The sequence below is a fragment of the Kitasatospora sp. NPDC056531 genome (assembly GCF_042794375.1).
Taxonomy (GTDB): domain Bacteria; phylum Actinomycetota; class Actinomycetes; order Streptomycetales; family Streptomycetaceae; genus Kitasatospora.
Genome location: NZ_JBHTTU010000028.1, coordinates 28,131 through 78,950 on the forward strand (window position 1 = coordinate 28,131; position 50,820 = coordinate 78,950).

General features: G+C 72.4%; 47 protein-coding genes and 1 pseudogene. 44 read left to right on the forward strand and 4 right to left on the reverse strand.

The window, feature by feature from the left end; all coding sequences use genetic code 11:
* Positions 1–259: 259 nt before the first annotated feature.
* The 7 genes from rsmD to mutM all read left to right on the forward strand — a co-directional run bounded on the left by rsmD (position 260) and on the right by mutM (position 5,511).
* Entirely contained in the window at positions 260–844 is a 585-nt protein-coding gene (rsmD, locus tag ACFQ87_RS22995; protein WP_380612667.1) for a 16S rRNA (guanine(966)-N(2))-methyltransferase RsmD, read from the forward strand.
* 49 nt (positions 845–893) lie between these two features.
* Complete coding sequence (gene coaD, locus ACFQ87_RS23000) at positions 894–1,385, forward strand: pantetheine-phosphate adenylyltransferase (protein WP_380612668.1); 492 nt, start codon at positions 894–896, stop codon at positions 1,383–1,385.
* Positions 1,386–1,568: 183 nt separating this feature from the next.
* Positions 1,569–2,777, forward strand: a complete 1,209-nt coding sequence (locus ACFQ87_RS23005) for an ATP synthase F0 subunit B (RefSeq protein ID WP_380612669.1) — start codon at positions 1,569–1,571, stop codon at positions 2,775–2,777.
* Between the two features lie 171 nt (positions 2,778–2,948).
* A complete protein-coding gene (locus ACFQ87_RS23010) occupies positions 2,949–3,593 on the forward strand; it encodes a YceD family protein (RefSeq protein ID WP_380612670.1) in 645 nt (214 codons plus the stop codon).
* Between the two features lie 2 nt (positions 3,594–3,595).
* Positions 3,596–3,769, forward strand: coding sequence for a 50S ribosomal protein L32 (gene rpmF, locus ACFQ87_RS23015; protein WP_030056747.1), 174 nt, complete (start codon positions 3,596–3,598; stop codon positions 3,767–3,769).
* Positions 3,770–3,789: 20 nt separating this feature from the next.
* Entirely contained in the window at positions 3,790–4,578 is a 789-nt protein-coding gene (rnc, locus tag ACFQ87_RS23020; protein ID WP_380612671.1) for a ribonuclease III, read from the forward strand.
* A 54-nt stretch (positions 4,579–4,632) separates the two neighbouring features.
* Positions 4,633–5,511 (forward strand): bifunctional DNA-formamidopyrimidine glycosylase/DNA-(apurinic or apyrimidinic site) lyase, encoded by an 879-nt coding sequence (mutM, locus tag ACFQ87_RS23025; RefSeq protein WP_380612672.1) that lies wholly within the window; start codon positions 4,633–4,635, stop codon positions 5,509–5,511.
* A gap of 4 nt (positions 5,512–5,515) precedes the next feature.
* Here mutM and ACFQ87_RS23030 read toward each other — a convergent pair whose 3' ends face one another.
* Positions 5,516–6,436, reverse strand: coding sequence for a hypothetical protein (locus ACFQ87_RS23030; RefSeq protein ID WP_380612673.1), 921 nt, complete (start codon positions 6,434–6,436; stop codon positions 5,516–5,518).
* Between the two features lie 317 nt (positions 6,437–6,753).
* Between ACFQ87_RS23030 and ACFQ87_RS23035 the strand changes: the two genes are divergently transcribed.
* From ACFQ87_RS23035 to ftsY, 6 genes are all read left to right on the forward strand, one after another.
* Entirely contained in the window at positions 6,754–8,121 is a 1,368-nt protein-coding gene (locus ACFQ87_RS23035; RefSeq protein ID WP_380612674.1) for a hypothetical protein, read from the forward strand.
* A gap of 120 nt (positions 8,122–8,241) precedes the next feature.
* Complete coding sequence (locus tag ACFQ87_RS23040; protein ID WP_380612675.1) at positions 8,242–8,751, forward strand: winged helix-turn-helix transcriptional regulator; 510 nt, start codon at positions 8,242–8,244, stop codon at positions 8,749–8,751.
* Between the two features lie 29 nt (positions 8,752–8,780).
* A complete protein-coding gene (locus ACFQ87_RS23045; protein WP_380612676.1) occupies positions 8,781–9,083 on the forward strand; it encodes an acylphosphatase in 303 nt (100 codons plus the stop codon).
* A gap of 411 nt (positions 9,084–9,494) precedes the next feature.
* Positions 9,495–9,698: a hypothetical protein gene (locus ACFQ87_RS23050; protein ID WP_045702518.1), complete on the forward strand. Its 204-nt coding sequence runs from the start codon at positions 9,495–9,497 to the stop codon at positions 9,696–9,698.
* Positions 9,699–9,854: 156 nt separating this feature from the next.
* Positions 9,855–13,469 carry a chromosome segregation protein SMC gene (gene smc / locus ACFQ87_RS23055; RefSeq protein WP_380612677.1) on the forward strand — a complete coding sequence of 1,205 codons (3,615 nt, stop codon included), beginning with the start codon at positions 9,855–9,857 and terminating at the stop codon, positions 13,467–13,469.
* 48 nt (positions 13,470–13,517) lie between these two features.
* The gene (gene ftsY, locus ACFQ87_RS23060; RefSeq protein ID WP_380612678.1) at positions 13,518–14,756 is read left to right on the forward strand and encodes a signal recognition particle-docking protein FtsY; all 1,239 of its coding nucleotides are present in this window, start codon (positions 13,518–13,520) and stop codon (positions 14,754–14,756) included.
* Between the two features lie 215 nt (positions 14,757–14,971).
* Here ftsY and ACFQ87_RS23065 read toward each other — a convergent pair whose 3' ends face one another.
* On the reverse strand, positions 14,972–15,670 hold the full coding sequence (locus ACFQ87_RS23065; protein WP_380612679.1) for a bifunctional DNA primase/polymerase: 699 nt from the start codon (positions 15,668–15,670) through the stop codon (positions 14,972–14,974).
* Positions 15,671–16,285: 615 nt separating this feature from the next.
* Between ACFQ87_RS23065 and ACFQ87_RS23070 the strand changes: the two genes are divergently transcribed.
* The 7 genes from ACFQ87_RS23070 to ftsH all read left to right on the forward strand — a co-directional run bounded on the left by ACFQ87_RS23070 (position 16,286) and on the right by ftsH (position 26,718).
* Positions 16,286–17,740, forward strand: a complete 1,455-nt coding sequence (locus ACFQ87_RS23070) for a hypothetical protein (protein WP_380612680.1) — start codon at positions 16,286–16,288, stop codon at positions 17,738–17,740.
* 287 nt (positions 17,741–18,027) lie between these two features.
* Positions 18,028–19,380, forward strand: coding sequence for an ammonium transporter (locus ACFQ87_RS23075; protein WP_380612681.1), 1,353 nt, complete (start codon positions 18,028–18,030; stop codon positions 19,378–19,380).
* The gene (locus ACFQ87_RS23080) at positions 19,380–19,718 is read left to right on the forward strand and encodes a P-II family nitrogen regulator (RefSeq protein ID WP_380612682.1); all 339 of its coding nucleotides are present in this window, start codon (positions 19,380–19,382) and stop codon (positions 19,716–19,718) included. Before ACFQ87_RS23075 ends, ACFQ87_RS23080 begins: the two co-directional genes overlap by 1 nt.
* Before the next feature lie 46 nt (positions 19,719–19,764).
* Positions 19,765–22,209: a [protein-PII] uridylyltransferase gene (locus ACFQ87_RS23085; protein ID WP_380612683.1), complete on the forward strand. Its 2,445-nt coding sequence runs from the start codon at positions 19,765–19,767 to the stop codon at positions 22,207–22,209.
* 113 nt (positions 22,210–22,322) lie between these two features.
* Positions 22,323–23,888: a signal recognition particle protein gene (ffh, locus tag ACFQ87_RS23090; RefSeq protein WP_380612720.1), complete on the forward strand. Its 1,566-nt coding sequence runs from the start codon at positions 22,323–22,325 to the stop codon at positions 23,886–23,888.
* A 133-nt stretch (positions 23,889–24,021) separates the two neighbouring features.
* On the forward strand, positions 24,022–24,564 hold the full coding sequence (locus tag ACFQ87_RS23095) for a GNAT family N-acetyltransferase (RefSeq protein WP_380612684.1): 543 nt from the start codon (positions 24,022–24,024) through the stop codon (positions 24,562–24,564).
* A gap of 93 nt (positions 24,565–24,657) precedes the next feature.
* Complete coding sequence (gene ftsH / locus ACFQ87_RS23100; protein ID WP_380612685.1) at positions 24,658–26,718, forward strand: ATP-dependent zinc metalloprotease FtsH; 2,061 nt, start codon at positions 24,658–24,660, stop codon at positions 26,716–26,718.
* A gap of 135 nt (positions 26,719–26,853) precedes the next feature.
* On the opposite strand, the gene ACFQ87_RS23105 is transcribed toward ftsH, so the two are convergent.
* The gene (locus ACFQ87_RS23105) at positions 26,854–27,678 is read right to left on the reverse strand and encodes a class I SAM-dependent methyltransferase (protein WP_380612686.1); all 825 of its coding nucleotides are present in this window, start codon (positions 27,676–27,678) and stop codon (positions 26,854–26,856) included.
* A 211-nt stretch (positions 27,679–27,889) separates the two neighbouring features.
* On the opposite strand from ACFQ87_RS23105, the gene proS reads away from it, so the two are divergent.
* From proS to ACFQ87_RS23195, 18 genes are all read left to right on the forward strand, one after another.
* Positions 27,890–29,302, forward strand: a complete 1,413-nt coding sequence (gene proS, locus ACFQ87_RS23110; RefSeq protein WP_380612687.1) for a proline--tRNA ligase — start codon at positions 27,890–27,892, stop codon at positions 29,300–29,302.
* 401 nt (positions 29,303–29,703) lie between these two features.
* Positions 29,704–30,282, forward strand: coding sequence for a hypothetical protein (locus tag ACFQ87_RS23115; RefSeq protein WP_188307074.1), 579 nt, complete (start codon positions 29,704–29,706; stop codon positions 30,280–30,282).
* A 355-nt stretch (positions 30,283–30,637) separates the two neighbouring features.
* Positions 30,638–31,066 (forward strand): 30S ribosomal protein S16, encoded by a 429-nt coding sequence (gene rpsP / locus ACFQ87_RS23120; protein WP_196946892.1) that lies wholly within the window; start codon positions 30,638–30,640, stop codon positions 31,064–31,066.
* 2 nt (positions 31,067–31,068) lie between these two features.
* Complete coding sequence (locus ACFQ87_RS23125; RefSeq protein WP_030056773.1) at positions 31,069–31,308, forward strand: RNA-binding protein; 240 nt, start codon at positions 31,069–31,071, stop codon at positions 31,306–31,308.
* Positions 31,309–31,477: 169 nt separating this feature from the next.
* On the forward strand, positions 31,478–32,128 hold the full coding sequence (rimM, locus tag ACFQ87_RS23130) for a ribosome maturation factor RimM (RefSeq protein WP_380612688.1): 651 nt from the start codon (positions 31,478–31,480) through the stop codon (positions 32,126–32,128).
* Positions 32,129–32,223: 95 nt separating this feature from the next.
* Positions 32,224–33,042: a tRNA (guanosine(37)-N1)-methyltransferase TrmD gene (gene trmD / locus ACFQ87_RS23135; protein ID WP_380612721.1), complete on the forward strand. Its 819-nt coding sequence runs from the start codon at positions 32,224–32,226 to the stop codon at positions 33,040–33,042.
* A gap of 154 nt (positions 33,043–33,196) precedes the next feature.
* Positions 33,197–33,547, forward strand: a complete 351-nt coding sequence (gene rplS, locus ACFQ87_RS23140) for a 50S ribosomal protein L19 (RefSeq protein ID WP_063347674.1) — start codon at positions 33,197–33,199, stop codon at positions 33,545–33,547.
* A 187-nt stretch (positions 33,548–33,734) separates the two neighbouring features.
* A complete protein-coding gene (lepB, locus tag ACFQ87_RS23145) occupies positions 33,735–34,583 on the forward strand; it encodes a signal peptidase I (protein WP_380612689.1) in 849 nt (282 codons plus the stop codon).
* Positions 34,567–35,526 (forward strand): signal peptidase I, encoded by a 960-nt coding sequence (gene lepB, locus ACFQ87_RS23150; RefSeq protein WP_380612690.1) that lies wholly within the window; start codon positions 34,567–34,569, stop codon positions 35,524–35,526. The genes lepB (ACFQ87_RS23145) and lepB (ACFQ87_RS23150) overlap by 17 nt, the downstream gene beginning before the upstream one ends.
* Before the next feature lie 221 nt (positions 35,527–35,747).
* Positions 35,748–36,755 (forward strand): signal peptidase I, encoded by a 1,008-nt coding sequence (gene lepB, locus ACFQ87_RS23155; RefSeq protein WP_380612691.1) that lies wholly within the window; start codon positions 35,748–35,750, stop codon positions 36,753–36,755.
* 145 nt (positions 36,756–36,900) lie between these two features.
* The gene (gene lepB / locus ACFQ87_RS23160; protein ID WP_380612692.1) at positions 36,901–37,656 is read left to right on the forward strand and encodes a signal peptidase I; all 756 of its coding nucleotides are present in this window, start codon (positions 36,901–36,903) and stop codon (positions 37,654–37,656) included.
* Positions 37,657–37,768: 112 nt separating this feature from the next.
* Entirely contained in the window at positions 37,769–38,242 is a 474-nt protein-coding gene (locus ACFQ87_RS23165) for an NUDIX hydrolase (RefSeq protein WP_380612693.1), read from the forward strand.
* A gap of 55 nt (positions 38,243–38,297) precedes the next feature.
* On the forward strand, positions 38,298–38,624 hold the full coding sequence (locus ACFQ87_RS23170; protein ID WP_030056781.1) for a DUF2469 domain-containing protein: 327 nt from the start codon (positions 38,298–38,300) through the stop codon (positions 38,622–38,624).
* Between the two features lie 183 nt (positions 38,625–38,807).
* Positions 38,808–39,296: a YraN family protein gene (locus tag ACFQ87_RS23175; RefSeq protein ID WP_380612722.1), complete on the forward strand. Its 489-nt coding sequence runs from the start codon at positions 38,808–38,810 to the stop codon at positions 39,294–39,296.
* Between the two features lies 1 nt (position 39,297).
* A complete protein-coding gene (locus tag ACFQ87_RS23180; protein WP_380612694.1) occupies positions 39,298–41,007 on the forward strand; it encodes a YifB family Mg chelatase-like AAA ATPase in 1,710 nt (569 codons plus the stop codon).
* On the forward strand, positions 41,004–42,281 hold the full coding sequence (gene dprA, locus ACFQ87_RS23185) for a DNA-processing protein DprA (RefSeq protein ID WP_380612695.1): 1,278 nt from the start codon (positions 41,004–41,006) through the stop codon (positions 42,279–42,281). Before ACFQ87_RS23180 ends, dprA begins: the two co-directional genes overlap by 4 nt.
* Positions 42,282–42,617: 336 nt before the next feature.
* Positions 42,618–43,616, forward strand: a complete 999-nt coding sequence (gene whiG, locus ACFQ87_RS23190; protein ID WP_380612696.1) for an RNA polymerase sigma factor WhiG — start codon at positions 42,618–42,620, stop codon at positions 43,614–43,616.
* Positions 43,617–43,728: 112 nt separating this feature from the next.
* A complete protein-coding gene (locus ACFQ87_RS23195; RefSeq protein WP_380612723.1) occupies positions 43,729–44,313 on the forward strand; it encodes a TetR/AcrR family transcriptional regulator in 585 nt (194 codons plus the stop codon).
* A 228-nt stretch (positions 44,314–44,541) separates the two neighbouring features.
* Here ACFQ87_RS23195 and ACFQ87_RS23200 read toward each other — a convergent pair.
* Positions 44,542–44,766: pseudogene (locus ACFQ87_RS23200) on the reverse strand (peptidoglycan DD-metalloendopeptidase family protein); the annotation flags it as partial.
* On the opposite strand from ACFQ87_RS23200, the gene ACFQ87_RS23205 reads away from it, so the two are divergent.
* The 6 genes from ACFQ87_RS23205 (at position 44,666) to ACFQ87_RS23230 (ending at position 50,702) form a co-directional block, all read left to right on the forward strand.
* Positions 44,666–45,052 carry a hypothetical protein gene (locus ACFQ87_RS23205; RefSeq protein WP_380612697.1) on the forward strand — a complete coding sequence of 129 codons (387 nt, stop codon included), beginning with the start codon at positions 44,666–44,668 and terminating at the stop codon, positions 45,050–45,052. The pseudogene ACFQ87_RS23200 and the gene ACFQ87_RS23205 overlap by 101 nt on opposite strands.
* Positions 45,053–45,624: 572 nt before the next feature.
* Positions 45,625–46,494 (forward strand): 30S ribosomal protein S2, encoded by an 870-nt coding sequence (gene rpsB, locus ACFQ87_RS23210; RefSeq protein WP_380612698.1) that lies wholly within the window; start codon positions 45,625–45,627, stop codon positions 46,492–46,494.
* Between the two features lie 129 nt (positions 46,495–46,623).
* Entirely contained in the window at positions 46,624–47,463 is an 840-nt protein-coding gene (gene tsf / locus ACFQ87_RS23215) for a translation elongation factor Ts (protein WP_380612699.1), read from the forward strand.
* Between the two features lie 261 nt (positions 47,464–47,724).
* Positions 47,725–48,489, forward strand: coding sequence for a UMP kinase (pyrH, locus tag ACFQ87_RS23220; RefSeq protein ID WP_148642763.1), 765 nt, complete (start codon positions 47,725–47,727; stop codon positions 48,487–48,489).
* Positions 48,490–48,585: 96 nt separating this feature from the next.
* Positions 48,586–49,143 (forward strand): ribosome recycling factor, encoded by a 558-nt coding sequence (frr, locus tag ACFQ87_RS23225; protein WP_380612700.1) that lies wholly within the window; start codon positions 48,586–48,588, stop codon positions 49,141–49,143.
* Positions 49,144–49,442: 299 nt separating this feature from the next.
* Positions 49,443–50,702, forward strand: a complete 1,260-nt coding sequence (locus tag ACFQ87_RS23230) for a phosphatidate cytidylyltransferase (protein WP_380612701.1) — start codon at positions 49,443–49,445, stop codon at positions 50,700–50,702.
* Positions 50,703–50,820 lie beyond the last annotated feature (118 nt).

The following is a 50,820-nucleotide window of genomic DNA, read 5'->3' on the forward strand; positions in this document are numbered from 1 at the left end:
CGCTCGGGCCCGGTGCCGACGGTCGGCGCTCCGGCGCTCCTTCGTCGCTTGTCGCTTCTCCCTTTCGACACCGGCGCGCCCCTTCGGCTCGGGGCTGTGACTCGCCCGCTCGCCTCCGGGGCGCTCGGGCCCGGTGCCGACGGTCGGCGCTCCGGCGCTCCTTCGTCGCTTGTCGCTTCTCCCTTTCGACACCGGCGCGCCCCTTCGGCTCGGGGCGGGATAGCGTGGTCGGGCAGCGACGAAAGGACCCTTCACCACCATGACCCGCGTGATCGCCGGGTCGGCCGGCGGCCGCCGGCTGGCCGTACCGCCCGGCCGGGGCACCCGCCCGACCTCCGACAAGGCCCGGGAGGCGATGTTCTCCACCCTGGAGGCGTTTCGCGGCACCCTGCACGGAGCCCGGATGCTGGACCTGTTCGGCGGATCGGGCGCGGTCGGCCTGGAGGCCCTGTCGCGCGGGGCCGAGCACGTCCTGCTGGTCGAGGCGGACGGCCAGGCGGCCCGGGTGATCCGGGAGAACGTCCGCACCATCGGGCTGCCGGGCGCCGAGGTGCGGGCCGCCAAGGCGGAGAAGGTGATCGTCGGCCCGCCCCCGCAGACCCCCTATGACCTGGTGTTCCTCGATCCGCCGTACGCCGTGACGGACGGGGAACTGCGGGAGATGCTGATCACACTGTTGGCTGGGGGCTGGCTCGCGGACGACGCACTCGTCACCGTGGAGCGCAGCACCCGTGGCGGCGAGTTCGGCTGGCCCGAGGGCTTCGAGGTGCTGCGCTCCCGCCGCTACGGCGAGGGCACGCTCTGGTACGGTCGCGCCGCCGCCGAGGCCAGCGACCACGAGTAGCGGGCCGCGGCCCGCAGCAGCCGTCACCCCACGAGGGAGCACACACGCCATGCGTCGAGCCGTCTGCCCCGGTTCGTTCGACCCGATCCACAACGGCCACCTGGAGATCATCGAGCGGGCCTCGAAGCTGTACGACGTGGTGCATGTCGCGGTCCTGATCAACCGGAACAAGCAGGGCATGTTCACCATCGAGGAGCGGATGGGCCTGATCGAGGAGGTCGCCGCTCCGTTGGGGAACGTGGTGGTCGAGTCGCACCACGGCCTGCTGGTGGACTTCTGCCGGGAGCGCGGCATCCCCGCGATCATCAAGGGCCTGCGGGCGGTCAGCGACTTCGACTACGAGCTGCAGATGGCTCAGATGAACCACGGCCTGACCGGTGTGGAGACGCTATTCGTGCCGACCTCGCCGACGTACAGCTTCCTCTCCTCGACGCTGGTCAAGGAGGTCGCCTCGTACGGCGGCGACGTCTCGCACCTGCTGCCGGAGACGGTGCACCGCCGGCTGGTCGAGCGGATCGCGGAGCGCAAGGCGGAGCAGTAGACCCCGTCCCTTTTCTGCCGGTTCGTCACGGCTTGTTCGGGGTGGCGGAGGCCGGTTCGGCTCAGGCGTTGTGAGCTCGCCGCACGGGGGCCGTACAGTCTGTAGTCCTGCCCTGCGGTGAGGTCCACCGCGCCGGGCCTGCCTCCGCCGGACCGTCGGCGGCACACGGAAAGACGAAGCCCCGTGGACGTGCAGAACAAGGTCGACGAGATCGTGGCGGCGGTCGAGAACGCCCGCTCGATGCCGATGTCGGCCTCCTGCGTGGTGAACCGGGCCGAGCTGATCGGCCTGCTCAACGACCTCAAGGCGGCCCTGCCCGCCGAACTCGCCCAGGCGCAGTCGGTGATGGCCGACCACGAGCAGGTGGTGGCGGACGCCGAGGCCGAGGCCGACCGGATCATCCAGGGCGCGCACGCCGAGCGCGGCTCGCTCATCTCGGACACCGAGGTGGTCCGCCGGGCGCAGGCCGAGGCGGACCGGATCCTGGCCGAGGCCCGGGGCGAGGTCGAGGCCAAGCGGGCCGAGGCGGACGACTACGTGGACAGCAAGCTGGCCAACTTCGAGGTCGTGCTGACCAAGACGCTCGGCGCGGTCGGCCGCGGCCGGACCAAGCTGCGCGGCGACTCCAGCGTCTTCGAGGCCGACCACGAGGGCGAGACCGGCGGCGAGGAGTTCCAGCCGCAGCGGATCAGCCCGAGCCCCGAGGTCGATGAGTACGTCGATGTGAAGCTCGCCACCCTGGAGAACGTGCTCGGCGCCACCCTGGAGGCGGTCGGCAAGGGTCGCGACAAGCTCCTCGGCAAGCAGCCGGTCGACGAGCTGGGCGCCTACCTGGCCGCCGCTGACGAGGCGCAGCAGGCCAAGGAGCGGGCCGAGGCGGTGGCCGCCGGGTTCGCCGCGGACGCCGACGGCGACGACATCGCCTGGTACCGCGAGGACGTCCCGCAGCAGCAGACCTGGCCCGAGCAGACCCCGGCCGCGGCCGGCTGGCAGGACTCCGGCGCCGACCAGTACGCGGCCGCCGCCCACCAGCAGGGCGGGCAGTACGCCGAGGTGTACGGCGGCGGCTTCGACCCGGCCGGCCAGGGCGACCCGTACAGCGCCCAGTGGGGCCACCAGCAGCAGGGCGGCTACCCGCAACAGCCCGGCTACCAGGACCAGCAGCAGGGCGACGCCTACGGGTATCCCCAGCAGCAGGACGGCTACGGGGCCCAGCAGTACGACGGCTACACCTACCCGCAGCAGCCGGCTCTGCCCCCGGCGGTGCCGCACCACCAGCAGCCCGCCCCGCCCCCGGTGGTGCCGCACCAGCAGCAGGGCCTGGACGAGACCAGCTTCTTCGACACCAGCATGATCGACATGACCCGGCTGCGGGAGCTCGGCGGCCGCTGAGCGGCCCCCGGCGGGGCTGCCGGAAGTCTCCTGACGGGGCCGAAGTTGGGCCTGGCGGGAGACTCCGGTAGTCTGACCACTCCGGCATCCCCATGTCCGGCCGTCGGCTTGCCCTCGCAACGTCGACTCGTATGGGGACACAGCATTGATTCCGATGGAAGTCAGGACACCTTGAACCGCCTCGACCACCGCGACCCCCTCGTGTTCGACACGCACGAGCTGGGCCGTCGTCCGGGCGCCATGCGCAAGGTGAGTCGGACCCTGGAGGCCCCCGAGGGCTTCGGGATCATCGACGTGATCGGCGTCCCGGAGAAGAGCCCGATCGAGCTGGAGCTCCGCCTGGAGTCCGTGGTCGAGGGTGTGCTGGTCACCGGCACCGCCGACGCCCACGTCGAGGGCGAGTGCGTCCGGTGCCTGGAGCCCGTCGAGTTCGACATCGACGTGGACTTCCAGGAGCTGTACTACTACCCGGAGTCCGACGAGCGCCACCGCGCCCGGACCACCGGGACCGAGGACCTCGACGAGGACTCGGAGGAAGAGACTTACCGCCTGGAGGGCGACTTCTTCGACCTCCAGCCGGTGCTGCGTGACGCGGTGGTGCTCGCACTGCCGCTGCAGCCGGTGTGCCAGGACGACTGCCTGGGCCTGTGCTCCGAGTGCGGAGCACGCCTGAGCGACGACCCGACGCACCACCACGACGCCGCCGACCCCCGGTGGGCGGCTCTGCAGGGACTCTCCGCCGCCCCCGGCGACGAGGGTGACGGGATCAAGAACAGCGACACCCGTGAGGGTGCCGCCGAGAACCAGGAGAAGTAGCCGTGGCTGTTCCGAAGCGGAAGATGTCGCGCAGCAACACGCGCCACCGCCGTTCCAACTGGAAGGCCGTCGTTCCGGCCCTCGTGGCGTGCGACCGCTGCCACGAGCCGAAGCTCGGCCACATCGCGTGCCCCAGCTGCGGCACGTACAACCGCCGCCAGGTCCTCTCGGTCTGATCGGCGGGGTGTACGGATCGATGTCGGACGGTAACTCCACCCGCAAGGCGTCCTCTGCCTCGAAGGGTTCTTCGGGTAGCGGCAAGGCCGGCGGGCCGGCTTCGACCGAATACGACGTCCTGGAAGGGCGCCTCGGGTACACGCTTGAGCGCGCCCTTCTGGTACGTGCCCTGACCCACCGCTCGTACGCGTACGAGAACGGGGGTCTGCCCACCAACGAGCGCCTGGAGTTCCTCGGCGACTCGGTGCTGGGCCTGGTGGTGACCGACACCCTCTACCGCGTCCACCCGGACGTCCCGGAGGGCACGCTCGCCAAGCTGCGCGCCGCGGTCGTCAACTCCCGCGCGCTCGCTGACGTCGGCCGGGGCCTGGACCTCGGTGCGTTCATCAGGCTCGGCAAGGGCGAGGAGGGCACCGGCGGCCGCGACAAGTCGTCGATCCTCGCCGACACGGTCGAGGCCGTGATCGGGGCCGTCTACCTGGACCGCGGTCTGGAGGCGGCGACCGAGTTCGTCCACCGGCTGTTCGACCCGCTGATCGAGGAGTCCTCTCAGCTGGGAGCCGGCCTGGACTGGAAGACCAGCCTCCAGGAGCTCACCGCCTCGGTGGGCATCGGGGTGCCCGAGTACGTGGTCATGGAGTCCGGTCCGGACCACGAGAAGACCTTCACCGCGGCGGCCCGGGTGGCCGGCGAGGACTTCGGCAGCGGCGTCGGCCGCTCCAAGAAGGAAGCCGAGCAGAAGGCCGCCGAGAGCGCCTGGCGCGCGATCAAGGAGAAGTACGCGGACCGGCTGCCCGCCGGCGCGTGACCTGGAAGTAGCCTTCACCCCTGCCGTCATTCTCTTCGCAGGAGGCTTGTTCCGGTGCCCGAACTTCCCGAGGTCGAGGTCGTCCGCCGCGGTCTGGCGAACTGGGTCGCCGGGCGGACCGTCGCCGACGTCCAGGTGCTGCACCCGCGCGCGGTGCGCCGCCAGCCGGCCGGCGCGGCCGACTTCACGGCCCGGCTGACCGGTACCACCCTCGGCACCGCGCAGCGGCGCGGCAAGTACCTCTGGCTGCCGCTGACCGGTACCGGTACGGGCTTCTCGCTGATCGGCCACCTCGGGATGAGCGGCCAGCTCCTCGTCCAGGACCCGTCGACGCCGGACGAGACCCACCTGCGGGTCCGGCTGCGCTTCACCGACGGCGGTCGCGAGCTGCGCTTCGTCGACCAGCGGACCTTCGGCGGTCTGGCGGTCGAGGAGGCCGAGGAGGGCGACCCGGAGGGCACGCCGGTCTCCATCGCGCACATCGCCCGCGACCCGCTCGACCCGCGCTTCGACGACGAGGCCTTCGCGGCCGCGCTCCGGGCCAAGCGCACCACGGTCAAGCGGGCGCTGCTGGACCAGACCCTGATCAGCGGCGTCGGCAACATCTACGCCGACGAGGCGCTGTGGCGCTCCAAGCTGCACTACGACCGCCCGACCGGGACGCTCACCCGCCCGCAGGCCGCCCTGCTGCTGGCCAACGCCCGGGACGTGATGACCGCCGCGCTCGCCGTCGGCGGCACCAGCTTCGACAGCCTGTACGTCAACGTGAACGGCGAGAGCGGCTACTTCTCCCGGGACCTCGACGCCTACGGCCGCGAGCAGGAGCCCTGCCGCCGCTGCGGCACCCCGATCAGGCGGGCCGCCTGGATGAACCGTTCCAGCTACTTCTGCCCCCGCTGCCAGCGCGTGCCGCGGACCCGCAGCGGGGGCTGAGCCGCTAGTTCTTGGCGAGTTCCGGCTGCCCGGCGGGCTCCTCGGCCGGGGCACCGTGGGTGTCCTGGCCGAAGTAGGCGACCCCGACCGCGGACACCACCGCGAGCAGGAAGCCGACCACGCCGAGCCAGCCCAGGCCGGCCTTGGAGGAGTCGCCGAGCCAGAGCACGCCGACCGCGCCGGGCAGCACCGTCTCGCCGACCACCAGCGCGGCGGTCGCGCCGTTCACCGAGCCGATCTGCAGCGCCACGGTGTGCACGTACATGCCGCCGAGGCCGCCGATCAGGATCGCGTACAGCGCTGGGTCGGAGAGCAGCTGCCCGAGGTCGAAGGGCTCCAAGCCGTTGAGGATGCGCACGCCGACGCCCAGGCCGCCGAAGCCGAGGCCGGAGAGCAGACCGGCGACGATCGCGCCCTTGGAACCCATCCGGCGCACCAGCAGGCCGCCGCCGACCAGCAGCACGGTGGTGATGATCAGCAGCCACCAGTGGAAGGCCGTCTCCGCGTGGTGGCCGCCTTCCGGGCCGGCCGAGACGGCCAGCAGCACCAGCGCCGAGCAGAGCACGCCGATCGAGGCCCACTCCAGCTGCTTGAGCCGGATGCCCAGCAGCTTGATGCTGAGCAGCGCGGTGATCACCAGGTTGGCGCTGATGATGGTCTGGGAGAGGAACAGCGGCAGCAGCCGCGCGGCCAGCGCGCCCAGCCCGAAGCCGATCAGGTCGAGCACCGTACCGGTGATGAACTCCCAGGTGACGGCGGCCTTGGCGGTGGAGGACAGGCTCGGTCCGCCGTGCTCGGTGGTCGAGGTGGTGGCGCCCCTGGCGGTCTCCTCCTGGGCGGAGCGGCGGGATCCGACGGCCTGTAGGACCGAGCCGGTGCCGTAGCAGGCGGATGCCGCCACGGCCGTGACGAGGCCGATGATCACCGAACGCTCCGATCGGGAGTTGGGTCAAGAACAGGTAATGGGACCAGCGGTCCGGGACCCACTATGCCCGTTCGCGCGGTACGGTCGGGACCTCCCCCCGGGCCGCCGCAGGGCCGCCCCCGCACCACCCCGGGCCCGCCGGGACGTACGTCCGGGCGTCCCGGCCGGTTCCCGCGCCCCACCCGTCTCAGGGTCGACTGGGGGAAATCTCATCCGCGAGAAGGGGTACCGCCCCGGCGGTCGGCGGGGAATCTTGTCATAACCAGTATGCGAAGGGTATGCCGTCCTCTGCCGCCGGTCGCGGTAGCGTCGGGGGCATGAGAACCCTTGCACGACGTTCCCGGGGCACCGGGCCGCTTGCCCTGGTGGCGGCGCTGCTCGGGCTGCTGCTCGTGTTCGCGCCCGTGGCCTCGGCCGCCGGTGGGCTGGGAGACGTCTCCACCACCCTCAAGCAGGGCAAGGTCTACGTCGACCCGGCGATGACCAGCCGCTTCAGCCAGAGCCAGGCGGACGCCCTGACCGAGAAGATCAAGAAGGCCGACAAGCCGATCTTCATCGCGGTGCTTCCGGACGCGGCCCCGTACAACACCCAGACCAAGACGATCTTCCAGGACCTGCGGACCGAGGTCGGCGTCGACGGCGTCTACGCGGTCTGGCTCGGCAACCTGTTCGACGCCCGGGCCGACCAGGGCGCGCTCGCCAAGGGCATGCCGCAGCGGATCGCCGGTGCGGCCTACCGCTCGCACCAGGGCGACATCAACGGCACCCTGAACGACTTCGTCGACCAGGCCGCGCCGCAGGCCAAGGGCAACGGGGTCACCCACAGCACCTCGATCGCCTGGGTGGTCATCCCGGTGGTGCTGGTGGCGCTGGCCGGCGCGGGTGTCTTCTTCCTCTTCCGCCGTGCCAAGAAGCGCAAGGAGGAGCAGGCCCGGGCCGAGCTGGAGCAGCTGCGCCGGGTGGTGGACGAGGACATCACCGCCTTCGGCGTGGAGCTGGAACGGCTCGACTTCAACCCGGCCGCCGCCGACGCGGACGACGTCCAGCGCACCGACTACTCGCACGCCCTGGACGCGTACGAGAAGTCCAAGCGGCTGATGGACGAGGCGAAGAAGCCGGAGGACGTCAAGCAGGTCACCGAGGCGATCGAGGACGGCCGGTTCGCGCTGGCCACCCTGGCCGCACGGCGGGACAAGCGCCCGCTGCCCGAGCGCCGTCCCCCGTGCTTCATGGACCCGCGCCACGGCCCGTCCGTCAAGGACGTCGAGTGGGCCCCGGCCGGCGGCGCCCCGCGCACCGTCCCGGTCTGCCAGGCCGACGCCGACCGGGTCGCGGCCGGCCTCGACCCGGCCGTGCGCACCGTCGACACCGAGCACGGCCCGCAGCCGTACTGGAACGCCGGCCCGGCGTACGCACCGTACGCGGGCGGCTACTACAGCGGCTTCGGCGGCGGCCTGCTGCCCGGCCTGCTGGTCGGCACCGTGCTCGGCTCGGCGATGAGCAGCCCGGCCTACGCGGCCGCGCCGATGATGGAGCACCACGGCTACCAGGACCAGTACGAGGGCGGTGACTACACCGGCGCCGACTTCAACGGCGGCGACTTCGGCGGGTTCGACGGCGGTGGCACCGACTTCGGCGGTGGTGGCGACTTCGGTGGTGGCGACTTCGGCGGCGGGGACTGGTAGTCCTCCGGTCCCGGAACCGCCTCGCACGGCCCCGTCGGTCTCGACCGGCGGGGCCGTTCGTCGCCCCGGGGCATCGAGGCGCGGGTTTGAGAAGGCAACCCGGTGTGGCAGGCTGGCGCTGTGACCTCCGACACCACCGGCACCCCCGCGGCCGCTCGGGCCGCCGTCCCCGGCCGACCGTGCTCGATGGCGGCGGCGCTCCAGGTGGTGGGCGAGAAGTGGGCGCTGCTGGCGGTGCGCGAGCTGTTCTACGGCAACCACCGCTTCGACCGGATCGCCCGCAACACCGGCGCCCCGCGCGACCGGCTGACCGCGCGGCTGCGGGCGCTGGAGGAGGCCGGGGTGGTCGAGCGCCGCCCGTACAGCGAGCGGCCGCCGCGCTACGAGTACCACCTCACCGAGGCCGGCCGGGACCTCGCCCCGCTCGCCCACGCGCTGCGCGTCTGGGGCGACCGCTGGCTGGGGCCGGATTCCCCGGTGACCTTCGCCCACGAGTCCGAGGGCCACCAGCCGCACCCCTTCGACCCGGCCTGGGTCTGCCGCACCTGCGGCCGGGAGGCCCGCCGCGGCGAACTGCACGCCGAGGTGCACACCCCGGGCTGGACGGTCGAGGGCCCCGTGGAGCTGTGACCGGCCGCAACGACGGTTAGGGTCGGGGCATGCACGGTCGCGACGCCCACAGTGATGAACCGGTCCGGGTGACCGCCTGGGTCCGGGGGAAGGTCCAGGAGGTCGGGTTCCGCTGGTGGACCAGGGCGCGGGCGCTGGAGATCGGCGGCCTGTCCGGCTACGCCAGCAACCTCGGCGACGGCCGGGTACAGGTGGTGGCCGAGGGACTGGCCGCCGACTGCGAGGAGCTGCTGGCCCTGCTGCGCGGCCCCGACACGCCCGGCGCGGTGAGCGGCGTGACCGAGATCTGGACCGCCGTCGGTGCGGGTTACGAGGGTTTCGAGATCCGCTGAGCCCCCGTTTCCCGGCCCGCTGCCGTCGCGTCCCGGAAATGATCCGCAACCGTCGGTGTCAGGCGGTTGCCATTCGGGCAGACTCGTGGTTGACTCCGCATCGAACGATGATCCACGAGCACGTGGTGGACCCGGCCCGAGACCCCCCAGGCGTGACGACACCGCCGGGCAGGTGACAGGGGCGCGGTAGCGTGCGGTGATCGTGTTGACCCGTACCGTCTTTGGTGAGACGCTTGAAGCCCGCGCACACGATCGCGTATCCCGGCAGGCGCATGCCCTCGTGAGCCCAGCTCACGGTGGTTGTGCCGTAGTGCCCAGCCAGCACTTCCGGTGCGCGCCGCGCGTGCGTCCCCCTTCCCCCTAGACCTGTACCGTTCCGGTTCGGTCACTCAGCGTGGAGGACCATTCATCATGGCAAAGGCGCTTCTCGGGTACGTCGGCGGCCCCGACCCGCGAATGCTCTCCGAGATGCGACGGCTCCAGCAGCGCGTCCAGGACCTTGAAGCCGAGCTCCTTCGGATGCAGGCTGAGAACGACGCGCTCACCGCTGTCGCTGACGAGCACTCGCTGCTCAACAGCATCGATCTGGACCAGCGGGAGCCGGCTCTGACCTGAGCCCCGCCCCGGTCCTCACAGATCGACGCCGCTGTGCACTGAGCCGCCCCGAAAGGGACGCAGCTTTGCAAGGGACGCCCGGATGTGGCGTCCCTTCGTCGTGTCGGACTCCGGATACAGTCGGTCCCGTCGTGAGTGATTGAGGAGACCGGCCGCGTGCACCTGAAGAGTCTGACGCTGCGCGGGTTCAAGTCCTTCGCCTCCAGTACCACCCTGCGCTTCGAGCCGGGCATCACCTGCGTCGTCGGCCCGAACGGCTCCGGCAAGTCGAACGTGGTCGACGCGCTGTCCTGGGTGATGGGCGAGCAGGGTGCCAAGTCGCTGCGCGGCGGAAAGATGGAGGACGTCATCTTCGCCGGGACCAGCGGGCGCGCCCCGCTCGGCCGCGCCGAGGTCAGCCTCACCATCGACAACGGCGACGGCGCCCTGCCGATCGACTACGCCGAGCTGACGATCACCCGGACCATGTTCCGAAACGGCGGCAGTGAGTACGCGCTCAACGGCGAGACCTGCCGCCTGCTGGACATCCAGGAGCTGCTCTCCGACTCCGGCATCGGCCGTGAGATGCACGTCATCGTCGGCCAGGGCCGGCTCGACTCCGTCCTGCACGCCGACCCGACCGGCCGCCGCGCCTTCATCGAGGAGGCGGCCGGCGTCCTCAAGCACCGCAAGCGCAAGGAGAAGGCGCTGCGGAAGCTGGACGCGATGCAGGCCAACCTCAACCGCGTCCAGGACCTGGTGGCCGAACTGCGCCGCCAACTCGGACCGCTCGGCCGACAGGCCAGGATCGCCCGCCGCGCCGCTGGCATCCAGGCCGACCTGCGCGACGCACGGCTGCGACTGCTCGCCGACGACCTGCTCACCCTCCGCCAGGCCGTCGAGGCCGAGATCGCCGACGAACTCGCGCTGCGACTGCGCCGCACCACCGTCGAACAGGAACTGGCCCGCGCCGTGCAGCGCGAACGGGTCCTGGAGGCGCAGGTCCAGCAGCTCGGTCCGAGCCTGGAGACCGCCCGGCAGACCTGGTACCGGCTCTCCGCGCTCGCCGAACGCACCCGCGGCACCATCGGACTGGCCGAGGCCCGGGTCCGGCACGCCGCCGCCGGGGGACAGACCGAGGAGCGGCGCGGTCGTGACCCGGAGGAGCTGGAGCGGGAGGCCGAGCGGGTCCGCGAGGAGGAGGCCGCCCTCGCCGAGGCACTGGAGGAGGCCCAGTACGCGCTGGCCGAGGCGGTCGAGCGCAAGAGCGAGCTGGAATGCGAGCTGGCCGCCGAGGAACGCCGGCTGCGGGACGCCGCCCGGGCCATCGCGGACCGCCGGGAGGGCCTGGCCCGGCTGCAGGGGCAGGCGGTCGCCGCCCGCTCCAAGGCCGCCTCGGCCGAGGCCGAGATCGGCCGGCTCATCGAGGCCCGGGACGAGGCGCTGCTGCGCGCCGAGGCCGCCCAGGGTGAACTGGACGAACTCCAGCAGCAGGTCGACGGCCTGACCGGGGACGACGAGCAGGCAGAGGCCGGGCACCGGCAGGCCCGGGAACGGCTGGCCGCGGTGGAACGGGAACTGGCCGCCGCCCGGGAGACGGCCGGGGCCGCCGAGCGCGAACGGGCCGGGCTCACCGCGCGGCACGAGGCGCTCTCGCTCGGGCTGCGCCGCAAGGACGGCACCGGCGCGCTGCTGGACGCGGGGGAGCGGCTGACCGGACTGCTGGGCCCGGCGGCCGCGCTGCTGCGGATCGAGACCGGGTGCGAGGTACCCGTCGCCGCGGCGCTCGGGGCGGCGGCCGACGCGGTGGCCGTGGACTCGCCGTCCGCAGCCGCCGGGGCGCTGCGGCTGCTGCGCGACCAGGACGCCGGGCGGGCCGCGCTGCTGATCGCCGGGGCCACGGAGGTTCCGCGTCCGGCCGGGGAGTTGCCGGACGGGGCCCGCTGGGCCGGTGAACTGGTGGACGGCCCGGCCGAGCTGCTCGCCGCCGTCCGGAACCTGCTGGCCGGGGTGGCGGTGGTCGCCGACCTGGACTCGGCGCTGCGACTGCTCGCCGAACGCCCCGGACTGTCCGCCGTCACCGCCGAGGGGGACCGGCTGGGCGCCGGCTTCGCCCAGGGCGGCTCCGGCGGCGCGCCCAGCCTGCTGGAGACCCAGGCGGCCGTGGACGAGGCGGCCCGGGCGATCGGGGAACTCGCCCTGCGCTGCACCGAGTCGGCCGAGCGGCTGGCCGAACTCACCGAGCTGCGCCGGGAGTCGGCCGCCGAGGTGGACCAACTCGCCGAGCTGCGGCGGCAGGCGGAGAAGGAGCGGGCCCAGGTCGCCGGTGCGCTCGGCCGCCTCGGCGGACAGGCCCGCGCCGCCGCCGGGGAGGCCGAGCGGCTGTCGGCCGCCGCGACCCGGGCCGAACAGGGCCTGGCCGAACTGCTCGCCACCGCCGAGGAACTGGCCGAACGGCTCGCCGTGGCCGAGGAGTCGGCGGACGCCGGGGAGGACGAGCCGGACCCCGCCGAGCAGCAGCGGCTGGCCGAGGCCGCCTCCGCCGCCCGGCAGGCCGAGCTGGAGGCCCGGCTCGCGGTGCGCACCCACGAGGAGCGGGTCCGCGCCCTGGCCGGCCGGGCCGACCAGCTGGACCGGGCCGCCCGCGCCGAACGGGAGGCGCGCGCCCGTGCCGCCGATCGCCGCCGCCGCGCCGAGCACGACGCCGGGGTGGCGACGGCCGTCGCGGCGGGCGCCCGGCAGCTGTTGGCCTGCCTGGAGGTGTCGCTGTCCCGCGCGGACGCCGAGCGCGCGGCGGTCGAACAGGCGCGTTCCGAGCGCGAGGACGAACTGCGGGAGCACCGGGAATACGGCCGCGGCCTCAAGGAGGAGCTGGACAAGCTGGTCGACGCCGGGCACCGGGACGAGGTGCTGCGGGCGGAGAAGCGGCTGCGGATCGAGCAGTTGGAGGCCCGGGCGCTGGAGGAGTTCGGCATCGACGGGGGCGAACTGCTCGCCTCGTACGGGCCGGACCAGCCCGTCCCGCCGCCCGCGGCGTCAGCCGCTGATGTCGCTGCGCCCGAGGAGGGGCAGGAGCCGGGGGAGCCGTACCCGTACGTCCGGGCCGAGCAGGAGAAGCGACTGAAGGCCGCCGAGAAGGCCTACCAGCAGCTCGGCAAGGTCAACCCGCTGGCGCTGGAGGAGTTCACCGCGCTGGAGGAGCGCCACCAGTTCCTCGGCGAGCAGCTGGACGACCTCAAGCGCAGCCGGCGCGACCTGATGGACATCGTCCGGGACGTGGACCAGCGGGTCGAGCAGCTGTTCACCTCGGCGTACCACGACACCGCGGCCCAGTTCGAGGGCGTCTTCGCCCGGCTCTTCCCGGGCGGCGAGGGTCGGCTGGTGCTGACCGACCCGGACAACATGCTCACCACCGGGGTCGAGGTGGAGGCCCGCCCGCCCGGTAAGAAGGTCAAGCGGCTGTCGCTGCTGTCCGGCGGCGAGCGCTCGCTGACCGCGGTGGCGCTGTTGGTGGCGATCTTCAAGGCCCGGCCCAGCCCGTTCTACGTGATGGACGAGGTGGAGGCGGCGCTGGACGAGACCAACCTGCGCCGGCTGATCGGGATCATGGAGGAGCTGCGGGAGAGCTCCCAGCTGATCGTGATCACCCACCAGAAGCTGACCATGGAGTCCGCCGACGCCCTGTACGGCGTGACCATGAAGGGCGACGGGATCTCGCAGGTGATCAGCCAGCGGCTGCGCGAGGAGCACAAGGAGCGGCGGCCGGCAGGCGTCCGTACGGTGACGGTGTAGGGCGGCTACGGTCCATCCGGGCTCCGGTCACGGATACTGGGGGGCGTTATGGAATACGTGATTCTTGCCGTAGTCATCGCCGTGATCGCCATCGCCGCGATCGCGGGCCTCGTCGTTTCCGGCAGACGACGCCAGCAGCTGCCCCCGAAGTCGCAGGCGCCGGTCATCACGGCGCCGAAGCCCACTCCGCAGGAGCCTCAGGTCGGCGAGGAGGCCGCGCCGCCCACCGAGGAGCCGCGCCGCACCGTCGAGGAGGTTCCGCTTCCCGAGGCCCCCGAAGCCCCCGCGGCCCCCGAGGCCGTCGAGGCCGTCGAGGTCGAGGCTCCCGAGGTGGCCGAGGCGGCGCCCGCCGTTGAGGTCCCCGAGCCCACCGCCGGCCGGCTGGTCCGGCTGCGCTCCCGGCTCTCCCGCTCGCAGAACTCGATCGGCAAGGGCCTGCTCTCGCTGCTCTCCCGCGAGCACCTGGACGAGGACACCTGGGAGGAGATCGAGGACACCCTGCTCACCGCCGACGTCGGCGTCGCCCCGACCCAGGAGCTGGTCGAGCGGCTGCGCACCCGGGTGAAGGTGCTCGGCACCCGGACGCCCGACGAGCTGCGCGTGCTGCTGCGCGAGGAGCTGGTCGAGCTGATCGGCAAGGACTCCGACCGCACCGTCCGCTCCGTCAAGCACGAGGAGGGCCCGGCCGTGGTCCTGGTCGTCGGCGTCAACGGCGTCGGCAAGACCACCACCACCGGCAAGCTGGCCCGCGTCCTGGTCGCCGACGGCCGCAGGGTGGTGCTTGGCGCCGCCGACACCTTCCGGGCTGCCGCCGCGGACCAGCTGCAGACCTGGGGCGAGCGGGTCGGTGCGCACACCGTGCGCGGCCCGGAGGGCGGGGACCCGGCCTCGATCGCCTTCGACGCGGTCAAGGAGGGCATCGCCGAGGGCGTGGACACCGTGCTGATCGACACGGCCGGCCGACTGCACACCAAGACCGGCCTGATGGACGAACTGGGCAAGGTCAAGCGGGTCGTCGAGAAGCACGGCCCGGTGGACGAGGTGCTGCTGGTGCTGGACGCCACCACCGGTCAGAACGGCCTGATCCAGGCCCGGGTGTTCGCCGAGGTGGTGGACATCACCGGCATCGTGCTGACCAAGCTGGACGGCACCGCCAAGGGCGGCATCGTGGTCGCGGTGCAGCGCGAGCTGGGCGTGCCGGTCAAGCTGATCGGTCTGGGCGAGGGCGCGGACGACCTGGCGCCGTTCGAGCCGGGTGCGTTCGTGGACGCGCTGATCGGGGACTGACCGGGGCTCCCCGTCGGTCGAAGGGTCCGCTCCTCCGGGGGCGGGCCCTTTCGCGTGTCCGGGGAGGGCCGCCGCCCCGAGCCGAAGGGGCACGCCGGTGCCGAAAGCGAGGAGCGACAAGCGACCGACGGAGGAGGGAGTGCCGGAGCGAAGAGCGTCGGCGCCGGGTCAGAGCGCCCCGGAGGTGAGCGGGTGGGTCACGACGAGCGGGCGGGTCACGAGGCGATCCAGGCCGGCTCGGCGGTGCGCTCGCGGCTGCGGTGGCAGGCGTAGGCGAGGGTGCCGAGCAGCAGCCGGGCCTCGGGCGGGCAGCCGGCGTTGTCGCGGGTGGGGCGGCGCAGCCAGCGGACCGGGCCGAGCCCGCCGAGGACGGTGGGCGGGGCGGCGACGTAGCCGCCCTCGCCGTGGCAGGTCAGATCGAGCGCGGCGTCGTCCCAGCCCATCCGGTAGAGCAGGTCGGGCAGTCGGCGGGCGGTGCCGGCGGTGACCAGGAACTGCAGCCGGCCGGTGGGCGGGGCGAGCACCGGGCCGACCTGGGTGCCCATCCGCTCCAGCCGGACCAGCGCCTGCAGGCCGGCCTGCTCGGGGACGTCCAGGACGTCGAAGGCGCGGCCGGTGGGGAACAGTACGGAGCCCTCGGCGCTGAAGGCCCGGGCCCGGGCCCGGCTCCCGGCGCCCGGCACGGGGTGCAGGCCGGGCGCGGCGCAGCGGTGGGCGCCGCAGGGACAGCGGGTCGGGGCGGTGGCGCCAGTTACCGGGGTGCCAGTGGCCGGGTCGCCGGTGGCGACCGCCCAGCCCCAGCGGCCGGTGTACTCCGCGGCGGCCTGGGACGCGGTGACCTTGGTGCGGCGGCGCGCGCCCAGCGGTGCCAGCCGCAGGTGCCCCAGTCGAAGTTCGCCGAACAGGTTGTCCATGCCTCCCCCAACAGGTTCTCGTTGCCGATGGTTACGGGATGGTGACTGTGTGTTGATTGTCCATTGCGTGGTGCGTTGTGCGGTGGCGGCGCGCAGCGCTTGGCGTGCGCCTGTTGCGGTGGTGCGCCTCGGGCGCCGCCTTGTGGGGGCGGCGCCGATGCCGGATCGTCGTGTGCGTGAGGCTGTTGCTGTCCCGAGTGGGCGGCGAACTCGCTTGTGACTGCGGTGGATTGTGGGGTCCGCCGGGTCCGCCGGAGTTGACCGGAGGACTTGGCGGCCCGCATATGCCGGACCGTCGGGCCTATCCAGTGAAGCGTGTGCCCCCTGGCTTCGGTTCACTCCTGGGGGTGGCGAAAGGTGGCGTTTCGCCAGGACCGCTCCCACGGGTACCTCGCGGGGCACTACGTTCAGCGCACGGACGTCGTCATGGAGCCTGCTCCGGGCCGCCGGGGAACGGGAGTTGGGGATCTGACGCACCGTCCTGGACGATGGCGCACCAGTACGACGAGGCGGTACCGCAACACCTCAGGCACGGCACGTCTGGCAAGAGCCCGCAACCGTCGGGCGGTCACGATCGGGGGCCCCGAAGGGGCCGGGCGGGATGGGGACGTTCCCATGGCAGAGAAGCAACCCAATGAGAAGCTGACCACGTGGTTCGCCCGCAGCGGCTGGTCCAAGGGGGAGTTGGCCCGCCAGGTCAACCGCCGGGCCCGGCAGATCGGCGCCCACCACGTGTCCACCGACACCTCCCGGGTGCGCCGCTGGCTCGACGGCGAGCAGCCCCGCGAGCCGATCCCCAAGATCATGTCGGAGCTGTTCTCTGAGCGCTTCGGCTCCGTGGTCTCGATCGAGGACCTCGGCCTGCGCGCCGCGATCCCGGTCTCCACCGTCGGCGGCGGCGTGGACCTGCCCTGGAGCGCCCCGCAGACCGTCCAGCTGATCAGCGAGTACTCCCGCAGCGACCTGATGCTCAACCGCCGGGGGTTCCTCGGCACCTCGCTCGCGCTGACCGCCGGCGCCGCGCTGATCGAGCCGATGCAGCGCTGGCTCGCCCCCGGCCCGACCGGCATGCCCACCCCGATCCTCACCGCGGCCAACGGCGGCGAGGCGTTCACCGGCCGGCTCTCCGAGCCCGAGCTGGAACTGCTGGAGCAGACCACGGTCATGTTCCGCCAGTGGGACGCCCAGAACGGCGGCGGGCTGCGCCGCAAGGCCGTGGTCGGCCAGCTCCACGAGGTCACCGACCTGCTCCAGGAGACGTACACCGAGGACACCACCAAGCGGCTGTTCCGGCTCACCGCCGAGCTCGCCCACCTGGCCGGCTGGATGTCCTACGACGTCGGGATGCACCCGAGCGCGCAGAAGTACTACGTGCTCGCCCTGCACGCGGCGAAGGAGGCCGGCGACCGCCCGTTCGGCGCCCTGATCCTCACCGACATGAGCCGCCAGATGATCCACCTCAACCGGGGTGAGGACGCCCTGGAACTGATCCACCTGGCGCAGTACGGCAGCCGGGACACCGCCACCCCGCGCCAGCAGTCCCTGCTGTACGCGATGGAGGCGCGCGCCTACGCCACCATCGGCGAGGTGAACCGCTGCGCCCGGGCGATCCGGTTGGCCGAGGACACCTTCACCGACATCCGGGACGGGGACGGCGATCCGGACTGGTTGAAGTTCTTCTCGCCGGCCGAGCTGAACGCCGAGAACGCGCACTCCTTCCGTGACCTCGCGTACCACTCGGACAACGCCGAGCTGTACGCCTCGCTGTCCGCGCCGGTGATGGAACGCGCGGTCGACCTGTTCCGCCAGGACGACGACCACGTGCGCTCGTACGCCTTCAACCTGATCGGCATGGCCAGCGTGCACCTGCTGCAGAAGGAGGCCGAGGAGGCGGTGGTGTACGCCGAGCAGGCGGTGGACATCGCGACCAAGGTGCGCTCGGAGCGGCTGAACTCCCGGGTGCGCAAGACCACGGAGGCCGCCTCCGCCCGGTTCAAGGGCGTGGACGCGGTGAGCCGGCTCAAGGAGCGGGTGGTTCAGGACATCCCGGAGTTCGTCTCGGTGGTCTGAGCGACCCCCGCACCGGACTCCACCGACCGCGACGGCCGCCGCCGCCGCGGTCGGTGGCTTCTGGGGCACCGGCGGCGGCACGCGGCGGCACGGTAGCCCATCCGGCCCCGCGGCGGGGCCGCGGTTCACGTGCCCGTAACCCGCGCGACGCACGCGTCACGGCCGCGAAACAACCGGCCGCACTGGCCGAAACCAGCCTTCGGCACTCTCCTCTTCATCGCCGCCACCCGGGTGGCACGGGACAGGTACCCGGGGTGTGGAGCGGCTTTCACGCAGAGGAGACGCCGATGCCGGACGGCTTCAGCGCGGGCGACACCGCCTTCGTGCTCATCAGTGCGGCCCTGGTCATGGTGATGACCCCGGGCCTGGCCTTCTTCTACGGGGGCATGGTCAGGGCCAAGAGCACACTGAACATGCTGGCGATGAGCTTCCTCTCGCTCGGCATCGTCAGCGTGCTCTGGGTCCTCTACGGGTACTCGCTCAGCTTCGGGCCCGACTCCTTCGCCGGACTCATCGGCAACCTGGACTTCCTCGGGATGCGCGGGATCGGGCTGAACGAGCTGAACGGGACCATCCCGGTCACCGCCTTCGCGGTCTTCCAGCTGATGTTCGCGATCATCACCCCGGCGCTGATCAGCGGCGCCATCGCGGACCGGGCCAAGTTCGCCGCCTGGGGCCTGTTCATCGCGCTCTGGGTGACGGTCGTCTACTTCCCGGTCGCGCACTGGGTGTTCTTCACCGACAACGGCCACGGCGGCTGGCTGGGCGACAGAAACGGCGTGATCGACTTCGCCGGCGGGACGGCCGTGCACATCAACGCCGGGGTCGCGGGCCTCGCGCTCTGCCTGGTGCTGGGCAAGCGGGTCGGCTTCAAGAAGGACCCGATGCGCCCGCACAGCCTGCCGCTGGTGATGCTCGGCTCCGGGCTGCTGTGGTTCGGCTGGTTCGGCTTCAACGCCGGCTCGGCGCTGGCCGCCAACGGCGTCGCCGCGATGGCCTTCGTCAACACCCAGGTCGCCACCGGCGCGGCGCTGATCGGCTGGCTGATCTACGAGAAGCTCAAGCACGGCGCGTTCACCACGCTGGGCGCCGCCTCCGGCGCGGTGGCCGGACTGGTCGCGATCACCCCGGCCTGCGGCTCGGTCAGCCCGCTCGGCGCCGTGGCGATCGGCCTGATCGCGGGCGCGGTCTGCGCCGCCGCCGTCTCGCTGAAGTACCGCTGGGGCTTCGACGACTCCCTCGACGTGGTGGGCGTGCACGCGGTCGGCGGGGCGATCGGCTCGCTGCTGATCGGCCTGTTCGCCACCGGCGGGGTCGGCCAGACCGCCAAGGGCCTGTTCTACGGCGGCGGGCTGGGTCAGCTCGGCAAGCAGGCGATGGGCGTGGCGGTGGTCGCGGCGTACTCGTTCGTGCTGTCCTGGCTGCTGGCGAAGGCGGTCGACAAGCTGGTCGGCTTCCGGGTCGCCGAGGAGGTCGAGGTGGCGGGCATCGACCAGGCCGAACACGCCGAGTCCGCCTACGATTTCAGCGCCGTGGGCGCCGGCCTGGCCCGGGCCCTGCCGAGCCTGGGCGGTGCCGCCCCCGCGCCGGTTGCCGTGTCCGTCGAGAAGCCCGTTGAGAAGACCGAGGTCGACGCCTGATGAAGCTCATCACCGCTGTGATCAAGCCGTACCGCCTGGACGAGGTGAAGGCCGCCCTGCAGGCCTTCGGGGTCCACGGCCTGACCGTCACCGAGGCCAGCGGCTACGGCCGCCAGCGCGGCCACACCGAGGTCTACCGGGGCGCCGAGTACACCGTGGACCTGGTGCCGAAGATCCGGATCGAGGTCCTGGTCGAGGACGAGGACGCCGACGGTCTCATCGACGCCCTGGTGAAGGCCGCCCGGACCGGGAAGATCGGCGACGGCAAGGTGTGGAGCATCCCGGTCGACACCGCCGTCCGGGTCCGCACCGGCGAACGCGGGCCGGACGCCCTGTGACGCCCTGACCGATCGGCGGCCCACCTGACGGACGGGACCCACGCGCATGACCACCGAGACCAGCCCCTCCGACTCCTCCGCCCCCTCCGACCACGCCGCCGCCCGGGCCCAGCTGCTCGACCGGCCCGGCCTGACCGGCCGCCCCCGCCGGGCCGCGCTCGCCCGGCTCACCGACGACTGGCTGGCCGGGCTGCTCACCGACGCCGGCGCCCCCGCCTCCGGCGTCGCCCTGGTCGCCGTCGGCGGTTACGGGCGCGGCGAACTGTCCCCGCGCAGCGACCTGGACGTCCTGCTGCTGCACGACGGCCCGATCGCCCGCGAGCTGCCCGAGCGGATCTGGTACCCGGTCTGGGACGCGGGCGCCAAGCTCGACCACTCGGTGCGCACCGTCGCCGAGGCCCGCTCCGTCGCCGCCGCCGACCTCAAGGCCCAGCTCGGCCTGCTGGACGCCCGCCACCTCGCCGGGGACGCGGCGCTCACCGCAGCGCTGCGTTCCGCGGTGCTCACCGACTGGCGCGCCGGCGCCGCCGCGCGCCTGCCCGAGCTGCGCGAGCTGGGCCGGGAGCGGGCCGAACGCCACGGGGAGCTCTCCTTCCTGCTGGAGCCCGACCTCAAGGAGGCCCGCGGCGGGCTGCGCGACCTGGTCGCGCTGGACGCGATCGCCGCCACCTGGCTCGCCGACGCGCCCCGGGACGGTCTGGAGGCCGCCGCGCTGCGGCTCGCCGACGTCCGCGACGCGCTGCACCTGGTCACCGGACGGGCCACCGAGCGGCTCAGCCTCCAGGACCAGGACCAGGTCGCCGAGCGGCTCGGTGTGCTGGACGCCGACACCCTGCTGCGCCAGGTCTACGAGGCCGCCCGGACCATCGCCTACGCGAGCGACGTCACCTGGCGGGCGGTGGACCGGATACTGGCCGCCCGCTCCGGCCGGGGCCGCCGGACGGGCCGGCGGGGCTTCCCGTTCACCGGCGTCGGCCGCGGCACCGGCGCGGTGGCCCGGGGCGCGGTCGAGCGCCGCCCGCTCGCCGAGGGCGTGGTCGAGCAGGACGGCGAGGCGGTGCTCGCCCAGGCCGCCCGCCCGGCCACCGACCCGGTGCTGCCGCTGCGCGCCGCGGCCGCCGCCGCCCAGAACGGACTGACCGTCTCGTACGCGACGGTGCGCCGGCTGGCCGCCGAGTGCCGACCGCTGCCGGTGCCCTGGCCGGACGAGGCGCGCGCACAGCTGGTCACCCTGCTCGGCGCGGGGGAGGCCGCCGTCCCCGTGTGGGAGGCGCTGGAGGCGGAAGGACTGGTCACCCGGCTGCTGCCGGACTGGGAGCGGGTGCGCTGCCGTCCGCAGCGCAACGCGGTGCACCGCTGGACGGTGGACCGGCACCTGGTGGAGACGGCGGTGCGGGCCGCCGCGATGACCCGCCGGGTGGCCCGGCCGGACCTGCTGCTGGTCGCCGCGCTGCTGCACGACATCGGCAAGGGCTGGCCCGGTGACCACAGCGAGGCGGGCGAGGTGATCGTCCGCGACGTGGCCGCCCGGATGGGTTTCGGGGCCGAGGACACCGAGACCCTGGCGGTGCTGGTCCGCCACCACCTGACCCTGGTGGACACCGCGACCCGGCGCGACCCGGACGACCCGGCCACCGTCGAGGCGATCACCAAGGCGGTCGGCACCCTGTCGGAGCTGGAACTGCTGCACGCGCTCACCGAGGCGGACGCGCTGGCCACCGGCCCGGCCGCGTGGAGCGGCTGGCGGGCCTCGCTGGTGGACGGCCTGGTGGCCCGGGCCGCCGCCCGGCTCGCCGGGGTCGGCGGTGCGCCCGCGGAGGGGGCGCCCACCGCCGGGCAGGAGCGGCTCGCGGTCGAGGCCGCCCGCACCGGCGAGCCGGCGCTGTCGCTGCTGGCCCAGGCCGCGGGGGCGGACCCGGGCACCGAACCGATGGGAGTCGAGCTGACCCTGGCCGTCCCGGACCGTCCGGGGCTGCTCGGCACGGTCGCCGGGGTGCTCGCGCTGCACCGGCTGACCGTCCGCTCGGCCGGGCTGCGCGAGCTGGACCCGATCGGCGCGGGCCCGGTGCTGCTGCTGTCCTGGCGGGTGGCCGCCGAGTTCGGCGAGCTGCCGGAGGCCGCCAGGCTGCGTGCCGACCTGCGCCGGGCGCTGGACGGCTCGCTGGACGTCTCCCGCCGCCTCGCGGAGCGGGACGCCGCCGCCCCGCGCCGCAAGGGCATCCCCACCCCGCCGCCGCTCGTCGCGGTGGCGCCCGCGGTGGCCTCGGCGACCGCGACGGTGCTGGAGGTCCGCGCGCACGACGCCCCCGGACTGCTGCACCGGATCGGCCGGGCGCTGGACGGGGCGGGGGTGCGGGTGCGCACCGCGCACGTCTCCACGCTGGGCGCGGAGGCCGTCGACTCGTTCTACCTGACCGACGCGGCGGGCCGTCCGCTCACCGCCGAGCGGGCCGGGGAGGTGGCGGCGGCGGTGCGGGCGGCGCTGGGCTGAGAACCGGTCGGGGCGGGGGTTTCGGCAGGGGTGGAGACCGTAACCGGGGCGGCCGGATACCCTGGGGGACGACGACCGTACCGATACCGATGCCGCAGAGGACCCGCGCCGACGTGTTCGACACCCTTTCCGATCGCCTCGCAGCGACGTTCAAGAACCTCCGGGGCAAGGGCCGCCTGAGCGAGGCGGACATCGACGCCACCGCCCGCGAGATCCGCATCGCGCTGCTGGAGGCGGACGTCGCGCTGCCGGTCGTCCGGGCCTTCATCAAGCGGGTCAAGGAGCGGGCGCTCGGCGCCGAAGTCTCCGGCGCGCTGAACCCGGCGCAGCAGATCATCAAGATCGTCAACGAGGAGCTCATCGCGATCCTCGGTGGCGAGACCCGCCGGGTGCGGTTCGCCAAGAACGGCCCGACGGTCATCATGCTCGCCGGTCTGCAGGGTGCCGGTAAGACCACCCTCGCGGGCAAGCTCGGCTTCTGGCTCAAGAGCCAGAAGCACACCCCGCTGCTGGTCGCCTGTGACCTCCAGCGCCCCAACGCGGTCAACCAGCTCCAGGTGGTCGCCGAGCGGGCCGGCGTGGCCTTCTACGGCCCGCAGCCGGGCAACGGCGTCGGCGACCCGGTGCAGGTCGCCAAGGACTCGATCGAGTACGCCAAGCAGAAGCAGTACGACGTCGTCATCGTCGACACCGCCGGCCGCCTGGGCATCGACGCCGAGCTGATGCAGCAGGCCGCCGACATCCGCGCCGCGGTGGACCCGGACGAGGTCCTGTTCGTCGTCGACGCGATGATCGGTCAGGACGCGGTCACCACCGCGCAGGCCTTCCTCGACGGTGTCGACTTCACCGGTGTGGTGCTCTCCAAGCTCGACGGCGACGCCCGCGGCGGTGCCGCCCTGTCGGTCGCGCACGTCACCGGCCGGCAGGTCATGTTCGCCTCCAACGGCGAGAAGGTCGACGACTTCGACGCCTTCCACCCGGACCGGATGGCCTCGCGCATCCTGGGCATGGGTGACGTCCTCTCGCTGATCGAGAAGGCCGAGCAGACCTTCTCGCAGGCCGAGGCCGAGAAGATCGCCGCCAAGCTGCGCGGCGGCCCGAAGCAGTTCACCCTGGACGACTTCCTGTCGCAGCTGGAGCAGGTCCAGAAGATGGGCTCGATCTCCAAGCTGCTCGGCATGCTGCCCGGCATGGGCCAGATCCGCGAGCAGATCAACAACATCGACGACAAGGACGTCAACCGGGTCGGCGCGATCATCAAGTCGATGACCCCGGCCGAGCGCGCCGAGCCGGAGCTGATCAACGGCTCCCGCCGGGCCCGCATCGCCAAGGGTTCGGGTGTCCAGGTCGGCGAGGTGAAGAACCTGGTCGAGCGGTTCTTCGACGCCCGCAAGATGATGTCCGCGATGGCCTCCGGCAAGGGCATGCCCGGCATGCCGGGGATCCCGGGCATGGGCGGCGGCGCGAAGAAGTCCGCCAAGAAGGCCCCGCAGGCCAAGGGCAAGCGCAAGAGCGGCAACCCGCTGAAGCGCGCCCAGGAGGAGGCCGCGGCCGCCGAGCGCCGGGCGCTCGGCCCGGGCGCCGGCCAGGGTCAGGCCGAGGGCGGCGCGTTCGGCCTCGGTGCGGGCAAGGGCCCGGCCGACTTCGAGCTTCCCAAGGAGTTCAAGGACCTGCTGTAGTCCTCGGCCCTCGGCCCGGCCTGTTCGGCCTGAGCCGTCCTGATCGGCTTCGGTCGGTCCTGAGCCGTTCTGATCGGCCCGTCGTTCGGTGATCTCCGGGCGGCGGGCCGTTCATATGCCCGATGATGCTGCCATGTCCGATGATGTTGGCGTGCGAGTGATGATCAGGGCCCCGAGGGCCGAGGACGAGGTTGTGTACGCCGAGGCGGTCCGCCGGTCCGCCGAGCACATCGGGCGGTGGAACCCGGTCGAGCCGGACGGGCTGCCGGAACTGCTGGAGCGCCAGGGACCGGGCCTGCGCACCTTCCTGATCTTCGACCGGGACTCCGGCGGGCTGGTCGGCAAGGTGAACGTCGCCAACATCGTGATGGGCCGGTTCTGCAACGGCGCGCTCGGCTACGACTCGTACCTGCCGTTCGCCGGCACCGGGCGGATGACCGAGGGCCTGCGACTGGTCCTGGAACGCTGCTTCGCCCCGCAGTCGGCCGACGGGCTGGGCCTGCACCGGCTGGAGATCAACGTGCAGCCGGAGAACGAGCGCTCGATCGCGATGGCCAAGCGGCTGGGCTTCCGGCACGAGGGCTTCACGCCGCGGATGCTGTTCCTGCAGGGGGACTGGCGCGACCACGAGCGTTTCGCGCTGACCGCGGAGGAATGGCCGGGCACCGCGGCATAGCCATCGGGGCGCGGGCTCCGGCGCGGCCGTACGGCCGGTGGGGCGCGGCGTTGCGGTTGGCTCGCCCGAGTACCTGTCCGTATCGTCCGGTGGGTGACCGAACCCGCGCCGCCGCGCCAGACCCCCGACCAGCCCTGGCGGTCCGAGGGTGCGCCGCCCCCGCCGCCGCCCCGACGCCGGATGCCCGGCGGCTGGGCGGGCCTCGTCCTCACCGCACTCGTGGTGTTCCTGATTTCCGACCTGCTGTTGTCGTTCTTCGGCAACGAGGGCGCCACCACGATCTCCTACACCGAGTTCAACAACCAGTTGAACAAGGGCAACATCACCAAGATCTACTCCAAGGGCGACGCGATCGAGGGCGCCCTCAAGAGCGCCCAGCCCAAACCGGACGGCGGCAAGGGCAGCTACACCGAGTTCGACACCCAGCGCCCCTCCTTCGCGGGTGACAACCTGTGGGCCACCCTGCAGCAGCACGGCGTCGAGGTGACCGCGACCTCGCCGGTGCAGCAGCGCAGCTTCCTCACCAACCTGCTGCTCTCGCTCGCCCCGATGCTGCTGCTGGTCTTCATCTGGGTGCTGCTCGCCCGCCGGATGGCCGGCGGCCTCGGTGCCGGGCCGCTCGGTCGCAAGGCCCCGCCCAAGCCGGTCACCGCCGAGCAGGGCAAGCGCACCACCTTCGCCGACGTGGCCGGCATCGACGAGGTCGAAGCCGAACTCACCGAGGTGGTCGACTACTTGAAGAACCCCGACCGGTACCGCAGGCTCGGCGCCAAGATGCCGCGCGGGGTGCTGCTCAGCGGCCCGCCCGGGACCGGCAAGACCCTGCTGGCCCGGGCCGTGGCCGGCGAGGCGGACGTGCCGTTCTTCTCCGCCTCCGCCTCCGAGTTCATCGAGATGATCGTCGGCGTCGGCGCCAGCCGGGTGCGCGAACTGTTCGCCGAGGCCCGTAAGGTCGCCCCGGCGATCATCTTCATCGACGAGATCGACACCATCGGCCGCCAGCGCGGCGCCGGCGGCGGCATGGGCGGGCACGACGAGCGCGAGCAGACGCTCAACCAGATCCTCACCGAGATGGACGGCTTCTCCGGCTCCGAGGGCGTCATCGTGATCGCCGCGACCAACCGGGCGGACGTGCTCGACCCGGCGCTGCTGCGCCCCGGCCGCTTCGACCGGCGGATCACCGTCAGCCCGCCCGACCGGGAGGGCCGCGCCGCCATCCTGCGCATCCACACCCGGACCGTCCCGCTGGCCGGCGGCACCGACCTCACCCAGCTGGCCAAGGTCACCCCCGGGATGACCGGCGCCGAACTCGCCAACCTGGTCAACGAGGCCGCCCTGCTGGCCGTCAAGCGCAAGCAGGACGCGGTCAACGAACGGGACCTCTCGGACGCCCTGGAGAAGGTCCAACTCGGCGCCGTGCGGCCGCTGGTGATGCCCCAGGAGGAGCGCGAGCGGACGGCGTACCACGAGAGCGGGCACGCGCTGCTGGGCATGCTCCAGCCCGGCGCGGACCCGGTCCGCAAGATCACCATCGTGCCGCGCGGCCGCGCGCTCGGCGTGACCCTCTCCACCCCGGAGAACGACCGTTACTCGTACACCGAGCCCTACCTGCGCGGCCGGATCATCGGCGCGCTCGGCGGGATGGCGGCCGAGCAGGTCGTTTACGGGGTGATCACCACCGGCGCGGAGAGCGACCTGGAACAGGTCACCAGCATCGCGCGCGGGATGGCCGGGCGCTGGGGGATGAGCGAGCGGGTCGGGCGGCTCACCGCCGTGCCCGCGGACGTGCAGGGCGCCGGTGCCTACGGGCTCTCCGCGGCGCCGACCACGCTGGACGCGGTGGACGAGGAGGCCCGGCGGATCGTCGCCGAGTGCTACGAGGACGCGGTGCGGCTGCTGACCGAGCAGCGGCACCGGCTGGACGCGCTGGCGGCGGCGCTGCTGGAGGCGGAGACGCTGGACGAGGAGGCGGCGTACCGGGCGGCGGGGGTGCCGCGGGAGGCCTCGGACTCGGATGCGGAGCCGGGCTCCGGCTCAGGCGCGGGCTCGGGCTCTGCTTCCGCCTCGGGCGCGGGCGCGGGCGCGGGCGCGGGCTCGGGTGGGGACGGGGACGGGGACGGCGGGTCGGACGGGAAGTCGCTCGACCAGGCGTGAAGTCACTGCCGGGGGCGCTCGCCGCGATGGCGGACGCCCCCGGTTTCCGTTGTCCGGCTTCCGTTTCCGATCGGTTCTGTTCCCGCCCGCTTCCGTCTCCGCCTGGTCCTGGCGCGGTCGTTCCCTGCGAACGCCCTACCGCGGCCGTTCGGCGACCAGGTAGCGGAAGACGTTCTCCATCCGGACCGTGCCGTCCGGGCGCAGGTACGGCTGCAGCGCCTCCTCCAGCTCCTTGGCCACCAGCGGGGCACCGGAGAACTCCTCGGCCGCCTCGAACAGCCCGGTGGAGAGCAGGCCGCGGACCGCGCTGTCGAGGTCCGGGTAGGCGAACGGGCAGCTCACCCGGCCGCTGCCGGCCGGGCGCAGGCCGGCCGGGGCGAGCAGGTCCTCCAGCGTGCCGGGCGCGCTCAGCTCGAACGGGTCGCGCGCGGTGGTCCGGCCCGCCCTCCGGCGGGCCACGTCCAGCACCGGGGCGCTCTGGCAGCGCTCCGGCGGGCCCCAGGCGGCGAGCACCACGTGCCCGCCCGGAAGGGTGAGCCCGGCCGCCTCGGCGACCACCGCACGGGGCTCGGCCGCGCCGGGCAGCTGCTCGAAAACGGTCACCAGGGAATGGGCCGAGCGGGGGACGGCGGCGGTCGGCCGGGACCCGGCGCACACCCGCAGCCGACGGTTGCGGGCCAGCTCGCGCAGCTCGTCCCGCGGTTCCTGCCCGGCGACCTGGGCCCCCCGTCCGGCCGCCAGCAGCAGGGCCAGTCCGGACCGGCAGCCCAGTCCCAGCACGCTGCTCGCCGGGCCGACCTCCAGGCGGTCGTACACCGCCTCGTAGAGCGGTACCAGCATGCGTTCCTGGATCTCCGCCCAGTCGCGGGGCCGCGGGGGCGCGGCGGCCCCGGGCTGCGGGTGGTGCGATCGTGCGCCTGTTGGTCGTACGGTCGTGCCGGTCGTCCGAGCTGAAGCCATCGCGGCCTCCCATCCGGTCCTTCGGTGTGCTGCTACGGCTCCCCCAAAGTCCCGCCCCACTCCAGCGAACAGCGGGTCGGGCCCGGCGTCCAGAGGGGTGCAGGGTGGTGCGCGCGTGTCGCGGTCGTGCGCCCCCTGCGGGGGCCGTACCACTGCCGCGGGTGTGATACCGATTCGAAACCGGAGGGCCACGCCCCGTACGATTCGGCCCATGGCTAAGGCACCCGTTCTCACCCCCCAGGCGGAAGACTTCCCCCGCTGGTACCAGGACCTCATCAACAAGGCCGAGCTGGCCGACAACGGTCCGGTGCGCGGCACCATGGTCATCCGACCGTACGGCTACGGCCTGTGGGAGCGGATGCAGCAGGAGATGGACGCGCGCATCAAGAAGGCGGGCGCGCAGAACGCCTACTTCCCGATGTTCATCCCGCAGTCCTACCTGACCAAGGAAGCCGAGCACGTCGAGGGCTTCGCGCCCGAGCTCGCGGTGGTCACCCACGGCGGCGGCAAGCAGCTGGAGGAGCCGGTCGTCGTCCGGCCGACCTCCGAGACGATCATCAACGAGTACTTCTCCAAGTGGGTGCAGAGCCACCGCGACCTGCCGCTGCTGATCAACCAGTGGGCCAACGTGGTCCGTTGGGAGCTGCGCCCGCGCGTCTTCCTGCGCACCACCGAGTTCCTCTGGCAGGAGGGCCACACCGCCCACGCCACCTACGAGGACGCCCGTGAGTACGCGTCGATGATCCACACCCAGGTCTACGGCGACTTCATGACCAATGTGCTCGGCATCGACGTGGTGCTCGGCCGCAAGACCGCCAAGGAGCGCTTCGCCGGCGCCATCAACACCCTCACCCTCGAGGGCATGATGGGCGACGGCAAGGCCCTGCAGATGGGCACCAGCCACGAGCTGGGCCAGAACTTCGCCAAGGCGTTCAACACCACCTACCAGCTGCAGGGCGCCGAGCGCGAGCACGTCTGGCAGACCTCCTGGGGCGTCTCGACCCGCATGGTCGGCGGCCTGATCATGTCCCACGGCGACGACAACGGCCTGCGGGTGCCCCCGCGCCTGGCCGCGGTCCAGGCCGTCGTGCTGGCCATCAAGGGCGACGACGCCGTCATCGCCAAGGTCCGCGAGATCGGCGCCGCGCTGGAGGCGGCCGGCATCCGGACCGTCGTCGACGACCGCACCGACACCCCGTTCGGCCGCCGCGCCGTCGACTGGGAGCTCAAGGGCGTTCCGCTGCGCATCGAGGTCGGCCCGCGCGACCTGGAGAACGGCACCGCGATGCTGGCCCGCCGCATCCCGGGTGGCAAGGAGCCCGTCTCCATCGACGCCCTGGCCGCGCTGCTGCCGGGCATCCTGGAGGAGGACCAGGCGCTGCTGCTGCGCCAGTCCCGCGAGCGTCGCGAGGCCCGCACCGTCGACGTCAAGACCCTCGACGAGGCCGTCGAGGCCGCCGCGACCGGCTGGGGCCGGATCTCCTGGGCCGACCTCGGCCCGGAGGGCGAGGCCAAGCTGTCCGAGCAGGGCGTGACGGTGCGCTGCATCGTCGCGGCCGACGGTTCGGTGCCGCAGTCGGACGACCAGGACGGCAATATCGCGATCGTCGCGCGTGCGTACTGATGCCTGTTACCCGCAGGCGATGACCGTTAGCGGCGACATTTGCCCGGAATGCGGGTTGGTAAGAATCCGGTAACTCTCCCGGAGGACTACCGGCACCCGACATCCCTACTGGCCGGTCAACTGCCGGTATTAACGGAATAGCGGTACGGTGTACGGCCCGTGGCCCTGTCAACTTCGGCGGGTCCACGGGCCGTATGTCCCTGGGGCGACAGCCCGTCCCTCGGACGGAATTCACGAGGCCCGCCGACTCTGCGACGGGCCGAAACCGGCAGGGGGTTGGTCTTGCGTCAGATCCGGAACGCGCAATTCGCGCACAGTCGCGCATTCCTGGGAGTTCCCTGGGAATTCCCGGAGAACGGGAACATGCGGAACATCGGCTCGCCCTGCATCGTTGGTCTAGCGTGAGCACGACACAGCCCCTCGTCCTCGCGGCCGAACTGGCCGCCGCCTGGAGCGACATCCAGGCCTACCACCAGGACCTCCCGGACCTGGCCTCGCCTGAGGCCCTGATCGGCGAGTCCTCCTCGGCCTGTGGCACGCGGCTCGGTTTCGAGCGGCTCCTCCACGAGGCTGCCCACGGTCTGGCCGCGGCCCGGGACATCCGGGACACCTCGCGCGCGGGCCGCTACCACAACCGGCGCTTCCTGATGCTCGCCTCCGAGCTGGGCCTGGCGCACCCGGTCGAGCCGCACGCGAGTAGCGGCTTCTCCCAGGTGACCATGCTCAAGGAGACGCAGGAGCGCTACGCCGAAACCATCGAGCGCCTGGACCGCGCCCTCGGCGCGCACCAGGAAGCGGTGGCCGGCGACGGCACCAACCGGGCCTTCCGCGGCCCGGCCGCCCGGCACGGGTCCTCCGGCGGCGGCGTCCGGGTCAAGGCGGTCTGCGGCTGCGGACGCAACGTCCGGGTCGTGCCGTCCGTGCTGGCGCAGGCGTCCATCGTCTGCGGCGCGTGCCAGCAGCCGTTCAAGATCGCGTAAGCGGTCGGCCGGGACCGGTCGGCGACTGTGCGGGCAGTCGGTGCGACCGGGGTGATCGGGCGATCGGAGTCGGTGAGTCTGTGGGCTGACCGGGAGCGGGGGCTCCCGGTCGAGCCCTGAACCGTGGGTTCCGGGCCTTGAGTGCCGCTGTCTCCGGCGGTCTGAGCAGCCCAGTCCGCGGAGGTCGGGTGAAGGCCGTCCTCGCCGGTATGGCAGAATGGACAGCTGAGTACTCGGCAGCCGGGCAGGACCCCTCTCTCCTACGGCTGGCGTGTCCCTTGAACGCCCCGCCCCCGCAACCCCACGCGGACGGCGAGGACGCTCACCCACGTCAACACCAGGAGAATCCACTCCCGTGGCAGTCAAGATCAAGCTGAAGCGTCTCGGCAAGATTCGCTCCCCGCACTACCGCATCGTCGTCGCCGACGCCCGCACCAAGCGTGACGGTCGCGCGATCGAGGAGATCGGCATCTACCAGCCGACCTACAACCCCTCGAAGATCGAGGTCGACAGCGACCGCGCCCAGTACTGGCTGTCCGTCGGCGCCCAGCCGACCGAGCCGGTGCTCGCCATCCTGAAGCTGACCGGCGACTGGCAGAAGTTCAAGGGCCTGCCGGCTCCGGAGCCGCTGAAGGTCGCCGAGCCGAAGGTCGAGGACTTCTCGCACCTGTTCGCCAAGGCCGTCGCCGGCTTCGAGGACGCCACCACCGGTGTCGCCATCACCCCGAAGGCCAAGAAGTCGGACAAGGCCGAGGCTGAGGCCGACGCCGCCGCCGAGGCCTGATCGTGATCGAGGACGCCCTCGACCACTTGGTGAAGGGCATCGTCGAGCACCCCGACGAGGTGCAGGTGCGCTCGCGCAACCTGCGTCGGGGCAACACCATCGAGGTGCGAGTGCACCCCGATGACCTCGGCAAGGTGATCGGCCGGGGCGGCCGCACGGCGCGCGCTCTGCGCACCGTGGTCGGCGCCCTCGGCGGTCGCAACGTCCGGGTCGACCTGGTCGACGTGGACAACATTCGCTGACGCAGCTGCTCGTTCAGCCGTCGGGCTTGAGGCCGACCGGGACGCATGTCGTCCCGGTCGGCCTTTTTTGCTGGCTCCCGCGGCGCGTGTGCCACGCGCCGCCACGGGCCGGCTGCTCTGCTTACCTGTCTCTGCCCTCTCGCTCAGCAACTCCAGGAGAACGATCACCGTGCAGCTCGTCGTCGGCAGGATCGGCCGCGCCCACGGCATCAGGGGGGACGTCAGTGTCGAGGTCCGCACCGACGAGCCGGAACTCCGGCTCGGCCCCGGTGCCGTCCTGCTCACCGACCCGGCCTCTGCCGGACCGCTGACCATCGAGTCCGGCCGGGTGCACAGCGGCCGACTGCTGCTGCGCTTCGCCGGCGTCAAGGACCGCAACGCGGCCGAGGCTCTGCGGGGCACGCTGCTCATCTCCGAGGTCGACCCGGAGGAGCGGCCCGAGGACCCGGAGGAGTACTACGACCACCAGCTGATCGGCCTCGACGTGGTGCTGCTCGACGGCACCCCGGTCGGCGAGCTGACCGAGGTGGTCCACCTCCCGTACCAGGACCTGCTCACGGTGAAGAAGGCCGACGGGACGGAGGTGCTGGTGCCCTTCGTCAGCCAGATCGTGCCGACCATCGACCTGGAGAACCAGCGGGCCGTGATCACCCCGCCGGCCGGGCTGATCGACCCCGAGCGGGCCGAGGTCGCCGGTGCGGCGGCGGAGGAGCCGGCTGAGGCGTCGGCTGAGGCGTCGGCTGAGGCGTCGGCGGAGCCTGGTGAGGCGGGCGGGTCCGGCGAGTCCGGTGATTCGGCGAAGCCGGGGGAGTCGGAGTGACCGTCGAGCACACCCCTCAGATCGACGGTCCGGGTGTCGTTCCCGATGCCGGTCCGGGCGCCGGCCGGGATGCCGCTGAGGGCGTCCGGTCCGGGATGCGGATCGACGTCGTCACGATCTTCCCCGAGTACCTGGAGCCGCTGAACATCTCGCTGGTCGGTAAGGCCCGCGCCCGCGGCCAGCTGGACGTGCGCGTCCACGACCTGCGCGAGTGGACCCACGACGTGCACCGCACGGTGGACGACAGCCCGTACGGCGGCGGCCCCGGCATGGTGATGAAGCCCGAGCCGTGGGGCGAGGCGCTGGACGCGGTCGTCGCCGGCGGACCCGAGGGCGAGCTGCCCACGCTGGTCGTGCCCACCCCGAGCGGGCGCTCGTTCACCCAGGAGCTCGCCCAGGAGCTGGCCGGCCGCCCCTGGCTGGCGTTCACCCCCGCGCGGTACGAGGGCATCGACCGCCGGGTGATCGAGGAGGCGGCCACCCGGATGCCGGTGGTCGAGGCCTCGATCGGCGACTACGTGCTGGCCGGTGGCGAGGTCGCGGTGCTGGTGATGGTCGAGGCGATCGCCCGGCTGCTGCCCGGCGTGCTCGGCAACGCCGAGTCCCACCGGGACGACTCCTTCGCCCCTGGTGCGATGGCCGACCTGCTGGAGGGCCCGGTCTTCACCAAGCCCGCCGAGTGGCGCGGCCGGACCGTACCGGACGTGCTGCTCAGCGGCAACCACGGCAAGATCGCCCGTTGGCGCCGGGAGCAGGCCTTCGCCCGCACCCTGGCCAACCGGCCCGACCTGGTCGAGCGTTGGCAGTACGGCGCCTTCGACAAGAAGGACCGCCAGGCGCTCAGCGTCCTGGGCCTGGCCTGGGACGAGGAGCTCGGCCGATTTCGGTCCGTGGCCGGTGGTGTGGAAGAATAGGCGGCTGCTGTCTGTCGCTGGTTCCCTCCCGTAGGGGGCACGTGGACCGGCGCCCCCGCCACGGGGGGATCGCCGTCAGCCGACGCGGCCCGCAGCAGACCCCATTGTGACGAACTTCCGTGGGCGGCCCGTGGCGCCTGCGATGGAGAGCAACATGAGCAACAAGCTCGCTGCTGTCGACGCGGCCTCGCTGCGTAGCGACATCCCGGCCTTCCGTGCCGGTGACACCCTGAAGGTCCACGTCCGGGTCATCGAGGGCAACCGCTCCCGTGTCCAGGTCTTCCAGGGCGTCGTCATCCGCCGCCACGGCGCCGGCGTCGGTGAGACCTTCACCGTCCGCAAGGTCAGCTTCAACGTCGGCGTGGAGCGCACCTTCCCGGTGCACACCCCGGTCGTCGAGAAGATCGAGGTCGTGACCCGCGGTGCGGTTCGCCGCGCCAAGCTGTACTACCTGCGTGACCTCCGCGGCAAGGCCGCGAAGATCAAGGAGAAGCGCGACCGCTGATCCACCGGCCCCCGGCCACGCCGGGGATCGGAGCGCTCTGAAGGGCCGGGCGGCCGCAAGGTAAGCTCAGCCCCCGATGAGCACGCACGAACCACCCGCGGACCGCGACGGCAGTCCCGCACCCACCGGTGCGGACTCGCTGTCGCGGTCCGCGGTCGTTTCCGGGGGTGTTTCGGGGGAGGGTTCCGTGGCGGTTTCGGCTGTGGCTGCGGCTACCGGTGCCTTCGTCGGTGCGGGTGTCGGTGCCGACGTCCTCGCTGAGGAGCCGCGTGAGGCCGAGCATCCGCGCGAGGGTGAGCAGCGGCACGAGGGTGCGGAGCCGGGCGAAGGCGAGGGCGAGGAGCCGGACGAGGAGTCCGGGCACTCGCGGTCGCGGGACCTGTTGCTGTTGGCCGGGATCTGCCTGGCGGCCGTGCTCCTGGTGAACGCCTTCGTGGCCCGTCCGTTCACGGTGCCCTCCGGCTCGATGGAGGACACCCTGCGGCCCGGCGACCGGCTGATCGCCAACCAGCTCGCCTATGCCTTCGGCGGCCACCCCCAGCGGGGCGATGTCGTGGTCTTCGACGGGACGGGCTCCTTCCTTCCCGAGTCGGCCGTGCAGCCGGGCTTCTGGGACAACCTTCGTTCGCTCGGCCGGGACCTCGGGCTCGCCCCGGCGGGGGACACGCTCTACGTCAAGCGCGTGATCGGCGTCGGCGGGGACCGGGTGACCAGTACCGGCCCGGGCAAGCCGATCACCGTCAACGGCGTGCCGGTCGACGAGACCTCCTACCTTGACCCGGGCGACCAGCCGTCCGACGTGGCCTTCGACATCGTGGTGCCAGCCGGCAAGCTGTTCGTGCTGGGCGACCACCGGAGCGCCTCCCGGGACTCCCGCGACCACCTCGGCGAGCCCGGCGGCGGCTTCGTGCCCGAGGACAAGGTGATCGGCCGGGCGGACTGGCTGGTCTACCCGTTCTCGCGCTGGACCGGCCTGGACCGGCCTGAGGCCTTCGCCGCGATTGCGAGGACGGGTGGTCATGGGGACCAGAGGTAGGGGGCGGGTCGCCGACCACCCGGCCACGGAGTCGGGTGACACCGGACCGGGCGGCGCCGGGCCCGACGCTGCCCCGCCGGTCCGCGGCCGCGCCGAGCGCCGCCGCAGCGCCCGACGCGCGGCCCGGCGGCGCAAGCGCTCGCTGCTGCGCGAGTTCCCGACGATCATCCTGGTGGCGCTGCTGGTGGCGCTGGTGATGAAGACCTTCCTGGTCCAGGTGTTCGTGATCCCCTCGGGCTCGATGGAGCAGACCATCCAGGTAGGGGACCGGGTGCTGGTGGACAAGTTGACCCCCTGGTTCGGCAGTGAGCCGCAGCGCGGCGATGTGGTGGTGTTCAAGGACCCGGGCGGCTGGCTGGAGAACGATCACAAGCCGTCCGACGACGGTCCGGTGCTGGGCGCGGCCAAAGACGTGCTGACCTTCGTCGGGCTGCTGCCGTCCGACAACGAGCAGGACCTGATCAAGCGCGTCATCGGTGTCGGTGGGGACACCGTCGAGTGCTGCGACCCGCAGGGCCGGCTCAGCGTCAACGGTCGCGCGGTGGCGGAGCCGTACCTCGCGTCGGGCAACCCGCCGTCCCGGCAGCCCTTCAAGGTGACGGTGCCGAAGGGGCGCCTGTGGGTCATGGGTGACCACCGCGATGTCTCCGCCGACTCGCGCTTCCACATGGGCAATCCGGGACAGGGGACCATCCCGCTGAGCGGTGTTGTCGGTCGCGCGTTCGTGATCGCCTGGCCGCTGGACCGCTTCCATCAACTCGATGAGCCGAGTTCACTCTCCTCTCTCGCCGGGGCTTCGCCGCCCGGCGGAACTGCGCCGAAATCGATGGGCGTTGGGCCGGTTCCAATGCAACCTCCGCTCGTTATGGGTTTGTTGGGCATCCTGCCGCTCGTCATTCGCCGACCGGGGGCGACCTCCCGAGCGAGCCGCTCCGGCCGTTGAACGGCCGGGCCGCGCGTGTGGAACCGTGAGTCGGATGCCTTGGAGTGATAGAGAAGTGCAGGTGCGGCCGGTATCCCGGCTGTGCGCCGAGGCCGCGTTGGTGTCAGGGGAGCCCGTTGTGGGCAGCCCTGATGCGTTCATGGTCGTGGCGAGCGTGGTGCCCGCTGTGCGGCACTCTGAGCGCGGGCGCGCGGGCGTCCGCACAGCAGGGAGGAGACGTTGTGGGGGATTTGGTGATCGGTGCCCGTTCGGGCGCCGGGGAACCCGAGCGCCCGGGCGGTGGCCGGGTGACCCGGTCCGCCGATTCCTCGGCACCCTCGGCCGCGGTCGATGACACGACCGCTCAGACCGCCGACGAGCACGGCACCGGACCGGAGGACTCCTCGGAGCCCCTGCGGCGGGGGACCGAGCCGGCGGAGGAGTCGGAGTCGGAGGCTCCGGCCGAGCCGCACAAGCAGCGGTCATTCCTGAAGGAGCTGCCGATCCTGATCGGCATCGCGCTGATCCTCGCGCTGGTGATCAAGACCTTCTTCGTCCAGGCGTTCTCCATTCCGTCGGAGTCGATGCAGAACACGCTTCAGGTCGGCGACCGCGTCCTGGTGGACAAGCTGACCCCCTGGTTCGGGGCCGAGCCCGAGCGCGGTGAGGTCGTGGTGTTCCACGACCCGGGCGGCTGGCTGAACGACGAGCCGTCCCAGCGGAGCAACAACTCCTTCGTCCGGGGTTTCCAGGACGTGCTCAGTTTCATCGGCCTGATGCCCTCCACGAATGAGAAGGACCTGATCAAGCGCGTCATCGCGGTCGGCGGGGACACCGTCGAGTGCAAGGGCGACGGGCCGGTCATGGTGAACGGTGTCGCGCTCGACGAGCCGTACATCTACCAGGGCAACACCCCCTGCGGGACTCAGCCCTTCGGTCCGGTGAGGGTGCCGAACGGCCGGATCTGGGTGATGGGAGACCACCGTGCGGACTCGCTGGACTCCCGTTTCCACATGGACCAGCCGGGCGGTGGAGCCGTGCCGGTGGACAACGTGATCGGGCGTGCTTTCGTGGTGGCTTGGCCGATCGACCACTGGTCCACGCTGCCGGTGCCGGACACCTTCGACCAGAAGGACTTGGCGGAGACCTTGCCGATGGCGCCTCCCGCGGCGGGTGTGGTGGGTGCCGTCGCCCTGCTTCCGTTGGTGCGTCGGGTCCGGGCCCGGGCGGACCACCGGAAGGAGTCCTGAGCTCCACCGGGTCGTCTCCAGCTCTTGCGCGGGCCGTGGTACCGACGAGTAATCTGCTCGGACGTGCCACGGCCCGTCGGCGTTCGCGCCCGAGCCACCGGCGTGCCAGTGGTGTTCTCCGGTCGGCCTGAGGTGGACGGTGTCGATGAGCAGTGTCATGGAACAGTCGGCCGACCGTCCGGCCACTCCCGCCCCTCCCCGCCGCGGGCCCGCCGCAGTGCTGCAGGGCATCGCGCTCGCGCTCGGGCTGGTGCTGATGATCGGCGGCTTCGCCCTCATCGCGGTCGACTACCGGCCGTACAAGGTCCCCACCGCCTCGATGTACCCGACCCTCCAGACTGGGGACACCGTGCTCGCCCGAAAGGCGGGCGGCGGTGCCATCGGTCGTGGCGACGTGGTGGTCTTCCGCGACCAGGCCTGGGGCGGGGAACTCATGGTCAAGCGGGTGGTCGCGGTCGGCGGGGACACCGTCGCCACCATCGACAGTGACCACCGCCTGACGGTCAACGGTCAGCCGGTGGAGGAGCCCTACCTCGCGACCCAGGGCCGCCAAGGCGAGTCGTTCAGCGTGACGGTGCCGCAGGGACGGCTGTTCCTGCTCGGTGACAACCGGGTCGGCTCGCTCGACTCCCGCACCCACCTGGAGGTCGAGGCCGGGACCATCCCGACCACCGAGGTCGAGGCCAGGGTCGAGGCCATCCTGCAACCCTTCGGCCGGATGGGCCTGCTCGACCGCACCACGGCCTTCGACTCCTTCGCGGGCCCCAAGGCCGGCGAGTCCGGGCCGCTGGAGCCGGCCGCCTACGCCAGCGTTGCGGGCGCGGCGCTGATCGTCGTGACCTCGGCGGTGGGCGGGGTGGCGGGCCTGGCCCGCAGGCTTCGCCGGGGGCGCAGCTCCTGAGCACGGCCGTCGCCGGCCGGGCCGCTCTGCCGAACATCGCCCCGGACGGACGCGTCGGGTGGCAGGATCGATAGCGCCACCGATCCGTACGGAAGGAGCGTGGAGCGCTGCCATGACAGCACAGCGTCGCCGGGCGGCGCGGATCCTGCTGCTGGACGGGCTGGACCGCATCCTCCTCTTCCTGGGCGCCGATCCGGCCGCGCCCGGGGAGACGTGGTGGTTCACGCCCGGGGGCGGCTTGGAGCCGGGGGAGGACGTGCGTGAGGCCGCCGAACGGGAGCTCGCGGAGGAGACCGGCTTGCGGGGTGTGGACCTGGGGCCCTTGGTGGCGTACGGCACGGTGTCGTTCTCCTTTCAGGGACAGCGCTACGAGCAGGAGCAGTGGTTCCACCTGGCCCGGACCACGGAGACGGGTCTGGACCACTCGGGCATGGGCGGGGACGAACACGCCCAGCTGCTCGCGGCGCGCTGGTGGACGGTCGAGGAACTGCGGGGGACCGCCGAGACGGTCTATCCGGCCGGACTGGTGGACTTCCTCGGGCGGCTGCTGGCAGAGGGCCCGCCGGTCGATCCGGTACGGCTCTGAGCGTGGGTGCGGTGGTCCACAATGGGTGGACGTGACAAGTTGAGGGGACGCCTGGATGAGTGCCGAAGATCTCGAGAAGTACGAGACCGAGATGGAGCTCAAGCTCTACCGGGAGTACCGGGACGTCGTCGGCCTGTTCAAGTACGTGATCGAGACCGAGCGACGGTTCTACCTCACCAATGACTACGAGCTGCAGGTGCACTCGGTCCAGGGCGAGGTGTTCTTCGAGGTGTCGATGGCGGACGCGTGGGTCTGGGACATGTACCGGCCGGCCCGGTTCGTCCGCAAGGTCCGGGTGCTGACCTTCAAGGACGTGAACATCGAGGAACTCGCGAAGAGCGATCTGGAGCTGCCCTCGGACGAGTCCGGCTTCGGGAACTGACGTTGGACGACTCCGTCCCGCGTTGTCCAGCCGAATTTCGCGCGACGGGGGCTTCTCACTCCTGCGGGTGACAAAAGTTGTCCACAGGCCTGAGTTATCCACAGGGTCAGGGAATTTCCCGGCTTCGTCGCGCACGGTGGTGCAGCCTCCTCGGCGGAGGTGGTCACCGTGCAGAACACCGTCGTGCAGGACCAGGCCGTACCGAACGCGGCCGCAGCCGGGGCGGACACCGGGAAGAGCCCGGACCGCAACACCAAGAGCGGGCTCGGCCGCTACGGGGAGCGGGTCGCCGCCCGCCGCCTCGCGGAGGCCGGGCTCCGCATCCTTGACCGCAACTGGCGCTGTGTCGAGGGCGAGCTGGACATCGTCGCCCTCGACGGCGACACCGTCGCGGTCTGCGAGGTGAAGACCCGCTCCGAGCGGGGCTTCCAACAACCCAGCGAGGCCATCGGTCGGGCCAAGGCCGCCCGGCTGCAACGCCTGGCCGAGCGCTGGATGGCCGAACGCTGGCCAGGCCACTTCGCCCGGCTCGCCGGGCCCGGGTACGACCCCGGGCCGGCCGATCCGCAATGGCCGCCCGCTCCACCGGGCGGGGTGCGGATCGACCTGGTGGCCGTGGTCAACCGGGCGCGGGGTGCGGCCCTGGTCGACCACCTGCGGGGGGTGGTCTGAGATGGCCTTCGCCCGAACCTGTTCCGTCGCGTTGGTCGGGGTCGACGGAGTGATCGTCGAGGTCCAGGCCGATCTGGAGCCCGGGGTGGCCGCGTTCACCCTGGTCGGCCTGCCCGACAAGGCACTCACCGAGGCCCGCGACAGAGTCCGCGCCGCGGTCTGCAACAGCGGGGAGGCCTGGCCGCAGCGCAAGCTGACCGTCGGCCTCAGCCCCGCCTCGGTGCCCAAGAGCGGCAGCGGTTTCGACCTCGCGGTGGCCTGCGCCGTGCTGGCCGCCGCCGAGCGGCTCGACCCGTCCTCCATCGCCGATCTGCTGCTCATCGGCGAGCTGGGGCTGGACGGCCGGGTGCGGCCGGTCCGCGGGGTGCTGCCGTCGGCGCTGGCCGCCGCCGACGCCGGGTACGAGCGGGTGGTGGTCGCCGAGCAGACCGCGCCCGAGGCCTCGCTCGTCCCCGGGGTGACGGTGATCGGCGTCCGCAGTCTGCGCCAGCTGGTCGCCATCCTGACCGGGGCGACGGCGCCGGAGGAGCCGCCCGACCCGATCGGCGGCCGACCGGATCCGCTGATGGCCGGCCTGATGCTGCCCAGCGCCTGCGTGCGGGGCCTGCCCGACGACCGAACGTTCCGCCTCGACATGGCCGACGTGGCCGGCCAGTACGAGGCCCGGCGGGCGCTGGAGATCGCCGCCGCCGGAGGACACCACCTCTACCTGAAGGGGCCGCCGGGTGCGGGCAAGACGATGCTGGCGGAGCGGCTGCCCTCGCTGCTCCCGCCGCTGACCCAGAAGGAGGCGTTGGAGGTCACCGCCGTCCACTCGGTGGCGGGCCTGCTCCCGGTCGGACGCCCGCTGATCGACACCGCGCCCTACTGCGCCCCGCACCACTCCACCACGATGCCCGCGATCGTCGGCGGCGGCAGCGGCCTGCCGAGACCGGGAGCGGTCTCGCTGGCGCATCGGGGCGTGCTCTTCCTCGACGAGGCACCGGAGTTCCCGGTGCGGGTGCTCGACGCGCTGCGCCAGCCGCTGGAGTCGGGTGAGGTGGTGATCGCCCGCTCGGCCGGATCGCTCCGGCTCCCGGCCCGGTTCCTCCTCTGCCTGGCCGCCAACCCCTGCCCGTGCGGGCGGTATTCACGGCGGGGCGAGGGCTGCGAGTGCACGCCCGCGATGGTCAGCCGGTACCAAGGGCGGCTCTCCGGCCCGCTGTTGGACCGGGTCGACCTCCAGGTCCAGGTCGCCCCGGTGACCAGGGTCGAGCTGATGGAGCGGGACGTCACGGCGGAGAGCACCGAGACCGTCGCGGCCCGGGTGCTGGCCGCGCGGGAGCGGGCAGCGGCCCGGCTGGAGCACACCCCGTGGCGGACCAACGCGGAGGTGCCGGGCCACGAACTGCGCACCCGCTGGCAGCTCGCGCCCGGCGCACTCAACGACGCCGCGCGCCAGCTGGAGCGCGGCCTGCTGACCGCCCGAGGCCTGGACCGGGTGCTCCGGGTCGCCTGGACGGTCGCCGATCTGGCCGGCCGCGACCGGCCGGACCAGCGGGACGTGCGCACCGCCCTGGTCATGCGCACCGGGGTCGAGCAGGGTCTGCCGCTGACCGAACGCCCCTTCGGCCAGCTCCGGGGCATCCCGGCCCAGCGCCGGAGCGGCCCGGACGACGACTGGCCGCAGGAGCGGGAGCAACCCCCGGCGAAGGAGGAGGACGCGGCATGAACCGGCTGTTGAGGAACCCTCAAGCACCCCGCAGGGCCGAGGCCGACGACGGAGCCGTGCCGGAGACCGTGGCAGCGCCGGAGGCCGGAGCCGCGCTGGACACCGCCGCCGCGGCCGGCACCGCGGCGGAGCCCGACACCACTGCCGCCCCCGAACCGGAGCGTCTCGCCCGCGTCCTGCTCAACCGGCTGAGCGAACCGGGGGACGCGGTGGTCGGCCGCTGGCTCGGCCAGCTCTCCGCCGTGGAGGTGGTCCGGGCGATCCGGGCGGGTACCGTCCCCGACCACCCCGGGCTGGACGCCGCCCGACTGGCCGCCTACCAGGCTCGGCTGCCTGGCCTCGACCCGGCGGACGACCTGAAACGGGTACGAGCCGTCGGTGGACGCTTCATCATTCCGGGGGACACGGAATGGCCCAGTCAACTGGACGACCTGGGCGACGGACGCCCGATCGGGCTGTGGACCAGCGGCACCGGATCACTGCGGCTGCTCGCCCTGCGCTCGGTGGCGGTGGTGGGCTCCCGGGCCTGCACGGCCTACGGCGCCCACGTCGCGGGGGAGCTGTCGGCCCAGCTGGCGGAGCGCGGGTGGGTGGTGGTCTCCGGAGCCGCCTACGGGATCGACGCGGCCGCCCACCGAGGGGCGCTCGCCGTCGATGGGATGACGATCGCCGTGCTCGCCTGCGGGGTCGACGTGGCCTACCCGAAGGGGAACGCCGAACTGATCCGGCGGATCGGCGTCCAGGGCCTGCTGGTCAGCGAGCTCCCGCCGGGGGAGCACCCGAACCGGTTCCGCTTCGTGCTCCGCAACCGGGTCATCGCGGCGCTCACCCGGGGCACCGTGGTGGTCGAGGCGGCCGTGCGCAGCGGAGCCCTCAGTACGGCCAGACGGGCGCGGGACCTCAACCGCCACACCATGGGCGTGGCCGGCCCGGTCACCTCGGAGCTCTCCGCCGGGGTGCACGCCCTGATTCGCAGCGGCAGCGCCACCCTGGTCACCGACGCGGCCGAGATCACCGAGCTGATCGGGGCGATCGGGGAGGACCTGGCGCCGCAGCGCAGCGGTCCGGTGCTGCCACGGGACCTGCTGGAGCCCGCGGTGGCCAGGGTGCTGGAGGCCGTCCCGGCCACGGCGGAGGGGGCCCCGGTCGAGCGGTTGGCCCGTCAGTCCGGGCTCTCGCCGGACGAAGTCCTGCAGCGGCTCTACGAGTTGACCTCGCTCGGTTTCGTGGAGCGGCACGGTGCGCATTGGCGCGTGGTGCGGAGAAGGGGGTGATCGTCGGGAAGGAGAACGCACGTGTGCCTGGGGAGGGCGCGCCGGGACGGCCCGGCTGACCTGCTGATCCGGTTCTTCCGCTGGTGTGGCCGGATCCGGTGGGCGAACGCCACCGGATCGGGGGACCACCGAGTGGCGGTAGCGCTTTGCAGTGAGTCGGTCACGCTACGCTCCACATGCCTTCCCTATCAGCACATGACTCGGCAGAACGGCGCAGACCAACGTATGCCCACACACATTCCCGGACACAGAGTGACCGGTGGCGCTCGGTCCTCGGGAGGGCCGCGGACCGAGCGGCGACCGGCGACCGAGTTCCCGTCCAAGTCGGCGGGGGCGATGGGAGGTCTGTCGCGCCAGGGCGGCCGGCCGGCGGTGGTGCCGGGCCAGCCCGCGGACGCGGCCCGCGACACCGAACCGGCCCACGCCAGCAGGGCGGCCGGTGAGGCGGGCGCGCCAGGCGGCGCGACCGCCGACCGCGCGCCCCGCCCGTCCGACAGCGCCCCCACCCCGGGTGCCACCTCCCCACCGGGCGCCGTCTCCCTACCGGGTGTCGCCTCCCCGCCAGGCACCCCGGGGCGCAGCGCGCTCGAAGAGCTCTGGCGCTCCTACAAGGAGACCGGCGATCAGCGGCTGCGCGAGCAGCTGATCCTGCACTACTCACCGCTCGTCAAATACGTCGCGGGCCGGGTCGGGGTCGGTCTGCCCTCCAATGTCGAGCAGGCCGACTTCGTCTCCTCCGGGGTCTTCGGGCTGATCGACGCGATCGAGAAGTTCGACATCGGCCGCGCCATCAAGTTCGAGACCTACGCGATCAGCCGCATCCGCGGCGCGATCATCGACGAACTGCGGGCCCTCGACTGGATCCCCCGCTCCGTGCGGCAGAAGGCGAAGGCCGTCGAACGAACGTACGCAACGCTGGAGGCCCGGCTGCGCCGGACGCCGCACGACCCCGAGGTCGCGGCCGAGATGGGCATCGCGATCGAGGACCTGCACGCGATCTTCAGCCAGCTGTCGCTCGCCAACGTGGTGGCCCTGGACGAGCTGCTGCACCCGGTCGGCGAGGGCGGTGACCGACTGAGCCTGATGGACACCCTGGAGGACCACGGCGCGGACGACCCGGTCGAGGTGGCCGAGGACCGCGAGCTGCGCAGGCTGCTGGCCCAGGCGGTCAACACCCTCCCCGAGCGGGAGAAGACCGTGGTGACCCTCTACTACTACGAGGGACTCACCCTCGCCGAGATCGGACAGGTGCTGGGGGTGACGGAGAGCCGGGTGAGCCAGATCCACACCAAGTCCGTCCTCCAACTGCGTGCCAAGCTCTCGGACGTCCGGTAGCGCACGCCGGATCCACTCGGCGGGCCGGCACCTCGTCCGAACGCGCGGCACCGTTTCGGCCGCAGGTATGGCTCCGTACAGTGGGGGCGTGCCGAAGATCCGAGCGGCCACGGTGGCCGAGCATCGCCAGCTGCAGCGGGCAGCCCTCCTCGACGCTGCCCGCACCCTGCTCACCGAGGGCGGCATGGAAGCCCTGTCCTTCCCCGCGCTCGCGGCGCGCACTGGGCTGGCGCGCTCCTCGGTCTACGAGTACTTCCGCTCCCGCGCCGCCGTGGTCGAGGCGCTCTGCGAGGTGGACTTCCCGCTCTGGGCGGCCGAGATCGAGGCCGGGATGGAGAGCTGCGACACCGCGGCCGAGCGGATCGAGGCGTATGTCCGGGGCCAGCTGGCGCTGGCCGTCGATCCGAGGCACCGCGCGGTCGTGGCGATCTCGGCGCTGGAGCTCGACGAGGCCGCGCGCGAGCGCATCCGGGCGGCGCACGGCCGACTGGTCGGCCTGGTGGTCCAGGCGCTGGCGGACCTCGGCCACGAACAGCCCCGGCTTGCCGCGGCTCTGCTGCAGGGGGTCGTGGAGGCGGCCGTCCGCCGGGCCGAGCAGCTGGCAGCCGGGGACCGCGCGGGCTGCCAGGCCGAGACCCCGGAGGCGGTCGCCGACGCCGCCGTCGCCCTGGCTCTGCACGGCCTCGCCCGCGCCTGAGCCGCCGGCCACGCCCGAACCATCACCCACGACGGGGCCACCGTCCACAACCGGGCCCCCACCCACGACGGGGCCGCCCGGAGCAGGCCCGTGCAACCCGGAGCCATCCGCCCGCCCGGCCCCGCCCAGCGGCAGCAGGCGCGCCGCGCCGACGCCGAGCAGGGCCAGCGGGTCGAGGTAGCGACCGCCGCGCAGCAGCCCCCAGTGCAGGCAGTCCCGTGCGCCGCAGTGCCGCCCGCCCGGGGCGAGCTGCCCGATGACCTGTCCGGCGGCCACCGCGGTGCCGACCGGGACGGTGCCGGTGACGGGCAGGTAGGTGGTCCGCAGCGGCGGAGTGCCCGAGCCCGGGTGGGTGACGGTCAGCACCGGCCGTCCGGCCACCAGCCCGGAGAACGCGACCACCCCGTCGGCCGCCGCTCGCACCTCCGCCCCGGGCGCGGCGGCGAGGTCCACTCCCCGGTGCCCGGCCGCCCAGGGCTTCGCCGGCGGCTCGAACCGCCCCAGCACCCCACCGGGCCCGCCCGTCGGCCAGGCCCGCGCCGCCGCACCGCGACCGGCCGCCGTCCCCGGGCCGTCCGCCCCGGGCGCGGCGGCCGCCGCCCCCGCACCGCCCGGCCACCCGAGCACCAGTGCCGCCACCACGGCCAGCACCAGCACCACGCCGCCGAACACGGCAAGCACGGTGAACGCGGCGGACACCCCTCGAACCCCACTGAGCCCAGTCATGCCCCGAGGCTGATCCCACCCCCGCCCCCACACCACCCCGTTCCGGATTCCTGTGGACAAACCGCCCCCGCCCACGACCGCCGTCCCCCCAACGGGTGTACGGACGCCGCCATCCGGTGTACAAACGGCATGCGAGCGCCGAAGCACGGGCAGGCAGCCCACCGAAGCGCACTCTGCTCACACTGCTCTCCCGCCGCCGCGGACCCGCCCGTCGCAGCCGTTCCCAGGCTTCTCCCACGCCCTCCGCAGGCCCTCCGCCGCTCGCGAAGTCGCTCGCCCCTCGGCGCTTCCCGTACACTTCACACGCGACCCGGTCCACCGGGTCGACTTCGCACGCCCCGCCACCGGTGGTCGGACGCGGTTCTTCCGCGGCCCCGCCAGGTGCGAGTGCCGCTCGGTCCGCCGAGCCCGACCGGTCCCCGGACCGAGCGGGTGGAAGCGGCTCGGCACGATCGGGGCGTCAGGCGTGGCTGTCACCTGGCCGCCACGGACAAAACCGAGCCTGACCTGGCCGCAGGCGGTTGCCCGACGGGAAAACCTCACGGGAACGCCGCAGCCGGGCCGTAACACCTGAGGAGCACGGCAATGGCCGTCGTCACGATGCGGGAGCTGCTGGAGAGCGGCGTCCACTTCGGTCACCAGACCCGCCGCTGGAACCCGAAGATGAAGCGCTTCATCATCACCGAGCGCAACGGCATCTACATCATCGACCTGCTGCAGTCGCTGAACTACATCGACCGCGCCTTCGAGTTCATCAAGGAGACCGTTGCCCACGGCGGCAGCGTCCTCTTCGTCGGCACGAAGAAGCAGGCCCAGGAGGCCATCGCCGAGCAGGCCACCCGCGTTGGCATGCCCTACGTGAACCAGCGCTGGCTCGGCGGCATGCTGACCAACTTCTCGACCGTCTACAAGCGTCTGCAGCGCCTGAAGGAGCTCGGCGAGCTGGACTTCTCGGACGTGGCCGGCTCCGGCCTGACCAAGAAGGAGCTCCTGGTCCTCCAGCGCGAGCACGACAAGCTGGAGAAGACCCTCGGCGGTATCCGCGACATGCAGCGCGTTCCCAGCGCTGTCTGGATCGTGGACACCAAGAAGGAGCACATCGCGGTCGGCGAGGCCCGCAAGCTCAACATCCCGGTCGTCGCCATCCTCGACACCAACTGTGACCCGGACGAGGTCGACTACAAGATCCCGGGCAACGACGACGCGATCCGCTCCGTCACCCTGCTGACCCGTGTGATCGCCGACGCCGTGGCCGAGGGCCTGAAGGCCCGCGCCGGTGTCGCCAAGGGCGACGTCAAGGCCGAGCCGGGTGCCGACCAGCCGCTGGCCGACTGGGAGAAGGACCTCATCGAGGGCGAGAAGAAGGCCGAGGAGGCCCCCGCCGCCGAGGCTCCGGCCGCCGAGGCTCCGGCCACCGAGGCTCCGGCCACCGAGGCTCCGGCCGAGCAGGCCTGACGCACCAAGGGTGAGGGGTGCCCGCCGGTGCGACACCGGTAGGTGCCCCTCTCTCCCGCGCCGGGGCCGAACCATCGGTCCCGGCGCATCCCCACGCAGACACGCGAGACGCGAGAAGAGATTCACACCATGGCGAACTTCACCGCCGCGGACGTCAAGAAGCTCCGTGAGCTCACCGGCGCCGGCATGATGGACTGCAAGAAGGCCCTGGACGAGGCCGAGGGCAACGTCGAGAAGGCCGTCGAGCTCCTGCGCATCAAGGGCCAGAAGGGTGTTGCCAAGCGCGAGGGCCGTGACGCCTCCAACGGCGCCGTCGCCGCGCTGATCGCCGAGGACAAGAAGTCCGGCGTTCTGGTCGAGCTGAACTGCGAGACCGACTTCGTCGCCAAGGGTGACAACTTCGTCCAGGTTGCCGACGCGATCGCCGCCCACGTCGCCAAGACCGCCCCGGCCGACCTGGACGCCGCCCTGGCCTCCGAGATCGAGCCCGGCAAGACCGTCCAGCAGTTCGTGGACGAGGCCAACGCGACCCTGGGCGAGAAGATCGTCCTCCGTCGCTTCGCCCAGTTCGACGGTGACGGCTTCGTCGCGGTCTACCTGCACAAGACCAGCCCCGACCTGCCGCCGGCCGTCGGCGTCCTGGTCGAGCTGGACAAGGAGAACGCCGAGGTCGCCAAGGATGTCGCGCAGCACATCGCCGCGTTCGCGCCGAAGTTCCTGTCCCGCGAGGACATCCCGGCCGAGGAGCTCGAGAACGAGCGCCGCGTCGCCGAGGCCACCGCTCGCGAGGAGGGCAAGCCGGAGGCCGCCCTGCCGAAGATCGTCGAGGGTCGCGTCACCGGCTTCGTGAAGGAGAACTCCGTCCTGGAGCAGGCCTTCGCGAAGGACAACAAGAAGACCGTCGCCAAGGTCCTCGAGGAGAACGGCGTCGCCCTCAAGCGCTTCGCCCGCTTCCGCGTCGGCGCCTGAGCCACGTTCCACCTGGTCCCAGCCCGCTTTAGGCTGGGAACCGCCCCCGCCCGCTGACCAGGGCGGGCGGAACGCCGAACGGGCTCACCCAGCGCCAACCGTCCATGGGCGGGCCGCTTCGGCACCATGAACGACGAGGAGGCCATTGCCGTGCAGGACACCGAACCGGTTCCCGCGGCAGTGGCCTCCTCGCGTGTACGCGCAGGCCGGGTATCCGCACACCCAGGCCTGTGAGCCAGCAGGTGCAAAAAGGAGAAGTCCATGCAGGAGACGCAGGAGACCGCGCAGGACCCCCAGGCGGGCTCGCGCCGCCGGGTGCTGCTCAAGCTGTCCGGTGAAGCCTTCGCCGGTGGCGGCGGGCTCGGCGTCGACCCGGACGTCGTGCACGCGATCGCCCGGGAGATCGCCACGGTCGTCCGCGCCGGTACCGAGGTCGCGGTGGTCATCGGCGGCGGCAACTTCTTCCGGGGCGCCGAGTTGCAGGTCCGCGGGATGGACCGGGCCCGTTCGGACTACATGGGCATGCTCGGCACCGTGATGAACTGCCTGGCGCTGCAGGACTTCCTGGTCAAGGAGGGTATCGAGACCCGGGTCCAGACCGCCATCACCATGGGCCAGGTCGCCGAGCCGTACCTGCCGCTGCGGGCCGTCCGGCACCTGGAGAAGGGCCGTGTGGTGATCTTCGGCGCCGGTATGGGCATGCCGTACTTCTCGACCGACACCACGGCCGTCCAGCGCGCCCTGGAGATCCACGCCGACGTTCTGCTGATGGGCAAGAACGGCGTGGACGGCGTCTACGACTCCGACCCGCGGACCAACCCGGACGCGGTGAAGTTCGACGCGCTGGAGTACTCCGAGGTCATCGCGCGCGACCTCAAGGTCGCTGACCTCACCGCGATCACGCTGTGCAAGGACAACAACCTCCCGATGCTGGTCTTCGAACTGCTGGCGGAGGGCAATATCGCGCGTGCGGTGAAGAGTGAGAAGATCGGCACACTCATCAGCCAGGATTCCGTCCGGGCCTGAGCAGCAACCAGCCGTACGGGACGGCGTCCGCCGCGACCGGCCCCGATGCCGACACCGGTCGGGACAACAGCAGATGAACCGGACAGGGAGACCACAGTGATCGACGAGATCATCCTCGAGGCCGAGGAGAAGATGGAGAAGGCCGTCAACGTCGCCAAGGACGACCTCGCGGCCATCCGAACCGGCCGTGCCCACCCGGCGATGTTCGCCAAGATCGTCGCCGAGTACTACGGCGCCGTGACGCCGATCAACCAGCTGGCCTCGTTCTCGGTGCCGGAACCCCGGATGGCGGTCGTCTCGCCGTTCGACAAGACCGCGCTGAAGGCCATCGAGCAGGCGATCCGCGACTCCGACCTGGGCGTCAACCCGTCGAACGACGGCTCCATCATCCGAGTGGTGCTGCCCGAGCTCACCGAGGAGCGCCGTCGGGAGTTCATCAAGATCGCCCGTACCAAGGGCGAGGACGCCAAGGTCTCGATCCGTTCGGTGCGCCGCAAGGCCAAGGACGCCATCGACAAGCTGGTGAAGGACGGCGAGGTCGGCGAGGACGACGGCCGCCGCGCCGAGAAGGAGCTCGACGACCTCACGGCCAAGTACGTGGCCCAGGTCGACGTGCTGCTGAAGCACAAGGAATCCGAGCTGCTCGAGGTCTGATGAACGACGCCCCTGACGCCCCTGGCTACTGGGGCCCGTCCGACCAGCAGTTCCAGCCCTACCGCCCGGCGCCGCAGCCGCAGGCACCCCGGCCGTCGGCCCAGCCGGCGCCGGGGTACGGCGAGCACCCGGCGCCGGTCCAGGGACAGCCCGCCCCCGGGCACCCCGCCCAGGGACACTCCGGCCAGGCTGCCCACCAGGGCGGGCCGGGCGCTGTCCCGGGTGGCCCCGCCCTCCGTTCGGATCACTCGCAGCAGCCTCCGGTGTACTGGGGCGGAGACGCGGAGGAGACTCAGGTCATGCCTCCCGTACCGGCCGATCCCGGTCCGCACCCCGGTGTGCCCGACCACGGCCCCGCCCAGGGCCGGTCGGTACCGCACCACGGGCAGGCGACCCCGGGTCAGCACGTGGTGCACGGTCAGCCGACGGTCCCCGGCCAGCCGGCCGACCCCGGCGCGGGCCCGGCCCGGGAGGCCGGCCGGCTGAGCGGCGGCCCGTTGTTCCGGGACGAGCAGCCCGAGACGGCGCCGCCGGGTGTGACGGAGACGGTCGTGCTGCGCGCGATAACCGACGACGTCACCCTCGCCCCCGGTCCCGGCGCCCAGCCGTACCCGGGGGCTCCGGTGCGTCCCGCACCGCCGCAGAGCCACCAGGCGGCCGGGCAGCCCCACTTCGTGCCGTCGTCCCACCCAGGGCAGGAGACACCCGTGGCCGCCCAGCCCGCCCCGCAGCCGGAGCCGCGCAAGCAGCGCGGTGGCCGTAACCTCCAGGCCGCCATAGGCGTGGGGGTGGGCCTCGGCGCGGTGATCGTCGCCTCGCTGTTCGTGGTCAAGGCGCTGTTCCTCGTGGTCGTGATGGCCGCGGTGGCGGTTGGCAGCTGGGAGCTGACGTCCCGCCTCGCTGAGCGCAAGCAGATCAAGGTGCCGCTGGTCCCGCTGGTGGTGGGCGGCGTCGCGATGGTCGCCACCGGCTACTGGGCCGGGGTCGAGTGGGCCGCCGCCTCGCTGGCGCTGACCGGGCTCGCGGTGATGGTCTGGCGGATGGCCGCACCGCCGGAGAACTACCTGCGGGACATAACGGCGGGTGTGTTCACCGCCTTCTACGTGCCGTTCCTGGCCACCTTCGTGGCGATGATGCTGGCGGCCGACGACGGCCCCCAGCGGATCGTGCTCTTCCTGATCGTCACGATCTGCAGCGACACCGGCGCCTACGCCGTGGGCTACAAGTTCGGCAAGAACAAGCTGGCTCCGACGATCAGCCCCGGCAAGACCCGCGAGGGCCTGGCCGGCGGCATCGGCCTGTCGATGCTGGCGGGCGCCCTGCTGATGCAGCTGATCATCGACGACGGCAGCTGGTGGCAGGGTCTGATCCTGGGCGGCTGCGCGGCGGTCACCGCGACCCTGGGCGACCTCGGCGAGTCGATGATCAAGCGCGACCTCGGGATCAAGGACATGGGTACGCTGCTGCCCGGCCACGGCGGCATCATGGACCGGCTGGACTCGCTCCTGCCGACCGCCCCGGTGGTCTGGCTGCTGCTGGCCGCCTTCGTCGGCAGCTAGCGCGACGGCTCAGCGCGACAGCTCAGCGGGGGGGGGGGGGGGGGGGAGGGGGGGGGGGGGGACGGCGGGTTTTTTCCTGTCACGGGAAAAAGCAAACAAACGAAAAAGAAAAAATGTT

What these genes read in the sequence shown, in the direction of transcription:
- ACFQ87_RS23045 (WP_380612676.1), top strand. Translation starts at nt 8,781, where the DNA reads ATGCACGGTCGCGACGCCCACAGTGATGAACCGGTCCGGGTGACCGCC.
- rnc (WP_380612671.1), top strand. Translation starts at nt 3,790, where the DNA reads ATGTCGGACGGTAACTCCACCCGCAAGGCGTCCTCTGCCTCGAAGGGT.
- ACFQ87_RS23095 (WP_380612684.1), top strand. Translation starts at nt 24,022, where the DNA reads ATGTCCGATGATGTTGGCGTGCGAGTGATGATCAGGGCCCCGAGGGCC.
- coaD (WP_380612668.1), top strand. Translation starts at nt 894, where the DNA reads ATGCGTCGAGCCGTCTGCCCCGGTTCGTTCGACCCGATCCACAACGGC.
- ftsY (WP_380612678.1), top strand. Translation starts at nt 13,518, where the DNA reads ATGGAATACGTGATTCTTGCCGTAGTCATCGCCGTGATCGCCATCGCC.
- ACFQ87_RS23070 (WP_380612680.1), top strand. Translation starts at nt 16,286, where the DNA reads ATGGCAGAGAAGCAACCCAATGAGAAGCTGACCACGTGGTTCGCCCGC.
- ACFQ87_RS23165 (WP_380612693.1), top strand. Translation starts at nt 37,769, where the DNA reads ATGACAGCACAGCGTCGCCGGGCGGCGCGGATCCTGCTGCTGGACGGG.
- ACFQ87_RS23075 (WP_380612681.1), top strand. Translation starts at nt 18,028, where the DNA reads ATGCCGGACGGCTTCAGCGCGGGCGACACCGCCTTCGTGCTCATCAGT.
- whiG (WP_380612696.1), top strand. Translation starts at nt 42,618, where the DNA reads ATGGGAGGTCTGTCGCGCCAGGGCGGCCGGCCGGCGGTGGTGCCGGGC.
- ACFQ87_RS23065 (WP_380612679.1), bottom strand. Translation starts at nt 15,670, where the DNA reads ATGGACAACCTGTTCGGCGAACTTCGACTGGGGCACCTGCGGCTGGCA.
- ACFQ87_RS23085 (WP_380612683.1), top strand. Translation starts at nt 19,765, where the DNA reads ATGACCACCGAGACCAGCCCCTCCGACTCCTCCGCCCCCTCCGACCAC.
- ACFQ87_RS23180 (WP_380612694.1), top strand. Translation starts at nt 39,298, where the DNA reads ATGGCCTTCGCCCGAACCTGTTCCGTCGCGTTGGTCGGGGTCGACGGA.
- ACFQ87_RS23050 (WP_045702518.1), top strand. Translation starts at nt 9,495, where the DNA reads ATGGCAAAGGCGCTTCTCGGGTACGTCGGCGGCCCCGACCCGCGAATG.
- ACFQ87_RS23170 (WP_030056781.1), top strand. Translation starts at nt 38,298, where the DNA reads ATGAGTGCCGAAGATCTCGAGAAGTACGAGACCGAGATGGAGCTCAAG.
- rsmD (WP_380612667.1), top strand. Translation starts at nt 260, where the DNA reads ATGACCCGCGTGATCGCCGGGTCGGCCGGCGGCCGCCGGCTGGCCGTA.
- proS (WP_380612687.1), top strand. Translation starts at nt 27,890, where the DNA reads ATGGCTAAGGCACCCGTTCTCACCCCCCAGGCGGAAGACTTCCCCCGC.
- ACFQ87_RS23080 (WP_380612682.1), top strand. Translation starts at nt 19,380, where the DNA reads ATGAAGCTCATCACCGCTGTGATCAAGCCGTACCGCCTGGACGAGGTG.
- dprA (WP_380612695.1), top strand. Translation starts at nt 41,004, where the DNA reads ATGAACCGGCTGTTGAGGAACCCTCAAGCACCCCGCAGGGCCGAGGCC.
- lepB (WP_380612692.1), top strand. Translation starts at nt 36,901, where the DNA reads ATGAGCAGTGTCATGGAACAGTCGGCCGACCGTCCGGCCACTCCCGCC.
- ACFQ87_RS23105 (WP_380612686.1), bottom strand. Translation starts at nt 27,678, where the DNA reads ATGGCTTCAGCTCGGACGACCGGCACGACCGTACGACCAACAGGCGCA.
- rplS (WP_063347674.1), top strand. Translation starts at nt 33,197, where the DNA reads ATGAGCAACAAGCTCGCTGCTGTCGACGCGGCCTCGCTGCGTAGCGAC.
- tsf (WP_380612699.1), top strand. Translation starts at nt 46,624, where the DNA reads ATGGCGAACTTCACCGCCGCGGACGTCAAGAAGCTCCGTGAGCTCACC.
- ACFQ87_RS23230 (WP_380612701.1), top strand. Translation starts at nt 49,443, where the DNA reads ATGCCTCCCGTACCGGCCGATCCCGGTCCGCACCCCGGTGTGCCCGAC.
- rpsB (WP_380612698.1), top strand. Translation starts at nt 45,625, where the DNA reads ATGGCCGTCGTCACGATGCGGGAGCTGCTGGAGAGCGGCGTCCACTTC.
- pyrH (WP_148642763.1), top strand. Translation starts at nt 47,725, where the DNA reads ATGCAGGAGACGCAGGAGACCGCGCAGGACCCCCAGGCGGGCTCGCGC.
- lepB (WP_380612690.1), top strand. Translation starts at nt 34,567, where the DNA reads ATGGGGACCAGAGGTAGGGGGCGGGTCGCCGACCACCCGGCCACGGAG.
- trmD (WP_380612721.1), top strand. Translation starts at nt 32,224, where the DNA reads ATGCGGATCGACGTCGTCACGATCTTCCCCGAGTACCTGGAGCCGCTG.
- ACFQ87_RS23035 (WP_380612674.1), top strand. Translation starts at nt 6,754, where the DNA reads ATGAGAACCCTTGCACGACGTTCCCGGGGCACCGGGCCGCTTGCCCTG.